General features: G+C 45.6%; 57 protein-coding genes, 1 other RNA gene and 2 other annotated features (2 of these 60 running past the window's edge). Of the genes, 51 read left to right on the top strand and 7 right to left on the bottom strand.

The window, feature by feature from the left end:
• The 6 genes from AC0VXY_RS15375 to pheA form a co-directional block, all read left to right on the top strand.
• Window positions 1–149, top strand: the 3' end of a protein-coding gene (locus AC0VXY_RS15375) for a ribosomal-processing cysteine protease Prp (RefSeq protein WP_435990008.1). The gene continues 187 nt to the left of window position 1, outside the view; the window shows 149 of its 336 coding nt (coding positions 188–336); its start codon lies beyond the left edge, outside the window; it ends in the stop codon at window positions 147–149.
• 12 nt (window positions 150–161) lie between these two features.
• On the top strand, window positions 162–452 hold the full coding sequence (gene rpmA / locus AC0VXY_RS15370; protein ID WP_034757227.1) for a 50S ribosomal protein L27: 291 nt from the start codon (window positions 162–164) through the stop codon (window positions 450–452).
• A 178-nt stretch (window positions 453–630) separates the two neighbouring features.
• On the top strand, window positions 631–1,161 hold the full coding sequence (locus tag AC0VXY_RS15365; RefSeq protein WP_475525749.1) for a Spo0B C-terminal domain-containing protein: 531 nt from the start codon (window positions 631–633) through the stop codon (window positions 1,159–1,161).
• Between the two features lie 36 nt (window positions 1,162–1,197).
• Window positions 1,198–2,484 (top strand): GTPase ObgE, encoded by a 1,287-nt coding sequence (gene obgE / locus AC0VXY_RS15360; RefSeq protein ID WP_435990010.1) that lies wholly within the window; start codon window positions 1,198–1,200, stop codon window positions 2,482–2,484.
• A gap of 138 nt (window positions 2,485–2,622) precedes the next feature.
• Window positions 2,623–3,078, top strand: coding sequence for an ACT domain-containing protein (locus tag AC0VXY_RS15355; RefSeq protein WP_034757235.1), 456 nt, complete (start codon window positions 2,623–2,625; stop codon window positions 3,076–3,078).
• Window positions 3,079–3,174: 96 nt separating this feature from the next.
• On the top strand, window positions 3,175–4,026 hold the full coding sequence (gene pheA / locus AC0VXY_RS15350) for a prephenate dehydratase (RefSeq protein ID WP_475525748.1): 852 nt from the start codon (window positions 3,175–3,177) through the stop codon (window positions 4,024–4,026).
• 74 nt (window positions 4,027–4,100) lie between these two features.
• Here pheA and AC0VXY_RS15345 read toward each other — a convergent pair whose 3' ends face one another.
• Window positions 4,101–4,646 (bottom strand): 3H domain-containing protein, encoded by a 546-nt coding sequence (locus AC0VXY_RS15345; RefSeq protein ID WP_475525747.1) that lies wholly within the window; start codon window positions 4,644–4,646, stop codon window positions 4,101–4,103.
• Window positions 4,647–4,696: 50 nt separating this feature from the next.
• Window positions 4,697–5,902 (bottom strand): IscS subfamily cysteine desulfurase, encoded by a 1,206-nt coding sequence (locus AC0VXY_RS15340; protein WP_475525746.1) that lies wholly within the window; start codon window positions 5,900–5,902, stop codon window positions 4,697–4,699.
• A 61-nt stretch (window positions 5,903–5,963) separates the two neighbouring features.
• Between AC0VXY_RS15340 and nadB the strand changes: the two genes are divergently transcribed.
• The 13 genes from nadB to yajC all read left to right on the top strand — a co-directional run bounded on the left by nadB (window position 5,964) and on the right by yajC (window position 18,326).
• A complete protein-coding gene (gene nadB / locus AC0VXY_RS15335; RefSeq protein ID WP_475525745.1) occupies window positions 5,964–7,553 on the top strand; it encodes an L-aspartate oxidase in 1,590 nt (529 codons plus the stop codon).
• Window positions 7,522–8,385, top strand: a complete 864-nt coding sequence (gene nadC, locus AC0VXY_RS15330; protein ID WP_475525744.1) for a carboxylating nicotinate-nucleotide diphosphorylase — start codon at window positions 7,522–7,524, stop codon at window positions 8,383–8,385. Before nadB ends, nadC begins: the two co-directional genes overlap by 32 nt.
• Complete coding sequence (nadA, locus tag AC0VXY_RS15325) at window positions 8,369–9,475, top strand: quinolinate synthase NadA (protein ID WP_475525743.1); 1,107 nt, start codon at window positions 8,369–8,371, stop codon at window positions 9,473–9,475. The genes nadC and nadA overlap by 17 nt, the downstream gene beginning before the upstream one ends.
• A 159-nt stretch (window positions 9,476–9,634) precedes the next feature.
• A complete protein-coding gene (gene safA / locus AC0VXY_RS15320) occupies window positions 9,635–11,179 on the top strand; it encodes a SafA/ExsA family spore coat assembly protein (RefSeq protein WP_475525742.1) in 1,545 nt (514 codons plus the stop codon).
• Window positions 11,157–12,155, top strand: coding sequence for a phosphotransferase (locus AC0VXY_RS15315; RefSeq protein WP_475525741.1), 999 nt, complete (start codon window positions 11,157–11,159; stop codon window positions 12,153–12,155). Before safA ends, AC0VXY_RS15315 begins: the two co-directional genes overlap by 23 nt.
• Before the next feature lie 104 nt (window positions 12,156–12,259).
• Window positions 12,260–12,997 carry a YhcN/YlaJ family sporulation lipoprotein gene (locus AC0VXY_RS15310; RefSeq protein ID WP_435990019.1) on the top strand — a complete coding sequence of 246 codons (738 nt, stop codon included), beginning with the start codon at window positions 12,260–12,262 and terminating at the stop codon, window positions 12,995–12,997.
• Between the two features lie 148 nt (window positions 12,998–13,145).
• A complete protein-coding gene (locus tag AC0VXY_RS15305; RefSeq protein WP_475525740.1) occupies window positions 13,146–13,694 on the top strand; it encodes a BofC C-terminal domain-containing protein in 549 nt (182 codons plus the stop codon).
• 221 nt (window positions 13,695–13,915) lie between these two features.
• Window positions 13,916–14,527 (top strand): Holliday junction branch migration protein RuvA, encoded by a 612-nt coding sequence (ruvA, locus tag AC0VXY_RS15300; protein WP_475525739.1) that lies wholly within the window; start codon window positions 13,916–13,918, stop codon window positions 14,525–14,527.
• A gap of 27 nt (window positions 14,528–14,554) precedes the next feature.
• Complete coding sequence (ruvB, locus tag AC0VXY_RS15295; protein ID WP_475525738.1) at window positions 14,555–15,556, top strand: Holliday junction branch migration DNA helicase RuvB; 1,002 nt, start codon at window positions 14,555–14,557, stop codon at window positions 15,554–15,556.
• A complete protein-coding gene (locus AC0VXY_RS15290) occupies window positions 15,553–15,759 on the top strand; it encodes a DUF2905 domain-containing protein (RefSeq protein WP_079531786.1) in 207 nt (68 codons plus the stop codon). Before ruvB ends, AC0VXY_RS15290 begins: the two co-directional genes overlap by 4 nt.
• A 39-nt stretch (window positions 15,760–15,798) precedes the next feature.
• Window positions 15,799–16,824, top strand: a complete 1,026-nt coding sequence (gene queA, locus AC0VXY_RS15285) for a tRNA preQ1(34) S-adenosylmethionine ribosyltransferase-isomerase QueA (protein WP_475525737.1) — start codon at window positions 15,799–15,801, stop codon at window positions 16,822–16,824.
• A gap of 45 nt (window positions 16,825–16,869) precedes the next feature.
• Entirely contained in the window at window positions 16,870–18,009 is a 1,140-nt protein-coding gene (gene tgt, locus AC0VXY_RS15280; protein WP_475525736.1) for a tRNA guanosine(34) transglycosylase Tgt, read from the top strand.
• 44 nt (window positions 18,010–18,053) lie between these two features.
• Window positions 18,054–18,326 (top strand): preprotein translocase subunit YajC, encoded by a 273-nt coding sequence (gene yajC / locus AC0VXY_RS15275; RefSeq protein WP_279724368.1) that lies wholly within the window; start codon window positions 18,054–18,056, stop codon window positions 18,324–18,326.
• Window positions 18,327–18,396: 70 nt separating this feature from the next.
• On the opposite strand, the gene AC0VXY_RS15270 is transcribed toward yajC, so the two are convergent.
• Window positions 18,397–18,768 (bottom strand): TIGR04086 family membrane protein, encoded by a 372-nt coding sequence (locus AC0VXY_RS15270; RefSeq protein ID WP_475525735.1) that lies wholly within the window; start codon window positions 18,766–18,768, stop codon window positions 18,397–18,399.
• 291 nt (window positions 18,769–19,059) lie between these two features.
• On the opposite strand from AC0VXY_RS15270, the gene AC0VXY_RS15265 reads away from it, so the two are divergent.
• Window positions 19,060–19,704 (top strand): DUF421 domain-containing protein, encoded by a 645-nt coding sequence (locus AC0VXY_RS15265; RefSeq protein ID WP_435990027.1) that lies wholly within the window; start codon window positions 19,060–19,062, stop codon window positions 19,702–19,704.
• A gap of 46 nt (window positions 19,705–19,750) precedes the next feature.
• Here AC0VXY_RS15265 and spoVB read toward each other — a convergent pair whose 3' ends face one another.
• Entirely contained in the window at window positions 19,751–21,301 is a 1,551-nt protein-coding gene (gene spoVB / locus AC0VXY_RS15260) for a stage V sporulation protein B (protein ID WP_475525734.1), read from the bottom strand.
• Between the two features lie 125 nt (window positions 21,302–21,426).
• Between spoVB and AC0VXY_RS15255 the strand changes: the two genes are divergently transcribed.
• From AC0VXY_RS15255 to dtd, 8 genes are all read left to right on the top strand, one after another.
• The gene (locus AC0VXY_RS15255; protein WP_475525733.1) at window positions 21,427–21,747 is read left to right on the top strand and encodes a post-transcriptional regulator; all 321 of its coding nucleotides are present in this window, start codon (window positions 21,427–21,429) and stop codon (window positions 21,745–21,747) included.
• A 131-nt stretch (window positions 21,748–21,878) separates the two neighbouring features.
• Window positions 21,879–24,143 carry a protein translocase subunit SecDF gene (gene secDF / locus AC0VXY_RS15250; protein WP_475525732.1) on the top strand — a complete coding sequence of 755 codons (2,265 nt, stop codon included), beginning with the start codon at window positions 21,879–21,881 and terminating at the stop codon, window positions 24,141–24,143.
• A 104-nt stretch (window positions 24,144–24,247) separates the two neighbouring features.
• Window positions 24,248–25,174, top strand: coding sequence for a cation diffusion facilitator family transporter (locus tag AC0VXY_RS15245; protein WP_475525731.1), 927 nt, complete (start codon window positions 24,248–24,250; stop codon window positions 25,172–25,174).
• A gap of 15 nt (window positions 25,175–25,189) precedes the next feature.
• Window positions 25,190–25,525 (top strand): LapA family protein, encoded by a 336-nt coding sequence (locus AC0VXY_RS15240; RefSeq protein ID WP_435990032.1) that lies wholly within the window; start codon window positions 25,190–25,192, stop codon window positions 25,523–25,525.
• A 324-nt stretch (window positions 25,526–25,849) separates the two neighbouring features.
• Entirely contained in the window at window positions 25,850–28,213 is a 2,364-nt protein-coding gene (gene recJ / locus AC0VXY_RS15235) for a single-stranded-DNA-specific exonuclease RecJ (RefSeq protein ID WP_475525730.1), read from the top strand.
• Window positions 28,204–28,716: an adenine phosphoribosyltransferase gene (locus AC0VXY_RS15230; protein ID WP_475525729.1), complete on the top strand. Its 513-nt coding sequence runs from the start codon at window positions 28,204–28,206 to the stop codon at window positions 28,714–28,716. The genes recJ and AC0VXY_RS15230 overlap by 10 nt, the downstream gene beginning before the upstream one ends.
• 242 nt (window positions 28,717–28,958) lie before the next feature.
• The gene (locus AC0VXY_RS15225; RefSeq protein ID WP_475525728.1) at window positions 28,959–31,148 is read left to right on the top strand and encodes a RelA/SpoT family protein; all 2,190 of its coding nucleotides are present in this window, start codon (window positions 28,959–28,961) and stop codon (window positions 31,146–31,148) included.
• Between the two features lie 13 nt (window positions 31,149–31,161).
• Window positions 31,162–31,605, top strand: coding sequence for a D-aminoacyl-tRNA deacylase (gene dtd, locus AC0VXY_RS15220; protein WP_475525727.1), 444 nt, complete (start codon window positions 31,162–31,164; stop codon window positions 31,603–31,605).
• A 50-nt stretch (window positions 31,606–31,655) separates the two neighbouring features.
• Here the strand turns inward: dtd and AC0VXY_RS15215 are convergent, their stop codons facing one another.
• On the bottom strand, window positions 31,656–33,458 hold the full coding sequence (locus AC0VXY_RS15215; protein WP_475525726.1) for an SH3 domain-containing protein: 1,803 nt from the start codon (window positions 33,456–33,458) through the stop codon (window positions 31,656–31,658).
• 185 nt (window positions 33,459–33,643) lie between these two features.
• Here AC0VXY_RS15215 and AC0VXY_RS15210 point away from each other — a divergent pair, with 185 nt between their 5' ends.
• The 10 genes from AC0VXY_RS15210 (at window position 33,644) to AC0VXY_RS15165 (ending at window position 42,402) form a co-directional block, all read left to right on the top strand.
• Window positions 33,644–33,796, top strand: coding sequence for an RNA polymerase subunit sigma-70 (locus tag AC0VXY_RS15210; RefSeq protein ID WP_263497616.1), 153 nt, complete (start codon window positions 33,644–33,646; stop codon window positions 33,794–33,796).
• A gap of 70 nt (window positions 33,797–33,866) precedes the next feature.
• Window positions 33,867–34,098: a binding site (T-box leader), on the top strand.
• 74 nt (window positions 34,099–34,172) lie between these two features.
• A complete protein-coding gene (gene hisS / locus AC0VXY_RS15205) occupies window positions 34,173–35,447 on the top strand; it encodes a histidine--tRNA ligase (protein ID WP_475525725.1) in 1,275 nt (424 codons plus the stop codon).
• Between the two features lie 31 nt (window positions 35,448–35,478).
• The gene (gene aspS, locus AC0VXY_RS15200) at window positions 35,479–37,245 is read left to right on the top strand and encodes an aspartate--tRNA ligase (protein WP_435994443.1); all 1,767 of its coding nucleotides are present in this window, start codon (window positions 35,479–35,481) and stop codon (window positions 37,243–37,245) included.
• Window positions 37,246–37,315: 70 nt separating this feature from the next.
• A non-coding RNA gene (gene ssrS / locus AC0VXY_RS15195) (6S RNA) lies at window positions 37,316–37,505 on the top strand.
• A gap of 199 nt (window positions 37,506–37,704) precedes the next feature.
• The gene (locus AC0VXY_RS15190; RefSeq protein ID WP_475525724.1) at window positions 37,705–38,472 is read left to right on the top strand and encodes a tRNA threonylcarbamoyladenosine dehydratase; all 768 of its coding nucleotides are present in this window, start codon (window positions 37,705–37,707) and stop codon (window positions 38,470–38,472) included.
• 190 nt (window positions 38,473–38,662) lie between these two features.
• Complete coding sequence (locus tag AC0VXY_RS15185) at window positions 38,663–39,442, top strand: hypothetical protein (RefSeq protein WP_475525723.1); 780 nt, start codon at window positions 38,663–38,665, stop codon at window positions 39,440–39,442.
• 3 nt (window positions 39,443–39,445) lie between these two features.
• Window positions 39,446–39,820 carry a GntR family transcriptional regulator gene (locus AC0VXY_RS15180; RefSeq protein WP_475525722.1) on the top strand — a complete coding sequence of 125 codons (375 nt, stop codon included), beginning with the start codon at window positions 39,446–39,448 and terminating at the stop codon, window positions 39,818–39,820.
• A gap of 2 nt (window positions 39,821–39,822) precedes the next feature.
• Entirely contained in the window at window positions 39,823–40,533 is a 711-nt protein-coding gene (locus tag AC0VXY_RS15175) for an ABC transporter ATP-binding protein (protein ID WP_475525721.1), read from the top strand.
• A complete protein-coding gene (locus AC0VXY_RS15170; protein ID WP_435994445.1) occupies window positions 40,533–41,459 on the top strand; it encodes an ABC transporter ATP-binding protein in 927 nt (308 codons plus the stop codon). The genes AC0VXY_RS15175 and AC0VXY_RS15170 overlap by 1 nt, the downstream gene beginning before the upstream one ends.
• Window positions 41,452–42,402, top strand: coding sequence for an ABC transporter permease (locus AC0VXY_RS15165; protein ID WP_475525720.1), 951 nt, complete (start codon window positions 41,452–41,454; stop codon window positions 42,400–42,402). Before AC0VXY_RS15170 ends, AC0VXY_RS15165 begins: the two co-directional genes overlap by 8 nt.
• 85 nt (window positions 42,403–42,487) lie before the next feature.
• On the opposite strand, the gene AC0VXY_RS15160 is transcribed toward AC0VXY_RS15165, so the two are convergent.
• Together AC0VXY_RS15160 and AC0VXY_RS15155 are read right to left on the bottom strand one after the other, a co-directional pair.
• Entirely contained in the window at window positions 42,488–43,207 is a 720-nt protein-coding gene (locus AC0VXY_RS15160) for a protein-glutamine gamma-glutamyltransferase (RefSeq protein ID WP_475525719.1), read from the bottom strand.
• 123 nt (window positions 43,208–43,330) lie between these two features.
• Window positions 43,331–44,605, bottom strand: coding sequence for a replication-associated recombination protein A (locus tag AC0VXY_RS15155; protein ID WP_435990045.1), 1,275 nt, complete (start codon window positions 44,603–44,605; stop codon window positions 43,331–43,333).
• A 204-nt stretch (window positions 44,606–44,809) separates the two neighbouring features.
• On the opposite strand from AC0VXY_RS15155, the gene cymR reads away from it, so the two are divergent.
• The 13 genes from cymR to ruvX all read left to right on the top strand — a co-directional run.
• Window positions 44,810–45,229, top strand: a complete 420-nt coding sequence (gene cymR, locus AC0VXY_RS15150; RefSeq protein ID WP_435990046.1) for a cysteine metabolism transcriptional regulator CymR — start codon at window positions 44,810–44,812, stop codon at window positions 45,227–45,229.
• Window positions 45,230–45,242: 13 nt separating this feature from the next.
• Window positions 45,243–46,385, top strand: coding sequence for a cysteine desulfurase family protein (locus AC0VXY_RS15145; RefSeq protein WP_475525718.1), 1,143 nt, complete (start codon window positions 45,243–45,245; stop codon window positions 46,383–46,385).
• A 49-nt stretch (window positions 46,386–46,434) separates the two neighbouring features.
• Window positions 46,435–47,550, top strand: coding sequence for a tRNA 2-thiouridine(34) synthase MnmA (mnmA, locus tag AC0VXY_RS15140; protein ID WP_475525717.1), 1,116 nt, complete (start codon window positions 46,435–46,437; stop codon window positions 47,548–47,550).
• A gap of 156 nt (window positions 47,551–47,706) precedes the next feature.
• The gene (locus AC0VXY_RS15135) at window positions 47,707–48,378 is read left to right on the top strand and encodes a tetratricopeptide repeat protein (RefSeq protein ID WP_475527875.1); all 672 of its coding nucleotides are present in this window, start codon (window positions 47,707–47,709) and stop codon (window positions 48,376–48,378) included.
• Between the two features lie 17 nt (window positions 48,379–48,395).
• Window positions 48,396–50,795: an SF1B family DNA helicase RecD2 gene (gene recD2 / locus AC0VXY_RS15130; RefSeq protein WP_475525716.1), complete on the top strand. Its 2,400-nt coding sequence runs from the start codon at window positions 48,396–48,398 to the stop codon at window positions 50,793–50,795.
• 135 nt (window positions 50,796–50,930) lie between these two features.
• Complete coding sequence (locus AC0VXY_RS15125; RefSeq protein ID WP_435990051.1) at window positions 50,931–51,533, top strand: biotin transporter BioY; 603 nt, start codon at window positions 50,931–50,933, stop codon at window positions 51,531–51,533.
• 17 nt (window positions 51,534–51,550) lie between these two features.
• Complete coding sequence (bioB, locus tag AC0VXY_RS15120) at window positions 51,551–52,558, top strand: biotin synthase BioB (protein WP_435990052.1); 1,008 nt, start codon at window positions 51,551–51,553, stop codon at window positions 52,556–52,558.
• 196 nt (window positions 52,559–52,754) lie between these two features.
• Window positions 52,755–52,940, top strand: a complete 186-nt coding sequence (locus AC0VXY_RS15115) for a hypothetical protein (RefSeq protein WP_034757353.1) — start codon at window positions 52,755–52,757, stop codon at window positions 52,938–52,940.
• Between the two features lie 15 nt (window positions 52,941–52,955).
• Complete coding sequence (locus AC0VXY_RS15110) at window positions 52,956–53,087, top strand: YrzQ family protein (RefSeq protein ID WP_079531766.1); 132 nt, start codon at window positions 52,956–52,958, stop codon at window positions 53,085–53,087.
• 130 nt (window positions 53,088–53,217) lie between these two features.
• On the top strand, window positions 53,218–54,315 hold the full coding sequence (locus tag AC0VXY_RS15105) for an AI-2E family transporter (RefSeq protein WP_475525715.1): 1,098 nt from the start codon (window positions 53,218–53,220) through the stop codon (window positions 54,313–54,315).
• A 58-nt stretch (window positions 54,316–54,373) separates the two neighbouring features.
• Window positions 54,374–54,591 (top strand) — a binding site (T-box leader).
• Between the two features lie 61 nt (window positions 54,592–54,652).
• On the top strand, window positions 54,653–57,286 hold the full coding sequence (alaS, locus tag AC0VXY_RS15100) for an alanine--tRNA ligase (protein ID WP_475525714.1): 2,634 nt from the start codon (window positions 54,653–54,655) through the stop codon (window positions 57,284–57,286).
• An 83-nt stretch (window positions 57,287–57,369) separates the two neighbouring features.
• Window positions 57,370–57,636: an IreB family regulatory phosphoprotein gene (locus AC0VXY_RS15095; RefSeq protein ID WP_034757362.1), complete on the top strand. Its 267-nt coding sequence runs from the start codon at window positions 57,370–57,372 to the stop codon at window positions 57,634–57,636.
• A gap of 3 nt (window positions 57,637–57,639) precedes the next feature.
• Window positions 57,640–57,671: the beginning of a Holliday junction resolvase RuvX gene (gene ruvX, locus AC0VXY_RS15090; protein WP_475525713.1), read on the top strand. 385 nt of this gene lie beyond the right edge of the window; the window shows 32 of its 417 coding nt (coding positions 1–32); its start codon is at window positions 57,640–57,642; the stop codon falls past the right edge of the window.

Here is a 57,671-nt window from a genome sequence, read left to right as displayed (position 1 = left end):
ATGGTGGATTCCTTCGCTGCGTCATCCCTGATGATCTTCCGGAAGAAACGGAGAGCAAGATTCAGCTGCTGCTTGACGGCATGCTTATCAGCCTCCAGACGATTGAAAGAGACTATAGTGATTTTATTAAAATAACCTTCAAAAAGTAGGAGGTGGAACAGATGTTAAGATTAGACCTTCAGTTTTTTGCGTCCAAAAAAGGAGTAGGTTCGACTAAGAATGGTCGTGACTCTATCTCAAAGCGCCTTGGTGCTAAGCGTGCAGACGGTCAAATGGTTTCTGGTGGATCAATTCTTTACCGTCAACGCGGTACGAAAATTTATCCAGGCCTAAACGTCGGCCGTGGCGGCGACGATACACTTTTCGCTAAAACCGACGGTGTTGTTCGTTTCGAACGCATGGGTCGTGACAAGAAAAAAGTGAGCGTATACCCAGTTGCGAATGAAGCTTAATCGCATATCTTTAACGAAAACTCTAACCGACTTTCGGTTAGAGTTTTATTTTTATCAAAGGTATAGGAATATTCTTATCCGATTTTCATTCACATACACCAATTTCACAGAAACAATATACGCACCACGCCCATCTTTGATATACTTACAGGTAGCACTTAAGTATAGGAGTTAGATTATGAGCGAAAATTGGGGTGTAGTCGAGGCGTTGAGGCATGCTCGCCACGACTGGATGAATGATTTGCAATTAATTAAAGGGAACCTTGACCTTGGCCGTGTGGAGCGGGCGAAACAGGTCATCGAGGAAATGGTCCTCGTTGCACAAAATGAATCAAAGCTTTCGAATGTAAAACTTCCATTGTTGGCAGAATGGATATTAACTTATAATTGGTCAAGACATTTGATTAAGCTGGATTTTGAAGTCCTTCGACTTGAGCCTCATCGGCTTGAAGATAAAAGACTTTACAACTGGTGCAAGGAGTTTCTGGCATTCCTTGAATCAAATGTAATGAACAATGCAGAAAATCAATTATCCATCTTACTGGACATTACAAAAGAACAATCCCGTTTTATATTTGATTTCACAGGTATACTAAAGAGTACAAGCTTAGTGGAAGACTGGATCAAAAATCAACGATCAAACGGAGAAAATATAGAAATAGAACAACTTCAAGAAGAGGTTCTTGTCGTTCATGTAATCGCTGAATGATTGAAACGATTGCAGGGATAAGTTAGGAGTGAAAGTATGTTTATAGATCAGGTCAAGGTTTATACAAAGGGCGGTGACGGAGGAAACGGTATGGTTGCCTTCCGTCGTGAGAAATATGTACCAAAAGGTGGTCCCGCCGGGGGAGATGGCGGTCACGGTGCAGACGTCATTTTCGAAGTGGATGAAGGCTTAAGAACGTTAATGGATTTCCGCTATCAACGTCATTTCAAGGCACCTCGCGGAGAGCACGGGATGAGTAAGAATCAGCATGGACGCAATGCGGAGGATATGGTTGTCAAGGTTCCACCCGGGACAGTCGTGAAGGACGATGATACTGGTGAAACGATTGCCGACCTTGTGCAGCATGGTCAACGTGCAGTGATCACGAAAGGCGGACGCGGCGGACGCGGAAACTCCCGATTTGCTACGCCTGCGAACCCTGCACCTGAGCTTTCTGAGAAGGGTGAGCCGGGTCAGGAACGTTATATCGTGATGGAATTAAAGCTTCTTGCCGATGTTGGATTGGTAGGATTCCCGAGCGTCGGGAAATCGACACTCTTGTCCGTTGTTTCAGCAGCGAAGCCTAAGATCGCTTCCTACCATTTCACCACGATCGTACCGAATTTAGGGATGGTGGAAACGGGAGATGGAAGAAGCTTCGTCATGGCCGACCTTCCTGGATTGATTGAAGGTGCCCATGAAGGCGTCGGGCTCGGACATCAATTCCTTCGTCATATTGAACGTACGCGCGTCATCGTGCACGTCATCGATATGAGCGGTATGGAAGGAAGGGATCCATACGAGGATTACCTGACGATCAACGAAGAGCTTAAGCAGTACAATCTCCGTTTAACCGAGCGTCCTCAAATCATCGTTGGGAATAAAATGGACATGCCGGATTCGGAAGAGAATCTGAAGGTCTTCAAAGAGAAACTTCAGGAAGATTATCCTGTGTTCCCGATTTCAGCCGTTACCAGACAAGGTCTCGCTGAGTTGTTGTATGCCGTTGCGGATAAAGTGGAAACAACAGCTGAATTCCCGATCCATGAAGAAGAAGAGACGGGTATTCACCGGGTTCTTTACAAGCATGAAGAGGAAGAAAAAGAATTCGAAATCACGCGTGATCCTGATGGTACATTCGTCGTCGGCGGTGCGAAAATTGAACGCTTGTTCAAAATGACGGACTTCTCCCGTGAAGATTCGGCAAGACGTTTCGCGAGACAGCTTCGTTCGTATGGTGTAGATGATGCCCTTCGTGAACGTGGTGCCAAAAATGGCGATACAATCCGCCTAATAAAATACGAGTTCGAATTTGTAGATTAAGTTTCATCCTTCATCTATTTCAGACAATGGAGCTGGTGGCGGCTGCCGCTACCTGCTCTACAAATAGAAAGCGAGAGCGGCTTTTAAAGGGGCAAGCTGCCTTTGACCTCTCGTGCCAGACAATTGGAGGAATAGTCATTGGGGAAAAAATTTCAAGAAGGCAAGTTTTATTTAGTGCGTGAAGACGTGCTGCCGGAAGCGATGAAGAAGACCCTGGATGCAAAAGAATTAATTGAAAGAGGCAAGGCTGATTCGGTATGGGAAGCGGTCCACCGGGTCGATTTAAGCCGGAGTGCCTTTTACAAATACCGGGATACGGTATTTCCTTTCCACACCATTGTGAAGGAGAGGATCATCACACTGTTCTTTCATTTGGAGGACCGGTCGGGGACGTTGTCTCATCTATTAAGTGAAACAGCCAAGCATGGTTGCAATATATTAACGATCCATCAGACGATCCCGCTCCAGGGAAGAGCGAATGTCACACTCTCCTTGAATGTAACGGACCTCACGATCGGATTGGAAGACTTACTCTCAAAGCTCCGTCGTTTGGAATTTGTGGAGAAAGTGGAAGTGTTGGGCTCCGGAGCCTGACGCTTCTTTTTTTATGGGAAAACCTTCCCCTTTGATTCCATACGTGTTAGAATGTTCAATAAATTTTAATTTCAAGTGAGCGGGAGGAAGATCAGAGTGAAGATTGCATATTTAGGACCACAGGCTTCCTTTACAGATTTAGCCGTCAAAAAGGCTTTTCCCGAAGAAGAAAAGGCTTCGTATGTGACGATACCCGATTGCATCGAGGCGGTGATCGAGAATGAAGTGGATTACGCCGTTGTGCCTTTAGAGAATGCCCTGGAAGGCTCGGTGCATATTACGGTGGATTATTTATTTCATGAAGCGAACTTAGCGATTGTCGCTGAATTGACGTCCGCCATTCAGCAGCACTTAATGATCCATCCGGCGTGGGGTGACAGTGAAGACCAGATCGGGAAAGTCCTTTCCCATTCCCACGCATTGGCGCAGTGTCATAAATTTTTACATAAGCAGTTTCGCGGGGTACCCCTGGAACAGACGACGAGTACGGCTGCCGCTGCTAAATTCGTGAGTGAGAATCCTGATTCATTCCTCGGGGCGATCGGGAACGAGCTGGCTGCAGAAAAATACGGGTTGGACATCCTGCATGAGAACATTCATGATTTTGCCTATAATCATACCAGATTCATCGTCTTACATAAGACACCGGATCCACTGACCCTGCCCCAGGAAAAGAGCATGGAGAAGACAACCTTGATGGTGACTCTTCCGAAAGATCGGTCTGGAGCGCTTCATCAGGTATTGTCCACGTTTGCCTGGAGACAGCTGAACTTAAGTAAAATCGAATCAAGACCACTGAAAACGGGACTTGGTGATTATTTCTTCCTAATTGATGTGGCTCATGAAATGGATGATGTCCTTCTTCCGGGAGCCATCAGTGAAATGGAGGCCCTCGGTTGCTCAGTGAAAATGATCGGGACATATTCTTCTTATTTATTGGACAACTAAAGAAAAAAGGCAGATCCCTTGTGGATTCTGCCTTTTTTCGCGGGCCACCATGAATGGATATGCCGCTGTCAGTCCTATAGATCACCCTGAATCAAGAAGCCTGCTTCATGGAGCGCATTTTCTGCTTTATCCAGAGTTTGTTCCGTTTGGGCCATTAATGTATGTAAATGGACACCGTCGGTCAATTCTGATAAAAAGGAGGCCCCGGTTTCTTCAATCTTCTTCATGAATTGCTCCACTTCCTTGCGGTTTGACACCATGATTGAAGCGGTCAGATCACCATACACGCCGTGTTCGATCTTGACATCCTTGACTGTGACCCCGTGATCGACAAGTAAAATGAGTTCTTCTTCCGACCGGTGGGGCAGGTGCTTGCAAGCGACCGTCCGTTCAACCATCGTATCCTGATTGGAGGCAGGCATATACAAGTAGCCTTGGCTCGTTGCGATGATGGGTTCGCCTTTTGCTTTCAATAGGGTAATGTCACTTACGATCACCTGCCGGCTGACATTGGTCTGCTTCGCGAGCTCTCCCCCTGTAATCGGGGCATGTTTCACCATTAGTTTATCGAGGATCCACTTTCTTCTTTCTTCTCCCAGGATTTTTTTCCCTGCCAACATTATCTCCTCCGTCCCGAATCGATATAGGAAATCATATCACAACCGGCTCTTCAAGTTAAGGAAGATGTTAGGGACGCATGTATGTCAGACAATGCGTTGACCAATTCTGCTATTTGTTCCTCCCTTGTATCCCTTCCAAATGATATCCGGATGAATTCTTTTCCTGCTCTTTGACTGACTCCCATGCTTTGAAGGGTCTTGGGTAAGTCGTGAGAACCGGCACCGCATGCACTGCCGGTGGAAATTCCCATTCCACGTCTGTTGCATTCAAGCATGAGCCACTGTCCCTCAAGGCCGTGGATGCCAAGACCGATGACATGAGGCAGCTGAGCATGTACAGGTCCTTCATAAAGAGTGTACCGTCCGGACAGCTGTTCTTCCAGTCCGGTTATAAAATGCGTTCTCAACCCCTTGCAATGGGCTGTTGCGAGAGAATGGTGACATCGATCGGCGGCTGTCACAAATCCTGCTATCCCCGGAAGATTCACCGTTCCCCCCCTGAATCCGTCTTCATGAGTCTGTCCGGGTATCATGGGAGTGATGTCCAGGGCTGGATTGATATAAAATGCGCCGACTCCTTTGGGACCGTATATCTTATGGGATGAAAGGGTGAAACTGTCGACCTCCGAGGTGAAATCCGTGATGTCCATTTTCCCGAATGATTGAACCATATCGCTGTGAAGGAGGATACCACGATGTCTCAGTAGATCATGAATGTCATGGAGAGGCTGGATCGTTCCAATTTCGCCATTGACGTGTCCGATGCTCACGACGGTCGTCTGTTCTGAAAGCGATTCTTTTATGATTTGAGGATCAATCAGGCCATCTGAAGTCAGAGGGATCTTCGTGACTGTAAAGCCCAGCCCCTGAAGAAAAGCGGCTGAGGAATGGATGGAAGAATGCTCGCCTCCTCCGATAATGATGTGTTTTCCTTTCTTTTGCCTGCTTAATGCCAGAGTGACGAGGGCTAAATGATTCCCTTCTGTCCCTCCGGAAGTAAAGTGGATTCCTTTAGAGGGGACACCGAGCAGCGCAGCCAATTTTTCTCTGCATTTTGATAGGAGATGCTCTGCTTTACCCCCAATATCGTGAAGGCTGCTGGGGTTGCCCCAGAACTCTTCACTTACGGTCCGAAATACGTGTAAACTCTCAGCATCTACAGGAGTTGTAGCAGCATAGTCAAAATAGTTCATCATGTAACCTGCCTTTAATGGGAATTGTCTGAATATATGAGTCTTGTAAAAAACTCTTGTCATTAGTTTAAATATGTGTAAATATATGTGTCAAGACACCTGTAAATAATCAGGAGGGTTTTTGATGGAAAAAGCCGATATAATCATCGTGGGAAGTGGCATTGCCGCTTTGCAATTAGCACGCAGACTTCAAGATCATTTTTATGTGATAATTATCACAAAGGGTGAAATCGAAAGTGGTAACTCGTATCTCGCTCAAGGCGGGATCGCGGCACCTCTGGGACTGAAGGATTCTGTCCATGCCCATATGAAGGATACATTGGAAGCGGGTTGCTATCACCAGCTTGAAGACAGTGTGAAGCAGCTCATAGTAGATGGAAAAAGGATTGTGGAATCCTTGGTAAATGAAGGGGCACCTTTTGATCGGAAAGAGGATGGAAGCCTTTCTCTCGGAATGGAAGGGGCTCATAGTGAACATCGCATCCTTCATAGCGGGGGAGATCAGACGGGGAAATATTTAATGAACCATTTATTGAAATCCCTTTCATGGGAAAAGGTTCAATTCGTGGAACGGGAAATGGTGTACGAACTTGTCAAAGATGACAGGGGGCAATGCTGCGGAGTGAAGACAAAGGATAAAGATGACGCCATCCGCTTTTACTATGCTCCTCATATTGTCCTTGCGACAGGTGGGATCGGTGGTTTATATCCGTCTACATCCAATCATCCGTCCGTAACGGGAGATGGAATGGCTCTTGCCTTTCTTGCAGGAGCAAAGCTTTCAGATATGGAATTCATTCAGTTTCATCCGACGCTCCTTTGGTCTAAGGGAAAAACATACGGCCTGATTTCAGAAGCGGTAAGAGGAGAGGGAGCCTTACTCTTGAATGATGAGGGAAAAAGGATCATGGAGGGCATTGATCCCCTCATGGAACTTGCCCCCCGGCATATAGTGGCGGAGTGTATATATAAGGAAAGACAGAAAGGAAGAAATGTGTTTCTGGATATTAGTAGAATAAAAGATTTTCAAGGGAAATTCCCTTCTATCACCGCCTTATGTTTAAAACATCACATTGCGACCTGCGAAGGGCGGATCCCTGTTTCCCCTGGTTGTCATTTTATGATGGGTGGGATCGTCACTGATCGGGCAGGGAGGACCAATATTCCCGGACTTTATGCGATCGGGGAAGTTGCGTGCAGCGGCATCCACGGTGCAAATCGCCTGGCCAGCAATTCATTGTTGGAAGGTTTGGTGTACGGGGAGCGGCTCGGGGAATATTTGATCCAGAGTGGAGCCCGTTACTCCCCGCATATCCATTCCCCATTTGACCGGATCGTCGAGGGGGAGCCCTTATCTATCCCTTTTCATGCACAGGAATTAAAAGAAGGAATGATGAAACACGTCGGAATCATACGGAAGGAAGAAGGTTTATCCGCTCATTTGAAGTGGTTAAAAGAACAGCCTCTTACCTTCTGTGAGCATATTGATTTTAATTCACGTGAAGAAATTCACTTGTATTTCATGTGGATTGTTAGCCTTCTTGTTACAGAGTCTGCTTTATTAAGGACAGAAAGCAGGGGAGGTCACATCCGGGCAGATTTCCCGAAGGAAGATAATGCAGGATGGTTGAAAAGGAAAATGGTTCTACAAATAAATGAAGGGCGATTGAGGGTGGACTATCATGAACAAAATGAAACTAAAATCTATGCTTGAAGCGTTTTATCGGGAAGATCTTGGGGACGGTGATTTGTCGTCTGATATCCTGTTCAGAAAAAGCGACAAAGGTTCCTTTTCGCTTTTCATGAAAGAACAAGGCGTTTTTTGTGGGAGGGATGTGATTGAGATTGGCTTTTCCCTTCTTGGTTCCACGGTCGATGCCCGGGTTTTTGTTGACGATGGTGAATGGGTGGAAGAGGGGCAATCCATTGCTGAAATCCATGGTCCGATGGGGGACCTCCTCCAGGCGGAACGGGTTGTCCTTAATCTGATCCAACGTATGAGCGGTATTGCAACGGAAACCCACCGGGCGGTTGAACAGGTGAGAGGCACCGGGGTCCGGCTGTGTGATACACGGAAAACGACGCCGGGACTCCGGATGCTTGAGAAGTATGCTGTAAGGACCGGGGGCGGGTTCAACCACAGAAATGGTCTATATGATGCTGTCATGCTAAAGGATAATCACATTTCTTTCGCCGGGTCGATCACCAAAGCTGTGAAGCAGGTGAAAAAGCAGATCGGTCATATGGTGAAAGTGGAAGTGGAAATTGAAACGAAAGAACAATTATTGGAAGCGATTGAAGCAGGAGCAGATGTCATCATGTTCGATAATTGTACTCCATCGACGATTAAGGAGTGGGTCCCTCTTGTCCCCCCTCATATTGTGACAGAAGCATCGGGCGGGATCACCAGGGAGAGTCTTTATGCATATGCGGAGACACGAGTTCATTATATCTCCCTCGGGTACTTGACACATTCTGTGAAATCACTTGATATCAGTGCAAGAGTAGGAATAGGGAAGGGGTATGAACATGGGGTTACTCGATGAATTAACGAAAGAAACGAACGTCCTGCCTGAATCAATCAGCAGCCTCTCGACAGTCGAGATGGAAAACAGAGTGAGGGAAATCAAGCTGCAGTTAGGAAAGAAGCTTTTTATTCCCGGGCATCATTATCAAAAAGACGAAGTGATCCAATTTGCTGATGCCGTTGGTGATTCCCTTCAGCTTGCCCAACTGTCCGCTGAGAACAAGGAGGCTGAGTTCATTGTGTTTTGCGGTGTTCATTTCATGGCTGAAACGGCAGATATCCTGACGGAGGACCATCAAGTCGTCATCTTGCCGGACATGAGGGCAGGATGTTCCATGGCGGATATGGCCGATATTTATCAGACAGAAAAGGCGTGGGGGAAGCTCATGGAGATGTTCGGTGACAGTATCATCCCCCTTACCTATGTGAATTCGACTGCAGCCATCAAAGGCTTTGTCGGAAAGAATGGGGGAGCGACGGTTACATCTTCCAATGCCCACAAAATGGTGGAATGGGCATTGGGAGAGAAACAACGTATCCTCTTCTTGCCTGATCAGCATTTAGGACGTAATACGGCGGCTGATCTTGGCGTTTCCTTAAGTGAGATGGCCGTTTGGGATCCCATTCAAAACGAATTGATCTATGATGGTGACATGGAAGAAGTGAAAGTGATCCTATGGAAAGGCCATTGCTCGGTGCATGAAAATTTCACTGTGAAAAATATCGTGGATATTCGTGAAAATCATCCAGGCATGAAAATCATCGTTCATCCTGAATGCCGCCGGGAAGTAGTCGAGAAGTCCGATTTGAATGGCAGCACAAAATACATTATTGAAACGATTGAACAATCACCCCCCGGATCTGCCTTTGCCATCGGTACTGAGATGAATCTTGTGAAAAGGTTGATCCATCAGCATCCGGATAAACAGATCGTTTCCCTGAATCCATATATGTGCCCCTGCTTGACGATGAACCGGATCGATTTACCACATCTCCTGTGGTCTTTGGAAAAAATAATGGAGCGAAATCCCGAAAATATCATCAAGGTGAATCGAGACGTCTCAAAGAATGCACTCTTCGCTTTAGAACGCATGTTGACACGTGCTTGATGCATCTGATTATAAAAATGAACAAGCTAAAATATACCGTCCCCATCTTAGGATACGGTATATTTTTTTTTCATATCTCATAAGTTTTTATGTAGATGATTAGCAATTTGCCTATCTTGTCATAGGATATATAGACTTATGCCTGAGGAGGGAAAAAGAGTGAAAATCCATATCGTTCAAAAAGGGGATACTCTTTGGAAGATCGCCAAGAAGTATGGCGTGAATTTCGAAGAATTAAAACAGATGAATGCCCAGCTTTCAAATCCCGATATGATCATGCCCGGCATGAAAATAAAAGTGCCGACTACAGGCGGAACCGTAAAGAAAGAGACACAAATCAAATACGGATCCAAAGAGATGCCTATGAAGGAGATGCCTAAAGCAGAGCATCCATTCAAAGAGCAGAAGCCTATGGCCATGCCGGTCGAAGAACCAAAGAAAGAAATGCCGAAAGAAGTACAAAAGCCCTTTGCACCAAAAATGCCGAAACCAGTCGTACCTGAAATTGATATTAACAACTATTACATGATGAATATGGCCAACATGCAAGTACAACAGCCAAAGCAACAGGCCAAACCAATGCCAAAACCTAAATCACCACCTAAACCTACCAACGTACTCCCTAAAGCAAAAGAACAGCCAAAGCCGATGCCAAAACCAAAACAAGAAGCCGTAAAAGGTGTTCAAGAAGAGGAAAGCTTACAAATGCCATCACAACCACAAGGAGGGAACACCCAGCCTATGTATTATAATCCGAATAATTGCGTACCTGTATCCCCGGTCATGCCAGGATCAGGTTTCTGTCCGCCGCATGGAATGCATCCAGGAGCAGGTTATGGGATGCCGATGGGCCAAGGAATGCCAATGGGTCAAGGGATGCCTATGGGACCTGGCAGCCAGGTTCAAGGTGCTCAATCGATGCCAGGAATGCAGAACATGCCGATGATGCCTCAAATGGGGTATGACGAAGAGTCGTCTTCTGTTATGCCGTATATGCCTCAAGGACAAATGCCGATGCAGCAGCCAATGCAGATGCCGATGCATATGCAGCAACCAATGCAAATGCCGATGCAACAGCCGATGGGTCAGCCGTCTGGAGTAATGGGTGCATCCGAAGAGAACTTCCCATCTGCTCAAATGCCGCAGCAACAGGCTCCATACATGCCGTATCCACAGAACTGCTATCCGGTCTCCCCAGTCATGCCGGGACCGGGATTCCATGGCGGCGGCATGCCGGGCGGGTATCCGATGGGACCTGGTGGCCAGGTTCAGGGAGCGATGTCGGAAGAGTCGCCTTCCATGGGTGGATATCAAATGCCAATGGGCCAACCGTCCAATGTGATGGGAGCGCAGTATCAAACGCCTATGGGTCAGCCATCAAATGTGATGGGAGCAAGTAACCAGGGGGATTGCGGGTGTGGCGGACCGAAATCAGGTCAAATGATGCATCAACCGATGATGCCGCAGCAAATGCCTCAAGGAATGCAGCAGCCATACGGCTTCGGTCCGGGAATGATGGGGCAGGGAATGCCTGGTCAAGGAATGCCGATGGGACCTCAAGGTCAAGGAATGGGAATGCCGATGGGTCCTCAGGGTATGCAAATGGGACCTCAAGGCCAGGGTATGCAAATGGGATCACCGGGAATGTTTGGTCCAAGAGCATTCAGCATGCCGAATTTCAATGACGATGATTTTGAGGGATAAGATGCATGCACGAGGGGACGATTATTCACATCGTCTCCTTTCTTTTTTGCAATATAAATTAAAGGATCCCGGGGCATCCCTGAAAATGATTAAAGAAGGGAAATGGGTGCTGAAAAGCCATGGGAGTAAATGGTTCGTCAAACGATTTCCCAATCAATTGAAGTTCCTGCTTCAGGAACGGCTGATTTCAACCCTATTAAGTGAAAAGTTTTATCATGTCCTGCCATTTCACCCCATTCATGAACGGGAACTATTATTATTTGAAGGTTCCCCTATCGGTATTACGATGTGGCTGGAAACTTCGAGGGCCATTCATTACGATCAGGCCGATGACAGAGAAGATGCATTGCACGTATTGAAAAAATTTCATGCCGTTTCAAAAACGATCCGTGGTTCATGGACAGAAGAGATTCCTCACTATCGTTGGCTGAAAAAATGGAAAAAACGGCTGCTGCAGTTTCAATATAATATCCCCTATTTGCAGGCATTCATTCAGCCATATTACTTGTATACGTATTTAGAGTGGGGGAAATGGGCACTAAAAGAATTGAAATCGGTCGGCATTCATGAAAATGGGGACTGCATCACTCATGGAGATGTGGCGCATCATAATTTCTTAAGGGGAAAGAATGGGCTTGTCTATTTGATCGACTTTGATCTTATGTCACTCTCAACGGAAATAACGGACGATCTGCAGTACTGCAATCGGATCTTGCCCTATTTAAATTGGTCCCTCAGTGATATCAAAGAAATGGAACCCCTCCATACTTATCGTAATCATCTCATCTTTCACATCGGATTGATGTATCCTTCCGATGTATTCAGGGAGTGGAACCGCTTCATCAGGGAAGATCAATCGTATAAACAGCGTGTATGGGGTTATTTAACGAACTTGACGATCCAGCAGTTCTCCCAGCGGATGCAATTTAATCAAGAGCTGCATGGTGAAGTGAAAAGGATCAATACCCAATTGTAGGGGATGTCTCCAAACATTGACCCGAATGAAAGAGAATGTCCTTTCACAACCTAATGGTGAGCAGAAAAAATGCTCAAGTATCGGGTTGAAGGGGGAAACGTAACTTGAATAAACGATTATTCATGGTACCATTAACAGCCGTCATGACCCTGGGTCTTGCTGCATGTAACAGTGGAGAAGAAAAAGCTCAAGATCGTTATTCAGACTCCTACGAGCCACTCGGCTTCTACTCCAACGAGGGACATGGCGGGGACAACCGGGACGAGAGGGACGGACCTCTGACTGAAATGTATGATCACTCTGCCGGAAAAGAAGGGCAGGATATCCGTCAAAAGAAACGCCAGTTCCTTCAGGTGAGGGACGAGAATGGAAATCCGAAGAACCCGTCCCGGCCACTTGCCGATTATGACAAGAACTTCTTGGCAAGGGACGCCCGTGCGAGTCATGGGGATGCGAACTATCATGGACATCTTGATGATAATACCCGATCTGCAAGAAGATCCTATTATACAGCATATGAAGGGGATCTCGCCGAGAAGATAGGCGATGTGACAGGGAAGGTGGAGAACGTCAGTGACGTTCGTGCCGTCGCCTATGGAACAGATGTCCTCATAGCCATTGAACTGGATGATCATAGTAAAATCGAGGAAACGAAAGCACGTGTTAAAGAAGCCGTGCAGCCTTATCTGAACGGAAGAACGGTTTCAGTGGTGACTGATGAGGGAACATTCAGCCGGGTAAGAAACATTGACAATGATTTACGCGACGGTGGTCCGAGGGACGCTCTCAACTTCGACATGCACGATATGTTCCGGTCAGTGAAAGACCGCATCAACCGTTAACAAGGATGGACTACTTAAAGAGTGAACGCTCTTGGGTAGTCTTTTTTCATGGGGGGAGGTCCGTCCCTAAAAAGTTTGGATATTCCTAACAGGCTTTGGTAAGACTAGTGGATAGAGTATTACATAAATCAAGTTCGAGGTGATCACGATGACGATGAAGGTTCGAATCGTGTTTATGGTGATGTTATTAATCGGTGCGTTTTACTTCACGTTTTTTTATACAGAGGAAAAACAGGCTGCAGACGGCAGTTCCCTGGAGATGCTGAACGAAACCCCTGCTGAGGTTGCTTCCGCCCATACGGTCACGGTAATATTGGAACGCGTGTATCTGGACGGGGAAGTGAGTGAGGAAATCGTGCAGGAAACGATTTGGAGCATGGAAGACTTCTGGGCTGCGTATGAAGACTGGCAGCTGATGGATATGACGGAAGAACAAATCGCGTTCCAGAAGAAGATGGATGATATCTCTCCTCTTCTAAAGACCAATGGCTACTTTGGTATATCGGATAAGGGTGTACTGTCCATCTTTAACGGCAGACCCGGACAGGCGGAAATCATTCAATCCTTCTTCCAGATTGATGTGAAGAAGCTTGAGAGCAAGCGTCACGATGATCTCGTCAAAGGCATCCCCATTAAGTCGAAGCAGGAGTACGAAGAGGTACTTGAACAATATAAACCCTACTCCGTTCCTAAATAAGAGAAGAACCAGTGCATACGCCACTGGTTTTTTTTATTTTACAGATTCCTCTGCCCAATACCCACATTCTTTGATAAAATTAGAACAGGTGTTTCTCTTTCGTCTCCCTTTCCCATCCCATCAAATAGTGATATGATACAATAGATTTTATATGTCTTTTTGAATAGGAATGTGAGACGAAAGAAAAAACAGTAAGTTGTACCATATGGGGAGAGAATGAAATGTATGAATATATAAAAGGGACGGTCAGTCAAGTGGGTCCCGAGTATGTTGTGGTGGAGAATAATGGAATCGGATATCAGTTGTATACCGCGAATCCATTTGTGTATTCAAAATATCAAAATCAAGAGATTCAGATTTTTACATATCAGCATGTAAGGGAAGATCTTATTGCCCTGTACGGGTTCCTTGCCATCGAAGAGAAGCTGCTCTTTATGAAACTATTAAATGTCTCGGGGATCGGGCCAAAGGGAGCCTTGGCGATTTTGGCCTCAGGTGCCCCGCAGCAGGTGATCACGGCCATTGAAGAGGAGAATGAAAGTTTCCTGACGAAGTTCCCTGGTGTCGGGAAGAAGACGGCCCGTCAGATGATCCTGGATTTAAAAGGGAAGCTTCAGGATGTTGTGCCTGATTATTTCCCAAGCCTGTTCTCAGATCATGGGGAGGCGGAAGTATCCCATGGAAAGGATGAGGCATTTGAGGAAGCCATCCTTGCCCTTAAAGCCCTGGGCTACTCTGAACGTGAAATTAAGAAAATCACGCCTAAACTGAAAGGGGAAGGGCATTCGTCAGACGAAATCATCAGGAAAGCCCTTCAACTTCTCTTGAAGTAAGAACTGCTAAGAAAGGAGGAAGTCTAAATGGAAGACAGGATCGTATCAGGTGAATCGGAAATAAATGAAGATTCCTTTGAATATTCCTTGCGTCCTCAGTCAATAAAACAATATATTGGGCAAGATAAGGTAAAGCATAATCTTGAGGTTTTCATTGAAGCGGCAAAGATGCGACAGGAGACCCTGGATCATGTCCTTCTTTACGGGCCGCCGGGATTAGGGAAAACGACCCTGGCCGCCGTCATTGCCAATGAGATGGGTGTGAACATGCGCACCACCTCAGGACCGGCCATCGAGAGACCGGGAGACCTGGCTGCCGTCCTTACGGCACTCGAGCCAGGTGACGTATTGTTCATCGATGAAATCCACCGCCTGCCCCGGGCGATCGAAGAGGTTCTTTATCCTGCAATGGAAGATTTCTGTTTGGATATTGTCATCGGGAATGGTCCCAGTGCACGGTCTGTCCGTTTGGATCTTCCGCCTTTTACGCTGGTGGGGGCGACGACCCGTGCAGGTGCCTTATCGGCTCCCCTTCGAGATCGATTTGGTGTACTATGCCGGTTGGAATATTATAATGAAGAACAGTTGAATGAAATTGTTCAGCGGACAGCCGCGATTCTGAACACGAAAATCGAAGCGACGGCTTCTGAAGAGTTGGCGCGAAGGTCGAGAGGGACCCCGCGTATCGCCAATCGGCTGCTACGGAGGGTAAGGGATTTTGCCCAGGTGAAGGGGAATGGGGATATTACCACAACCCTTTCACGGGAAGCCCTCGAACTCCTTCAGGTCGATAAACTCGGTCTCGATCATATCGACCATAAGCTTCTTAAAGGGATCATCGATCGCTTCAGGGGCGGACCTGTGGGACTCGATACGATTGCAGCAAGCATCGGGGAGGAGTCCCATACGATTGAAGATGTGTACGAGCCATACCTTTTGCAAATTGGATTCATCCAGCGGACGCCGAGAGGGAGGATCGTCACTCATCTTGTGTATGACCATTTCCAACTGGAGGTGCCGGACAATTGACAGGGCTGCCTAAATTAGTCATGATCATCGGCGCGATCATCCTTGTGATCGGCTTCCTTATGCAATTCATCAAAATAGGGAAGTTGCCGGGTGACATCATTATCAAAAAAGAAAATGCGACATTTTATTTTCCACTTATGACTTCTATTCTGATAAGTGTTATACTTTCCGTTGTCTTTTATTTCATCGGGAGATTTAAATAGGATTCATGAGTGAGATTTACATAAGCCAGGTGACGAACTGTGAAAGTAGAAGATTTTGATTTTCATTTACCAGAAGAACTGATTGCCCAGACTCCTCTTGAGAACCGTTCCGAGAGCAGGCTGATGGTATTGGATAAAGAAGATGGTTCCATGGATCATATCCGTTTCAAACAGATCACTGAGTTCCTCGGGGAAGGGGACTGTCTCGTCCTGAATGATACAAGAGTATTGCCGGCACGCCTTTTTGGACAAAAAGAAGATACAGGTGCCAATATTGAAGTGCTCCTTCTGAAACAGGAAGACGGCGACAAGTGGGAGACACTTGTGAAGCCGGCAAAACGGATCCGTGTCGGAACGGAGATCGTTTTCGGGGACGGGAAATTAAGGGCAACTTGCGTTGACTTGAAGGATCACGGTGGAAGAATCCTTGAATTCCGATATGAAGGGATTTTTTACGAAGTATTGGATGAATTGGGTGAAATGCCACTGCCGCCGTACATCCGTGAACGATTGGAAGAACAGGACCGCTACCAGACGGTGTTTGCCAGGGAAAGGGGCTCAGCGGCTGCTCCGACTGCAGGTCTCCACTTTACGGAAGAACTGTTGGATGAGCTGAAGGAAAAAGGTGTACACATCGCTTTCATCACCCTTCATGTGGGACTCGGAACGTTCAGGCCGGTTTCCGTCGAGACGATTGAAGATCATGATATGCATGCCGAGTTCTATCAGGTATCCGAAGGGACCGCCCGCCTCTTAAATGAGGTAAGAGCAAATGGAGGCAAGATCATAACGGTCGGAACAACCTCCACCCGCACACTTGAAACCATTGCATCCAAGCATGGAACTTTTGTTGAAGAGAATGGATGGACGAATATTTTCATTTATCCAGGCTATGAGTTTAAAGGGATTGATGGGCTGATCACAAATTTCCACTTACCGAAGTCGACCCTGATCATGCTGGTCAGCGCCTTTGCGGGGCAGGACAACGTGATGCATGCCTATGAAACCGCCGTTAAAGAGAAGTACCGCTTCTTCAGTTTTGGAGATGCGATGTTGATTAAATAATGAATGATTGAAAACCCAATGGAAATTGGAAGGAGAATTCCCAAGTTGACTGCAATAACATATGAATTGATTAAAACATGTAAACAAACCGGTGCAAGACTGGGCCGCGTCCATACGCCACACGGTTCATTCGAAACGCCTGCCTTCATGCCCGTAGGAACCATGGCTACTGTAAAAACGATGTCTCCGGAGGATCTGAAATCCATGGAATCCGGCATCATCCTTAGTAATACGTATCATTTATGGCTGCGTCCCGGCCATGAAATCATAAGGGAAGCAGGCGGCCTCCATAAATTCATGAACTGGGATCGCGCCATCTTGACCGATTCAGGCGGTTTCCAAGTGTTCAGCTTGAGTAAGCTCCGCCAGATTGAAGAAGAAGGAGTCCATTTCCGTCATCACTTGAACGGGGATAAACTCTTCCTCAGTCCGGAGAAAGCGATGGAGATACAGAATGCGCTGGGCTCTGATATCATGATGGCATTCGATGAATGTCCACCGTATCCTGCCGAATATGAGTATATGAAGAGTTCTGTAGAGCGTACCACGCGATGGGCAGAGCGTTGTCTAAATGCCCACGAGCGCCCTCAGGATCAAGGATTATTCGGTATCGTCCAAGGCGGAGAATACGAAGAACTGAGGAAGCAAAGTGCCCGCGACCTTGTATCCATGGATTTCCCTGGATATGCAGTCGGTGGACTTTCTGTCGGTGAGCCTAAGGACGTCATGAATCGCGTGCTTGATTTCACAACGCCACACCTTCCGTCGGATAAGCCCCGCTATCTGATGGGTGTCGGATCTCCTGATTCACTGATCGATGGTTCGATGCGCGGAATCGATATGTTCGATTGTGTCCTTCCGACCCGTATCGCCCGTAACGGAACGCTTATGACAAGTGAAGGCCGTCTGGTCGTGAAGAACGCAAAGTATGCAAGGGATTTCAGACCGATCGATGAGAATTGCGACTGCTATACGTGTAAAAATTATAGCCGTGCCTATATCCGTCACTTAATCAAATGTGACGAAACGTTCGGAATTCGCCTTACGACTTATCATAACCTTCATTTTCTGTTAAAATTGATGGAGCAAGTCAGACAAGCGATTCGTGAAGATCGTCTAGGAGACTTTAGGAAAGAATTTTTCGAGCAGTACGGCTTCAACCGTCCTGATGCGAAAAACTTCTAAAAGCCATAATAATAAAGAATGCACTTGAAAGGAGGGGAAAAAGAATGGGAGGAAGTTTAGGAACAATACTACCTTTGATATTAATGTTCGTTCTGTTTTACTTTTTACTGATCCGTCCTCAGCAAAAGCGTCAAAAAGCGGTCTCGAAAATGCAAAATGAGCTTGCGAAGGGTGATAGAATCATCACGATCGGCGGTTTACACGGATCAATCGATGCTATCGAAGAAGGTAAAGTAGTCATCCTGTGTGGTGACGGCAGCCGTCTTACATATGATCGTAATGCGATCAGGGAAGTCATCAGAGCAGAGCAGGTATAATTAAAAAAGGGTTTCTCTCCATGTGCCTAGGCACGTGAAAGAGGGACCCTTTTTTTATTTTGCGGATGGACTAGCCCTCCCTCGGACCGCCACTCATGTTTACTCCAAGGATTCCCCCCATCATGGCCGTCAGGATATAGCAGCCGTGATAGATCAGCTGTTCGATTGAAAACAGGCTATCGTATCCCAGGTATTGAAATAAGAAAATGACGAGGGTGTAAATGAGTCCTGTCGAACCTCCAAGCACCCAGCCTTTTGTCTTTCCTTTTCCACCTGACATAAATCCACCAACAAACAAAGAAAGAAATGAAATGATCGTGACAAACATTGTGATGGAGCTTTCAGTAAGATTGGTAAACCGGAGCAATAATGAGAATAATAAACTTGCGGCAATCGCTATGACAAATATGGTGGTCGTCCCGTAAAGGACGGCACCACCCATTTTTTTTGCTTCGATGACGGTCCTCTCCCTTCTAAATCGATAATTTTATTCCGTATTAGTACAAGCATATTCATCGCAATGGTAAAAAAGACTAGAAATTTTATGTGGTCAAGCCTCATAGACTAGTATGAATCTTCCTGGAAAAGGTGGGGCTGTGACCATGTCTCCGATAATTCCCACAATATCCGTATACTTTAAATACATCCGTCCATGGGTGGATAAAAATTCCTCCGATTTATTTTCTCCTTCTGTCGATACTACATAATGACATGTGTATGGGAGGGAAAAGTAGTGGAGGAATATTTTATCATCATTTTACGCACTCTTTTTCTTTATGTTATGATCATCTTCATTTTTAGAATCATGGGTAAAAGGGAAATCGGGGAACTGAGCATCCTGGATCTGGTCGTATTCATGATGATTGCCGAGATGGCGGTCATGGCCATTGAAGAACCGGAGGATCCCATCATTCATACAGTGCTGCCCATGGGGATCATCGTCCTCGTCCAGATCCTGTTTGCATGGTTTTCCCTCAGGTCTAAGTCTTTTCGGGAATTACTTGACGGAAAACCCACCGTCATAATCCACAATGGAAAAATCGACGACAAAGCAATGAAGAAACAGCGTTATAATTATGATGATTTACTTCTTCAATTAAGAGAAAAAGATATCTTTAATGTGGCAGATGTTGAATTTGCGATTTTAGAGCCATCCGGGAACCTATCTGTCCTTCAGAAAGATAAAAAGACTCCGCATTCCCTGACACTTCCGCTGATCCTCGATGGACAGGTCCAAACCACCCATCTCGACATGATCGGAAAAACGTCCTTCTGGTTACGGAAAGAACTGAGAGAACGCGGATTCAAAAACGTACACGAAATCTCCTTCTGCAGCTTCCAAAACGGACAATTTTACATTGATGAAAAAAACAAATAAAAAAACTCCTCAACAAAATGTTAAGGAGTATTTTTATTTGGGGAGACTATGGAGTGATGAATCGCCGGATGAACGGGATCCTGACAAGGTCGGTTTTCACGATGAGCTTGAGGGTGATGGAGAGCACGGTGTAAAGCGCCGTCGAAGTCAGGACGCCGAATAGCAAGCGGAAAACGGTGGACTGACCATCAACTAAATAAAGATAAGAAAAGTGCCCCCATACTCCGGTAATCAACAGGACTAAGACCGTCTTCACGTAATCCTTGGCATAAATCGTCATCGGAATATATTTCAGGATGGTCATGAAATGAAGCAGGGTCACGAGCAGGAACCCGGTGACAATCCCGAGAGCCGCACCGTTGATGCCAAAAGCCGGCTGTGAAGCGAGAACAAAGATGACACCGGTCTTCACCACGGCACCTATCAGGCTGTTGATCATGGCGGCCCTTGCCAGATTCAACGCCTGGAGCACGGCCTGCAATGGCCCCTGATAGTAATAAAATAAAAAGAAAGGGGCCATGATCATCAAGAAACCTGCTCCGTTTTCATTCCCGTACATGACCTGCATGAGCGGCTTTGCATAAACGTAGAGGATGACGACGGAAATCCCACCGGTGATTAAACAGAACCTTAGGGCCTGCTGAAGCCGGTGTTCGATTAAGGCGAAATTTTTTTGAGAGTTGGCTTCACTAATGGCCGGGACAAGAGATTGCGATAATGAAAGGGTCACGAATGATGGAAGGAACAGGAGGGGAAGGGCATATCCCGTCAAGGAACCATACTGTTTCGTTGCCATCCCAGCTGCCACCCCGGCGATGGCAAGGCTGTTTGCCACCACGATCGGTTCAAAAAACCATGCAATCGACCCGATCATCCTGCTGCCAGTCGCCGGCAGGGCCACACTCATGAGTTCATTAAAGGTTTCCCGGCCATTCTTGATCGAGGTAAAGAAGTTGCGCCTGATCTTGAATTTTTTCTTCAACTTGAAACTTGCGAACAAATATAGTAGGGAGGCGAGTTCCCCGAGAACCGACGCCACCATGGCAGCGGCTGCTGCGTATTCAATCCCGTAAGGAAGGAAAGTTTTGGTCAATACGGCAATCAGGGTGATGCGGACCACCTGTTCGATGACTTGGGAATAAGCGGAAGGTTTCATGTTCTGTCTTCCCTGGAAGTAGCCGCGGATCACAGAAGAGATCGCCACGATCGGAATGATCGGGGCAATGGCCACCAATGGGTAGTAAATTCGATCATCCGTAAATAAGACGTCTGTTAAATAGGGCGCGAGCAGGATGAGTGCCGGGGTGAAGATGAGGGATAGCCCCATGGTAATGGAAAGGGAGACCACCAATATTTTTTTTACCTTCCGGATATCTCCCTTTGACTCTGCTTCGGCCACATTTTTTGAGATCGCTACAGGGAGCCCCAGTTGAGTGATGGTGATGACGAGTATGAGGGTAGGGAAAGCCATCATGAAAAGGCCGACACCTTCTTCTCCGATGAATCTGGCAACGACGATGCGGTTCACGAACCCTAATATCCTGGTTATAAAGGCGGCCATCATTAAGATCATGGTGCCTTTCAGAAATTTTGACATAAAATTCCCTGCCTTCTCAAAATTGGTATTATCGTATACAATGATGTATATGCATAAGGGTGGACAAAGCATGACAAGTAGTGAACAATTCGGGCTGAATATAGCTCAAATGGGGTGGACGGGGAATGAAGAAAAATCAGCATCCTTACGATCGTTTTTATGAATCATTAGTACCAGCGCTTGTAAGCAAAGTAGAAGAATTTGAAATTCTTGGATACGGAAAGGCAGACGCTGGCCGCCTATGGTCCTACTTAACGAAGAAGAAATGGAAGAAGCCTGAAGTGGATGTAAAGCTCTTTCAGTTAGTGAGTGATGTGTTGACGGTCAAGCCTGGAGAGTATATGAGTTTTGAAACGATCGAAGCGTACAGGTCTCCCAATTGGTTTGCAGAAGTGAATGAAGAAGAGTTGAACGAGCTTCTTCGCCCGAATAAGAATGGAAAATAGCCTGAAAAGAAATTGACAGTCATTTCTTTCTCATAGATAATGAGAATGCCCGAAGAATTTAGGAATTATATTACTTTTTGAAGCACATAGTTCGCATGGTTTTTTAAAACGGCAAGGAGGATCTATACATAATGGTAAAGCGCGGCCGAATCATTGCCTTCTTTATACTTGTGGTATTGCTTGCAGGTACTATGGGAGGAACAACGAAGAGTATTGTAGATAACATTAAACTGGGATTGGACCTACAGGGCGGATTTGAAGTTCTTTATGAAGTTCAGCCGATCAAAAAAGGCCAGGAAATCACGAAAGAGACCGTTGCTAATACAGCCGATGCACTCGACAGGCGTATTAACGTATTGGGTGTCAGTGAACCGAATATCCAAATCGAAGACGGGAACCGCATCCGTGTTCAATTGGCTGGTGTCGAGGACCAGAACGAAGCAAGGGAAATCCTCTCCACTCAAGCCAATCTGACGTTCCGTGACGTAAACGATAAAGTCCGTCTGGACGGATCGGATCTTGCATCCAATTCTGCGAAGCAAACGTTTGATGACAAAAATAATCCAATCGTTTCATTAAAATTAAAAGATCGCTCGAAATTCTATGAATTAACGAAAGATATTTCTGCTATGGCTCCACAGAACAAGCTTGTTATCTGGCTGGATTTCGAGGAAGGGAAAGATTCTTACAAAGCTGAAGTAGGGAAGGAAGACCCGAAATTCATCTCCGACCCGGCGGTAAGAAAGCCAATCAACTCGGATGAAGTCATCATTGAAGGGAACTTCACGGTTGAGAGGGCACAGAATCTTGCGTCCCTTCTAAATGCCGGGGCACTTCCGGTCAAACTGGAGGAGAAATATTCAACTTCAGTGGGAGCGCAATTCGGTCAGCAGGCATTGGATAAGACAGTGACTGCGGGGATCATCGGGATTGCCATCATTTTCTTATTCATGATTGCATACTACCGTTTCCCTGGACTGATCGCCACGATCACCCTTTCAGTATACATTTACTTGATTCTGTTGATTTTCGATATGATGAACGGGGTCCTGACGCTGCCGGGAATCGCAGCCCTCATCCTTGGTGTGGGTATGGCGGTTGACGCGAACATCATCACGTATGAACGGATCAAAGAAGAAATGCGGGTCGGGAAGCCGATACGCTCTGCATTCCAGGCCGGTAACAAATCGTCCTTCTTAACGATCCTGGATGCCAACGTGACGACGATCCTTGCCGCTGCTGTTCTATTCTTCTACGGAAATAGCTCGGTTAAAGGATTTGCGACGATGCTGATCGTCAGTATCCTGACAAGCTTCATCACGGCGGTATGGGGCTCGCGTCTATTAATGAGCCTTTGGGTCCACAGCCGCATCTTTAATAAAAAGCCGGGCTGGTTCGGTGTGAAAAAATCCGAAATCAAGGATCTGTCGGAGAATTATGATACGCTGGATCTGCCTACCCGCTTCGACCGATTTGATTTTGCTGGACAGCGTAAGAAGTTTTTCGCATTTTCAGCTGTACTCCTCACGGCGGGGATCATCATTCTGGCCATCTTCAGACTGAATCTTGGAATCGACTTTGTCAGTGGTTCCCGTATGGAAATCCTGGCTGATCAGAGCCTGAAGACGGAACAGGTCCAAGATGAACTGAAAGAAATAAAACTGCCTTCTGAAGATGTCGTCATTTCGGGTGATAAAGAAAACATCGCCGTTGTCCGCTACACGGATGACTTGAATAAGAACGATATCGCAAAGTTGAAAGATCACTTTAACGAGCTTTATGGAGCTGAACCGAGTATCAGTACCGTATCTCCTGTGATCGGCAAGGAACTCGCAAAGAACGCCATGATTGCTTTGGCGATTGCCTCCATCGGGATCATTATTTACGTAACACTCCGTTTCGAATGGAGAATGGCTTTGGGAGCAATCCTTGCCCTTATGCATGATGCATTCTTTATCATTGCATTCTTCAGCTTGACCAGGCTCGAAGTGGATATCACATTCATTGCAGCCGTCCTGACGATTGTCGGTTATTCGATCAATGATACGATCGTTACCTTTGACAGGCTCCGGGAGAATCTTCATAAGAAACGCCGTTTGAAGACCGATAAAGACATTGAAGAGGTAGTGAACCAAAGTATCAGACAGACGATGGGCCGTTCAGTCAATACAGTATTGACTGTCGTGTTCACGGTCATTGCACTCATGATCTTCGGAAGTGAGTCGATCCGTAACTTCTCCATCGCTTTATTGGTCGGGTTGATTTCAGGTACCTATTCTTCCGTATTCATCGCTTCCCAGGTATGGCTCGTGATGAAGAAGAAAGAACTGAAGAAAAAAGGAACCATCAAGACCGTAAAAGAAAAGAAAACGTGGTCGGATGAACCGCAAGTATAATAACCATCAAGAGGTCCGGGAAGTATTTCTTCCCGGACCTGTCTTTTTTTGTTTTTTTACGCCATTGGGTTACACTAATAGAAGTCATAAGGGAGGCGACGCGAATGAATCATGAGGATCGTTTTAAAAAAGCGGAATTTGCCGCCATGATCGGTGTGGTGGGCAATATTGTACTGGCGGTAATAAAGTGGGCGGCCGGTATCATGGGGAATAGTAGGGCGCTGATTGCCGATGCGGTTCACTCTGCATCGGATGTAGCAGGATCCCTTGCTGTCTTTATCGGTTTGCGTGCTGCCAAGCAGCCCCCTGACCAGGATCATCCTTATGGTCACGGAAAGGCGGAGTCCATTGCGGCCATCATCGTGGCCGTACTGTTGTTCCTTGTGGGGATCGAAATTGGGAAATCATCGATTGAATCCTTTTTTCACCCTCTCACCCCGCCGACAGCGATTGCGATTTATGCGGTCATTTTCTCCATCATCGTGAAAGAAGCGATGTTTCAATACAAATATCGGTTGGGTAAAAGGTTAAAGAGTGATGCATTGATCGTGAATGCATACGAGCATCGTTCGGATGTATTCTCTTCCATCGCAGCACTTGTCGGGATTTCAGCTTCCATCCTTGGCGGGAAGTTCGATATCGGCTGGCTTGTTTATGCGGACCCTGTTGCAGGAATATTCGTTTCCCTGCTTGTCCTCAGGATGGCCTGGCATCTGGGAGCGGAATCCATACATACGACCCTCGATCACGTTATGCATGACGAGGATGTACTGCCTTTCCGAAAAATTGTGGAGACCGTCCCGGAAGTGAAAGAAATCAATGAGCTTCATGCAAGGGAACATGGACACTACGTCATCATCGATTTGAAAATCAGTGTCGATCCTTACATGACAGTAGAGGAAGGTCATCGCGTCGGGAAGAGAGTCAAAGAAAAGCTCTTGGGAGAATCGAATGTGAATGATGTTTTTATACATATCAATCCATTCAATCCTGCTTCTGAAGAAAGTGATGATCAAATAGACTTAACTTAAAGGGAGGGAAGTCTCATGAAGTTTCAATGGACTCTATTATTAGGTATTTTCTTTGCGCTGGTGGTATCGATTTTCGCAGTCATCAACGTCGATCCGGTCACCGTCAATTATCTGTTCGGTGAATCCGACTGGCCTCTTATATTAGTTATTCTCGGATCTGTCTTGATGGGTGGTATCATCATCGGTTCCGTAGGGCTGTTCCGATTATTCGTCGTCCAGCGGAGGGTTAAATCCCTTGAAAAAGAAAATATGTTATTGAGGGAACAGACAGAGGGAATGCATAAAGAAAAAACCGAAGATATCCCGTTAAAAAAACGAGCCCCGGATTCAGTAGGGGAAGCAGGGGAGTAAATGAGTCTGGTGGCTGTTGCCGCCGGGCTTTTTTTGTTTTTGTGCGGACGCCTATCGTCGGTTATTTTTGTATGAAAAAGTCATTTGGCTGAATTTAGTTAGATTTCGGCCTGATTTTTAACCGTAACGGCTGGATAATGGCGGAAACCCGCCGGATTATTCACGATATCGGCTGGTTTTTCACAAAAAACGGCTGGATTTCAACCGAGGGACATCAGAGACGACGTCCCCTCACCATTTTTCCCCATCTTTTTATCAGGGTCTCATTTAGATTGAAACAACCCCCTCACTTTTGTATAATGAGTAAGGCTGAGGGGTGAACGTATGTTAAAATCAAAAACACGTTGGACATTGACAGAAACAGATGAACATAAAATAGCAGAATTGGCAAATGAACTAAAAGTACCTTCGCTTGTAGCGAAATTATTGATAAACCGGGACTTGGATGATGTCGAAGAAGCCAGGAATTTTTTATTTGATTCAGGCGACTCATTTCACGATCCATTTTTATTTGAAGATATGAAGAAAGCAACGGAACGGATCCACAAAGCCATTGAGAACGGGGAAAGAATTCTCGTTTATGGTGACTATGATGCAGATGGAGTCAGCAGTACATCGGTCATGATGACCGTACTGAGAGATTTGGGGGCTATGGTGGAATTTTATATCCCGAACCGGTTCAGTGAAGGATATGGACCCAATGAGGGGGCGTTCCGCTGGGCCAAGGATGAGGAATTCTCACTCATCATCACGGTCGATACAGGAATCTCTGCCGTGAACGAAGCCAGGCTCGCGAAAGAGCTAGGGATCGATCTGATCATTACAGACCACCATGAACCTGGACCCGAATTACCGGAAACGTATGCTCTCCTACATCCAAAGGTGGGAGAAGTAGCATATCCATTTGGAGAACTTGCCGGTGTAGGGGTTGCATTTAAATTGGCCCATGCCCTTTATGGTGAGCTGCCAAGTCATTTACTGGATCTTGCGGCGATTGGAACCATTGCGGATCTCGTTCCCTTGAGAGGGGAAAACCGCCTTCTGGCTAAACGGGGTCTTGCCGAACTTCGTGTTTCAAACCGGTTGGGGATTAAAGCTTTATGTAAAATCGCCAATGCGAAGCAGCATGAAATCACCGAAGAGACGGTCGGCTTCATGATCGCTCCACGGATTAATGCCGTTGGTCGTTTAGGTGATGCCGATCCGGCCGTCGATCTCATGCTTACTGAAGATGACGAAGAGGCTAAGGCACTGGCGGAAGAAATTGACGGCTTGAATAAAGAGAGACAGGCAATCGTCGCTCAAATGACCGAGGAAGCCGTTGAGATGGTGGAGAGAGATTTTCCATTGAAGGATAACCATGTACTTGTCATCGGAAAGGAAGGCTGGAATCCCGGAGTGGTCGGCATTGTGGCTTCACGTCTGGTGGACAGGTTTTACCGTCCGACCATCGTGCTTAGCTACGACTTGGAAAAAGGAACGGCGAAAGGGTCTGCGAGAAGCATCGTAGGATTTGATTTATTCAAAAACCTTTCAACCTGCCGGGATATCCTTCCCCACTTCGGTGGCCACCCAATGGCTGCGGGCATGACGCTGCAATTGGACGATGTAGCTCAGTTGAGAAACCAGTTAAATGAACTGGCCGGGACGGATCTGACACCGGAAGACTTCATCCCGGTCACACAACTCGATGCTCCCGTGACAGTGGACGAAATCTCTGTGGAGTCCATTGAAAAGCTTCAGCTTTTGGCACCTTTTGGGATGAAGAATCCAAAGCCTAAGTGGATCATCGATCATGTGAGCATCGAGCACTATAAAAAAATCGGGTCTGCACAAAATCACCTTAAGCTCGTTTTAGAAGACAAAGGAGTCCAACTAGACGGTGTAGGCTTCGGACTCGGTGAATTGGCAGATCACATGACGCCATTTTCAAATGCGTCCGTCATTGGTGAATTATCCATCAATGAGTGGAACAACCGCAAAAAGCCTCAGGTGTTTTTACATGATGTGAAAATCGATCATTGGCAATTATTTGATGTGAGGGGAATTAAGCAGGTCCATAAGTGGAACGGACTCATCCCTGAAGAAAATAAGAAAATGGTTTGTTTTCATTCATCCACGTTGGACAAACTGAACCTGCCGAAAGAGGAGGTCATCCTCTTGGAGGAAAGCTCGACGCTTGATGGATTATCAACGGATAAAGCAAGCCTTGTGCTGTTGGATCTGCCGAATTCCAAGCCTTTACTTGAAGAGCTTTTGAAGAAGGGGCGTCCTCATCGGATCTATGCTCATTTCTTCCAGGAGGAAGATCATTTCTTCAGTACAATGCCGACCCGGGACCATTTCAAATGGTACTATGGATTTTTAACCAAACGGGGATCGTTCGATGTCAATAAGCATGGCGATGACCTGGCCAAATATAAAGGCTGGTCAAAAGAAACAATCGATTTTATGTCACAGGTGTTTTTTGATTTGAAGTTTGTTACAATAGACAATGGATTTATTTCTCTTAATCCTGAGAAAACCAAGAAAGATCTTTCTGAATCTCGAACATATCAGAAGAAACAACAACAATACGAACTCGAAAACGAATTGTTATATTCTTCCTATCAAGAGTTGAAGACTTGGTTTAATGAAAGGATAGAAGAGTCTGTTACAATTGAGGAGGAAGTAGAAGCATGGACTTAAAACAATATGTTACAATCGTTGAGAATTGGCCAAAAGAAGGGATTAAGTTTAAAGACATCACACCCCTTATGGATAATGGTGATGCTTATAGATATGCTACAGACCAAATCGTTGAATATGCAAAAGAAAAGCAGATTGACCTGATTGTAGGACCTGAAGCCCGTGGATTCATCATCGGATGCCCAGTCGCTTATGCACTCGGTATAGGCTTTGCCCCTGTCCGTAAACCTGGTAAATTACCACGTGAAACGATTCAGAAGGAATACGGCCTTGAGTACGGTAAAGATGCGTTGACCATCCATAAAGATGCCATCAAGCCCGGCCAGCGTGTTCTGATCACGGACGATTTACTGGCAACCGGCGGAACGATCGAAGCAACGATCAAGCTTGTGGAAGAACTGGGTGGAATCGTTGCAGGGACTGCGTTCTTAATTGAACTTACGTACCTTGACGGCCGCGACAAACTTGAGAACTATGATATAATGACATTAATGCAATACTAAATTCGATTATTAAAACTGACTTTGTGATATACTGAAATAAGGGACTGACAACTGGTTAAAGTGTCAGCCCTTATTTTTTTAATTTCAAGAAGAATAGAATCGACATTTATCGACAAAATCAGATGGATTCTGAGAATTTTCTGCTAAACCCTTTACAGAAGCTCTTTTTTTTTTGATAATAGTAACAATCATTAAAATCGAACAATCGTGAACTATATTAAAATACAAAGGTGATTTTGATCATGGCTAAAGATCAAGTACTAACCCCGGAACAGGTTATTGATAAAACAAGAGCATACTTAAATGATGAGCATGTTGAAATGGTCCAGAAGGCATACGTATATGCAAGGGATGCCCACAGTGAGCAATACCGTAAGTCTGGTGAACCCTACATCATCCATCCCATTCAGGTGGCAGGGATACTGGCGGATCTAGAGATGGATCCGGCAACCGTTGCTGCAGGGTTTCTTCATGATGTAGTGGAGGATACGGGTATTTCCCTCGGTGAAATTGAAGAAGCGTTCAATGCCGAAGTGGCCATGCTCGTTGATGGGGTCACGAAGCTTGGAAAGATAAAATACAAATCCCATGAAGAGCAACAGGCTGAAAATCACCGGAAAATGTTTGTAGCGATGGCTCAGGATATCCGGGTCATCCTAATTAAATTGGCAGACCGCCTCCATAATATGAGAACCCTGAAACATTTACCACAGGAGAAGCAGCGGAGAATAGCAAATGAGACACTTGAAATCTTCGCTCCTTTGGCCCATCGGTTGGGAATTTCAAAGATCAAGTGGGAATTGGAAGATACGTCGCTCCGATATTTAAATCCTCAACAATATTATCGTATTGTCAATTTGATGAAGAAAAAGCGTGCCGAGCGTGAACAATATTTAGAGGAAGTCGTCAATGAAGTGAAAGATAAGCTGGGCGACGTGAAAATCGTGGCTGAAATATCTGGACGGCCGAAGCATATTTACAGCATCTATCGTAAGATGGCCCTGCAAAACAAACAATTCAATGAAATCTACGACCTCCTTGCCGTACGTGTTGTAGTAGACAGCATCAAGGACTGCTATGCTGTACTCGGAATCGTTCATACATGCTGGAAACCGATGCCCGGAAGGTTCAAGGATTATATTGCCATGCCGAAACCGAATATGTACCAATCCCTTCATACGACGGTCATCGGTCCTAAAGGCGACCCACTGGAAGTGCAGATCAGAACTCTTGAAATGCACCAAATCGCTGAATACGGGGTTGCGGCACACTGGGCGTATAAAGAAGGAAAAGAAGCCAATGAACCTGTTTCGTTCGAGAAAAAGCTATCCTGGTTCAGGGAAATATTAGAATTTCAGAATGAATCGGCCAATGCTGAAGAATTCATGGAATCTCTTAAAATCGACCTGTTTTCCGATATGGTCTTTGTATTCACGCCTAAAGGAGATGTATTGGAATTGCCATCAGGCTCCGTTCCCATCGACTTTTCCTACAGGATCCACTCGGAAATCGGCAACAAAACGATCGGTGCAAAGGTCAACGGGAAAATGGTCACTCTTGATTACAAGCTGAAAACGGGGGATATCATCGAGATCCTTACGTCCAAACATTCGTATGGTCCTAGTCAGGATTGGCTGAAGCTTGCCCAGACTTCCCAGGCAAAGAATAAAATCAAGCAGTTCTTCAAGAAACAGCGCAGGGAAGAAAATATTGAAAAAGGCCGTGAGCTGGTCGAAAAAGAAATAAAGAATCAGGATTTCGATGTGAAGGAAATCCTCAATCCCGAAAACATCAAGCGAGTGTCGGAGAAATTCAATTTCTCCAACGAGGATGATATGTATGCAGCCGTCGGGTATAACGGGATCACAGCCGCTCAAATCGCCAACCGTTTAACGGAAAAACACCGAAAGAAGCGGGAACAGGAAGACAATCTGGAAGAAACGATGAAGGAATTGAATGCTCAACCCGTCAAGCGGAAAAAAGATGCAGGTGTACAGGTAGAGGGGATCGATAATCTCCTTATCAGGTTATCCCGCTGCTGCAGCCCGGTTCCAGGGGATGAAATCGTCGGCTTCATTACCAAGGGGCGCGGCGTTTCAGTCCATCGTGCGGATTGTACCAATGTGATGGCGGATGAAGTGGAACAGCGCCTCATTCCCGTCTCATGGGAAAGCGACGGAAATGACCGCAAAGAATACAATGTCGATATTGAAATCTCCGGCTATGATCGCAGAGGACTCCTGAATGAAGTTCTTCAGGCGGTGAATGAAACGAAGACGAATATATCGGCTGTGAGTGGAAAATCGGACCGGAACAAAGTGGCCACCATCAATATGTCCATTTCGATTCAAAACATATCCCATTTGCACAAAGTGGTAGAGAGAATCAAACAGATACCAGATGTATATGCTGTAAGACGAATCATGAACTAAAGGAGATTTCTTTATGAGGGTTGTACTGCAGAGAAGTAAAGAAGCCTTCGTCACTGTTGATGGAGAAGTAAAGGGAGAAATCCATTCAGGCGCTGTACTGCTTGTAGGGATCACCCATGAAGATACACAGGAAGATGCCCGTTATGTGGCAGAAAAGGTTGTGAATCTTCGCATTTTCGAAGATGATGAAGGAAAGATGAATCATTCCCTGCTTGATGTGGGAGGGGAGATTCTATCGATTTCCCAATTCACCCTGTATGGCGACGTCCGAAAGGGAAGAAGGCCGAATTTCATGAATGCGGCCAAACCCGAGCATGCAGAAGTGATCTATGATTCTTTCAATGAGATTCTCGAGGGAAAAGGAGTGAGGGTAGCAACAGGCGTATTCGGTGAGATGATGGATGTGAATCTGACGAATGATGGTCCTGTTACACTCTTGATCGAGAGTAAAACCTGATAAAAAGGCTGATTCCAGTAGCGGAATCAGCCTTTTTATTTGAATGGACATCAATCTGAGAAATAATCACTCAGCCCATGATAGATGGCCGTCGCAGCCAAATCTTGAAAATACTGAGTATTCGCATTGGCTTCTTCTGATGGATTGCTGAGGAATCCCAATTCCAAAAGGACGGCTGGCCTGTTGTTTTCACGGATGACATGATAATCCCCGATACGGACACCACGGTCCGAGGTGGGTAATCGATCCGAGAGACTCTCGTGGACCTCCTCTGCCAGCTCTTTTTGCTGGTTCTGATAGTAGTAAGTCGTATGACCTGTAATGGAAGAATCCATAACGCTGTCAAAGTGGATGCTGATAAAGGCGTCTGCCTGATTATAATGAGATAATGATACCCTTGATGGTAAAGATAAATATTCATCGGTTTTTCTTGTTAACTTGACCTTTGCCCCTGCGCTTTTCAATTTTTCGGCAAGGAGTTCACCGGTTTTCATGGTAAGGAGCTTCTCAAGTGTACCACTTGCTCCCGTAGTACCACTGTCCCTTCCTCCATGTCCGGGATCGATCACAATCACTTTATCTTCGAGACCGCCGCTTTTTTTATGATCAGGCGTCGTGTTTTCACCTGCTGCAGAGCGGACCGAAACGACCCAGCCGGCTACAAAACCAGCACTGCCATCGGCTAATTCCACCTCATACCAGTCTCCATCCTTACTCTTTACTTGAAAAGACTCTCCACTTGCTGCTCGTTTGACGACACTTGCCTGGGTGTTTGCTTCGCTGCGAATATTTGTACCGTTGTATAGAATCGTGATGTTTTCATTTGAGCTGTTACTTGAATGGGAGGCGGCAGTCACTGTTTTTTGAACATACCATCCGGCAACCCATCCTTTTTCCCCATTCGGGAGCTTGATTTGATACCAATTATTTTTCTCTTTTAACAATTTGAATTTCTCACCCTTGGATACCTTACCGACAATTCGGCCGTTCAGGGAGGTTTCATCCCGAACATTGAGACCATGTACCGAAATGATCCCGACCATGTCTCCAGTGGAGGATGATTCCTCTTCGGATGGGCTTGTTTCACCTTCTTCAGAACCTGTAGAGAACTCTACGTATGAATCACTGATCCATGCAATCTCATCGCCGAATCGGATCTCATACCAACCGGAAACACTTCCGGTCACCTCTATCTCATCTCCTTTATTCAATACCCCAAGGATGGAGCTCTGCAGGGATGGTGATGTTCGAACATTCAAAGCGTCATCGGTGATGATCCCTTTTTGGGTTACCTTTTTTTTCTCTTGGGCGGCTTCTGTTCCCGTTATGTAATCACGGTGGACCCATCCCCTCGTGCTTCCTGATTCAATGTTCAGCCAGTCTCTATCTTCTTTCGTAACTTTCACCGTATCTCCATTTTGTAATACCGTCACGACGTCGTCTGAAGTGCTTGGGCCACTTCTGACGCGGAGACCGTCTGTGTTCACCTGACCTTCTCGAGGGGATGAATCATCGGAGACAGTCTTTTCCACTGTGACGAGCCAATCGGCCACCCAGCCGTCGCCACTATTTGTTTCGACTTTATACCAATCCTTTTGTGTCTCTACTATTTTGTACTCTTCCCCTCTATGTACTGTTGTCAAAACGGGGAAGCTCAGTCCCGGTCCTGTGCGGACATTAAGGGTGGAAACACTGATCGTGACCTTTCCGGTTTCAGCCTGTGCCTGATCCGTGAAGGGCTGCACCTGGAACATCAAGAGTACAATCAACATTGATGTGATTACTTTCTTAATCTTCGTCACCTCCTGTAAGAAATACAAACACCCATAGTAATATCGGATTTTCCTGCTCAAGTGTTGAACACCATCTGTCAATTTTTTTAGAAAAAGGGGTGTTCCTGAAGAAATCCTTATGGTTTTAATACGATAAAAAAAATAAAATCCCTCTAAAACGAAAGAAAAATAGGTAAATGGAAATGATAAAGGTAGGAATGTTTTTGAAAGGATGAATATACGTGAGGTCGAGTGAAAAAGGATTCATGAGCGCAAATGGAGATAACCAGTTATTTGGAGTGGATTTCCATCAGTTTTTAGAACGTGAAAAAGATGCATTGAATGTAGAACTTGCTTCCGAATTCGGATTATCGTTACGGGAAGTGAAATTGTTAAAAAAGAAAATGGAGCGATCCTGACGAAATTTCCTTTAACCTCTTGACATGGACCTGCGCCAACCGTATCATTATACAAATAAAATAACATTTACAAAAACCGTTGATCGAGCACAGTAGCTAACCCCCGCATGTAAAGAGAGGAAATGCCTTGGCTGAGAGCATTTCTACAATGTGACTTAGTGAATGAACACTCAGGAGGTTTCTCTCTGAAAACTTATTCGTTAGTAGGAGATGAACGTACCAGGCGTTAACTGGCTAAGTGGAGGTCTTTCATAGACTTCAATTAGGGTGGCACCACGGGAATAACAGCTCTCGTCCCTTGTATAGTATACAAGGGACTGAGGGCTTTTTTTATTTACATAAACATCAACGTGCACGATAAAAGGAGGAAATCATCTTGTCCATTCAGATTCCAAGAGGTACACAGGACATCCTGCCTGGTGAAGTGGAAAAATGGCAGTATGTAGAGGAAGTGGCAAAGACCCTTTGTCACAACTATCAGTATAAAGAAATCCGCACCCCGATTTTCGAGGCGAGTGAACTGTTCACCCGTGGAGTGGGGGATACGACGGATATCGTACAGAAAGAAATGTATATGTTTGAAGATCGGGGAGGCAGAAGCCTGGCACTACGACCTGAAGGGACCGCATCTGTTGTCCGCTCCTTTGTAGGAAATAAAATGTTCGGTCACCCGAATCAGCCGACGAAGCTTTATTACTCGGGTCCGATGTTCCGTTATGAGAGACCTCAAGCCGGCAGGTACCGTCAATTTGTCCAATTTGGCGTCGAAGCTCTCGGAAGTGAAGATCCTGCCATTGATGCAGAAGTGATTTCCCTCGCAATGGGAATTTATAAGAGATTAGGGCTGACTCAATTAAAGCTTGTCATTAATAGTCTTGGTGATGCCGGAAGCAGGAATGCACACAGAGAGGCATTGATCAATCACTTTAAACCGAGGATCGATGAATTCTGTGGCGATTGCCAGAATCGCTTGGAGAAAAATCCACTGCGGATCCTTGATTGTAAGAAAGACCGAGACCATGAATTGATGTCTACAGCACCATCGATTATTGACTATTTAAATGACGAATCGAAGCAGTATTTTGAAAAAGTTCAAACTCACCTTTCAGACATGGATGTGGAATTCGCAGTGGATCCCACCCTCGTCCGCGGCCTTGATTATTATAATCATACAGCCTTTGAAATCATGAGTGATGCAGAAGGCTTCGGGGCCATTACGACTCTTTGCGGAGGTGGGCGCTACAACGGACTGGTTGAAATGATCGGTGGTCCTGAAACGCCTGGAATTGGATTTGCCTTCAGTATCGAAAGGCTGCTTGCGGCATTGGAAGCAGAAGGGGTCGAACTCCCGATTGATCAGGGAGTCGAGTGCTTCATCGTATCATTGGGTGATGATGCGAAAGATTATGCTGTCAAGCTTCTTCATCATTTAAGAGCGGCAGGGATTTCTTCAGAAAAAGATTATCTGGATCGCAAGGTGAAGGGCCAATTCAAAGCGGCCGACCGCTATGAAGCGAAATATGTGGCCGTCATCGGTGATAACGAATTACAAGAAAATAAAATCAATCTGAAAGACATGGCTACTGGTGAGCAGGAAGAAGTGAGCCTGGATCAGTTTGTTGACAATGTAAAGAGCAAGCTCGGTAAATAGAACGCGTTGATTTGATAAGGAGGAGAACATGATGACAAAAAGAACCGCATATTGTGGAGACATAACAGAAACATACATCGGTGAGAAAATCACGATCAAAGGCTGGGTGCAAAAGAGAAGGGACCTGGGAGGCTTGATTTTCATAGACCTTCGTGACAGAGAGGGAATCGTACAGGTCGTGTTTAATCCAGATTTATCGGAAGATGCCCTTTCCCTTGCAGAGAAAATCCGTAATGAATATGTCCTGAGCATAACGGGTACGGTCGTGGCAAGGGGAGAAGGAACGGTGAACCCGAACCTGAAAACCGGAAAAGTGGAAATCCACGCAGAAGAGGTTCAAATCATCAATGAAGCGAAAACCCCTCCATTCATGATTGATGACCAAATGGAAGTGTCGGAAGATGTCCGCTTGAAATATCGTTACGTAGACCTTCGTCGTCCAGCGATGATGGAAACCTTCAAGATGCGTCATCATGTAACGACATCATTCCGCAATTTCTTGAACGATAACGGCTTCCTGGACGTGGAAACGCCGATCTTAACGAAGAGTACGCCGGAAGGGGCACGTGATTATCTCGTTCCGAGCCGTGTCCATAAAGGGGAATTCTATGCCCTGCCACAGTCACCACAAATCTTTAAGCAGCTGCTGATGGTTTCCGGATTCGACCGTTATTATCAAATCGCCCGCTGTTTCCGTGATGAAGATCTTCGTGCAGACCGTCAACCTGAATTCACGCAGATTGATATGGAAATGAGCTTCATGGATAAAGAACAGATCATTTCACTTGTCGAAGATATGATGAAGAAGCTCATGAATGATGTGAAAGGCGTAAACGTTACATTACCTATCCAGAGAATGACGTATGACGATGCCATGAGCCGTTATGGTTCTGACAAACCGGACACACGCTTCGGCATGGAACTGATCGATGTATCCGAAATCGTCAAGGATTCAGGCTTCAAAGTATTTGCCGGCGCTGTCGCGGACGGTGGGCAAGTGAAGCTGATCAATGTGAAAGGTGGGGCATCACAGTATTCCCGTAAAGACATTGATGGATTGACTGAGTTTGTTTCCCGCTACGGAGCAAAAGGGTTGGCATGGCTGAAGGTAGAAGAAGAAGGCTTGAAAGGACCGATCTCAAAATTTGTGACTGAAGAAGATGCTTCGGCGATTTCAACTACTGCGAATGCAGAAGCAGGTGACTTGCTGCTGTTTGTGGCAGATAAGAAATCAGTTGTGGCAGACGCCCTTGGTGCCCTTCGATTGAAATTAGGGAAAGACTTGAAGCTGATTGATGAAACAGTATTCAACTTCCTGTGGGTGACAGACTGGCCGCTACTTGAGTTTGACGAAGGGGAGAACCGTTACTATGCAGCGCATCATCCATTCACGATGCCGGTGAAGGAAGATCTTGAACTGTTCGAAACGGACCCTGCATCTGTCCGTGCCGAAGCGTATGACCTTGTCTTGAACGGATACGAACTTGGAGGCGGATCACTGCGGATATACGAGCGTGACATACAGGAAAAAATGTTCAAGGTCCTTGGATTCTCGAAAGAAGAAGCGGAAGAGCAATTCGGTTTCTTATTGGAAGCCTTCGAATACGGAACGCCTCCACATGGCGGGATCGCCCTTGGGCTGGACCGTTTAGTGATGCTCCTTGCTGGCCGCACGAATCTCCGGGATACGATTGCGTTCCCGAAAACGGCAAGTGCAAGTTGTGTACTGACAGATGCACCGGGTGGAGTAAGTGAAGCTCAATTAAAAGAGCTGTCTTTGTCACTCGATGTAGAATAATGTAATTAAATTCCGGGGGTCATTCGTTGAAATCATCCTGGTGGTATGATATTATTTAGACAATCACAAACGAGTCCTGATGTGTACGACGTTTTTACCTAACAGTTTTGACCGAACAATTCAAACTTCGGGAGCTTGATGTTTCCGCTAGGCGTTCATGCCCCGTGCCGGGGACTAACAAATAGTGGAATAAAGCACCCACCTGCCGAGAGCGGGTTCAAAACGAAGGAAATGATGGCGGCGGCACGATTGGGACTCGTCCAAACAAATTAATAACAGATATTTAAATAAATTGAAGAGTCAGGCTTACACCAGCCTGGCTTTTTTGTCGGGGCTAAACCTACCCTAAATAGGGTAAACGAAAGAGAAGGACAACATTTCATGTTGATTTTCGGTCCCCTATCCTTTATTCTAATTCAGTATAAACCTAGTTGAATACTTATAATGGAGTTGATTATTTTGCTACACCAGTTTTCTCGAAATGAACTAGCGATCGGCAAAGAAGGTCTTCAAACCCTTAAAAATAGTACGGTGGCCGTACTCGGAATCGGGGGAGTGGGATCCTTTGCAGCTGAAGCGTTAGCACGTTCCGGTGTAGGCCGTTTAGTGTTAGTGGATAAAGACGATGTGGACATCACCAACGTAAATCGTCAGGTTCATGCATTGCTCTCTACTGTGGGTCAGCCAAAGGTTGATTTGATGAGGGACCGCATTATGGACATCAATCCGGACTGTGAGGTCATCGCTTTAAAAATGTTCTACACGGAAGAAACATATGAGGAATTCTTTGATCAGGGCCTCGATTATGTCATTGATGCCTCTGATACGATTTCCTATAAAATCCATTTAATGAAAGAATGTCTGAAGCGGGATATTCCATTGATTGCGAGCATGGGCGCGGCGAATAAAACCGATCCGACCCGCTTCAAAATTGCTGACATCAGTAAGACGCATACGGATCCTATCGCCAAAGTGATCCGTACCCGCCTGAAAAAAGAAGGAATCAAAAAAGGTGTGACGGTGGTTTTCTCTGATGAGAGCCCTATCGTCATCCGTGAAGAGATCAGAAAGGAAGTAGGGAAAGATGATGCGAAGATCCGTAAAGCACAGCTTCCTCCGTCTTCCAACGCCTTCGTTCCTTCCGTGGCCGGGCTGATTGCAGCGAGTCATGTGACGAACCAGTTGTTAAAAGATATTGAAATCAAAAGAGTAAAAGACAAATCATAATTCTTTAAAAGGACTGAATCCCCAAGGTGGATTCAGTCCTTTTGTCTGTCCTTCGTTCTTTCTCCTTTTTCATGAGCATCCTTCATCTGAAAAAATTCCAATAAATAGGTAAAAAAAGGATTGACGTTTTATTCTGTCATAGTGTACTATCTAACTAGAACACTAAAACACATTACGGAGGAGTGTAAGGATGAACGCGTTTAAAGGTCTTCTCTGGAAAGACTTCAAAACCTCCAGTATTTGGTTTTATGGCTGGATAGCCATTATTTTTCTCATTTTTATCATAGGGTTGATGATTGGCCATTATGTCCAGGAGCCAAGCATGACACAAATATTCCTCATTATGATCGGAGTATTCCATTTCGCCTTTCTTCCGGGAATCGTCTGCTCCATGCTGAGGGTGGAAGGGAAAACCCAATTGTGGCTTCATAGTCCCCATAGCGGATTTAAGCTCCTATTATCCAAAATCATCATTGCCTTTATTTATTCCACTCTATCACTGTTACTAGTAGATATATTGGGGATTCTGACCATGGTCATTTTTCAGGAGGAATCTCTTTTCTCTTATTGGCCATTCAAAGAAGGCATTCTCTTTAATCTTGGCGTGACGATTGTCGGACTCTACTTTTCCGGATGGACGATATTCCTGTGGACACTCTACCATTCACTCTCAAAGTATCCGTCACTCAAGAGTATACGCTGGATCGTTATAGGGGGTTGTATCATTGTCTATCAAAGTATAGTGGCTTTTTTCATGAGTATTGAATGGGTGGAAAGATTCTTCTTCGAAACCTTTACCGTAAAGGTGAGTTCCGGATTCTTTTTCTCCGTTGGTGCCGATGAAACGAATGCTGGCTTCGATGCTGAAATGATCCCATTCCCGGTCATGCCTTTCCTGTTTGAAGGAATGATCATGATCATCGTCTTTATCATTTCCTGCCGGTTATTGGATCGTAAGGTTGAGGTGTAGCTTATGACAGAAGAATACACAGCTTCCAAGCCCATCTACCTGCAGATTGCTGATCGAATCATCCGTGAAATCGTGCGGAAAGAGTTAGCACTTGGTGACAAACTGCCTTCCGTCCGGGAAATGGCCGTCCAATCAGGAGTGAATCCGAATACCATTCAACGTACGTACAGTGAATTAGAAAGGATGGACATCGTGGAGACGAGGAGAGGGCAGGGAACATTTGTGACGGAAAAGGAAGAGGTTCTGACAGAGTTGAATGAAAAAGTCCAGAGGGAAGTGATCGAGTCCTTCATCCGGAACATGAAAGAACTGGGTCTGACGAAAGTTCAAATGATCCAGGGTGTTGAAAAATACCTTGACAGAAGAGGGGAGGAATAGATATGGTGGTGAAATTTGAAGGTGTCACCAAGAAATACGGGAACGAAATAGCATTGAACCAGACATCCTTTCATTTTCAAAAAGGGAAGATATATGGTCTCCTCGGTCCGAACGGCAGCGGCAAATCCACCACATTAAAAATGATTGCCGGACTTGTGCTCCCGAATGCGGGGACTGTCACCATGAACGGGAAACCGGTCACCAGGAAAAGTGCCAGCGAAGTCGCCTATTTGACAGAACTGGATATGTTTTATGAAGCGTTCACCGTTGAGGGGATGATTCGGTTCTACGCCTCTCAATTCCCTGATTTTGATACAGGGAGAGCGTGTGAACTGGTCGAATTCATGGAGCTTGATGGCAGGAAGAAGATCAAGCATTTATCGAAAGGGAATCGGGGCAGACTGAAGCTCGTATTGGCATTGTCCCGCAACGCGGAAGTGCTGCTACTCGATGAACCATTCTCAGGGCTGGATCCCATGGTTAGGGATACGATCGTGAAAGGCCTCCTCTCCTATATTGATTTCGGACAGCAGACGGTGATCATAGCCACCCATGAAATCGATGAGATTGAAGCGATCCTGGATGAAGCCTATATCATCTCGGATGGAGAAATAAAAGGCCATTGTCAGGTGGAAGAGCTGAGAGAATCAGAAGGCCTATCTGTCCTGCAGTGGTTGAAGAAGACAACAAAATCAGAAGGGAAGATGAAATGATGAAGACGGTTGTGCAATTACAAAGTGTTTCCAAAGTCATCAAAGGAAAAACCATCATTGATAATTTAACGTTCGACGTGTATGAAGGGGAAGTATTCGGTTTCCTTGGACCGAATGGAGCAGGGAAAACAACGACGATCCGCATGATCGTTGGATTGATGAATATATCAAAAGGAGATGTCCTTATCTCAGGAAAAAGCATCAAGAAAGACTTTGAAGGCGCCATTAAGGATGTGGGGGCCATCGTTGAAAATCCTGAGCTTTATAAGTTCATGTCGGGATATCAGAACTTACAACACTTTGCCCGCATGCAAAAAGGGATTTCCGATGAACGAATGAAAGAAGTCATTGAGCTGGTCGGTTTAACGGACCGTATCAATGATAAGGTGAAAACGTACTCCCTTGGAATGAGACAGCGTCTGGGACTTGCCCAGTGCCTGCTCCATAAACCGAAACTACTCATTCTCGATGAGCCGACAAACGGTCTTGATCCGGCTGGAATCCGTGAAATCCGTGCGTATATCAGAAAACTTGCCGAGGAAGAGGGCATGGCGGTCATCGTATCGAGTCACTTATTATCTGAAATGGAAATGATGTGTGACCGAATCGGGATCATCCAGTCCGGTAAGCTTGTCGATGTGCAACAAGTCAGGGACTTTGTAGAAGGGTCTGAACAAGTCTATCACTTCGAAATCAACGATGTGGAAAAAATTAAAGCCGTTCTTAACAGTTTCGACCCCGGCATCAAGTTTGAATCCCAAGGATCACAAGTTCAGGTGGCCCTGACAAAAGAACAAGTACCGGATGTCATCCGGGCACTGGTAGAAGCCGATGTGCAAATATACAGCGTCATGCCTGTAGCCAAAACATTGGAGGACAGGTTCCTGGAAATTACAAATGATAAAGGAGAGGTCATGCATGCTTAGTCTTATTAGAAATGAATGGACCAAAATCTTCAAGCGGGTCGGAACGTTTGTCATGCTTGGACTGTTGATTCTCATTATTGGAGTGACAGGCGCATTCACCAAATATAGCGATTCGAAAGCAAAAGAAATGAATAACTGGAAACAGGAACTAACAGCCCAGGTGGAATCAGATAAGCAAATGTTGGCTGAAACTCCTAATTTGAATAAATTTATTAAAAAAGACACTGAACGAAGAGTCGCGATAAACGAATACCGCATTGAGAACGATATCGAACCAAAAGTAAAAGAAACGACCTGGACGTTCGTAGAAACGAATGCCAATGTCGTTCTGGTTGTAGGATTATTCACCATCATTGTGGCAGCAGGTATCGTCGCAAGTGAATTTAGCTGGGGGACCATCAAGCTATTGCTCATCCGCCCTATATCGCGCACCAAAATCCTTCTTTCTAAATACTTTACCGTCATTTTGTACGGCATGAGTTTGTTGTTATTATTATTCGTCGTATCACTCCTTCTTGGGCTTCTATTGTTCGGAGGGACAGATCAGTCCACTCACCTGGCATTTATCGATGGGAAAGTGGTTGAACAGAATATTGTTGGATACTTGATCAAGACGTACTTATTACAAACCGTCAATATCGTGATGATGGCTACCATGGCCTTCATGATTTCAGCTGTGTTCAGAAGCAGCTCACTGGCGATCGGAATTTCATTATTCTTACTATTCGTCGGGGGCAATGCCACAAGCCTGCTCGCCCTTAAATTCGACTGGGCAAAATACAGTCTGTTCGCCAACACAGACCTGACTCAGTACACAGGCTTTACAGCGCCACTCGTCGACGGCATGACCATGGGCTTCTCCATCACCATGCTGATCATTTATTTCATCATCTTCCAGCTGCTTGCCTTCCTGGTATTCAATAAAAGGGACGTAGCGGCATAGAAAAGCCTCCAGGGTCTAGCCGCCGCAGCTGGACAAAATAATGTAAAAACAACAAAGTGACGAACTCATCAGAGTTCGTCACTTTTTATGTGTATCGATATAAATCAGAAAATTTCAGGCGTGTAACTTGTTCAAGGAGGTAGGCGGACTTCGTTGCTTCCTTTTTGCGAAGTGTATTCAGGGCTTCAATCATTTTGTCGTGTGTCATGAGTCCCACACCGTGGCCGAAATACTGGTCTTCTTTTATAAAGACAGAGTTTTCACCCATCCAGATCGGATCTTCAAAATCGGGGTTAAAGAAGTAATAGACATCCCCGGGGATATAATCCAGCCCTTTGTATGTGACCATCGGAAGGTCATCATCATAGTTGTGGCCCCAGACAAGGAGATGTGAGTACAGTTCATTGAAATAGGAAGGTTTGATCGTATCAAGGATGGATTTATAGTAAAGCAGGACGATACTTGTTACGCATTCGAAGCTGTACGCAGAACTGTTGGTGAAGATATCATCAATGGCGTCAGATGGAAGCTTGGATTCCTTCAACTGGTATCCGTAAGGGGTCTTGGTCCAAAATGTCGGGTTGAACTTTGAATGTTCAAAAGCTGAAAAAGTGGCGTCACTTTCATTCATTTTTTTTGCATTAGAAATGATTCTTTCCCTTACTTTCAGCTCATATTTGAGCTCTGGAAGATTCCGATACCGATAGTCGGTGGGGCTTTCTTTTAATGTAGTAAATATGTTTTCTTCAACAGCGGTCAGGTTCGGTAAATCCTTTGGGTTGGATTCATTTTCGATGATGATCAATCCATACACCTCCAGGCCTTTTTACTAATGTATGATTGGGTGGGGGGATATGGTAATAACACAGTGAAAAAAATGGAAGAAGAAACGATACTCTTCCGTCTCTTCTTCCACTAAGTTTTCAGGTTATTTTACCTGCTTGTTTATCTTCTCATACACCTGAGCTATGGCCTGTTCGAATTTCCCTGTGGCTTTGGGGGTGTAGTATTGAGCCTTTTTCAGTTTATCCGGCAGGTAGGTTTGTGGCACCCATCCTGATTCATAGCTGTGTGGATATTTATATTCCACACCTCTGCCCAATTCTTTCGCGCCTTGATAGTGTGCATCTTTCAGATGATCGGGCACTTCGCCGCTCTTTCCTTTCCGGATGTCTGCAAGGGCAAGGTCGATGGCGGTGATTGCCGAGTTTGATTTAGGTGATAGACAAAGCTCGATGATTGCGTTCGCTAACGGAATCCTGGCTTCTGGAAACCCGATCTTCTCAGCTGTTTCCACTGCCGCGAGTGTCCGTGGTCCCGCCTGGGGATTGGCAAGGCCGATATCTTCATAGGCAATCACGAGCAGTCTCCGGGCAATGCTAGGCAGATCTCCTGCTTCAACGAGTCTTCCGAGGTAGTGGAGGGCTGCATTCACATCACTTCCGCGAATCGATTTCTGAAATGCGCTGACGACATCATAATGAGCATCGCCATCTTTATCGTGAGAAAAGCTTTTCTTTTGAAGGCACTCTTCTGCAATGGAGACATCAATATGAATGACCCCATCCTCACCAGGTGAAGTGGACAATACAGCCAATTCCAATGCATTCAGGGAACTTCTTACATCACCGAAACTGCTACTTGCAAAATGTTCAATCGCTTCATCGGTTACATCGAGTGAATATCCGCCCAAACCGCGTTCTTCATCTTCAATGGCACGGTTCAGGGCGATTTTCATTTCTTCTATTGAAAGAGGCTTTAATTCGAAAATCTGGCATCTGCTTCGAATGGCTGGATTGATGGCATGATAGGGATTGCTTGTTGTCGCCCCGATCAATGTAATCATCCCGTTCTCTAAATAGGGAAGGAGGAAATCCTGCTTTCCTTTATCCAGTCGGTGGACCTCATCCAATAGGAGGACCACACTTCCTGACATTTTCGCTTCTTCTGCTACGATTTGAATATCTTTTTTATTATTCGTCACGGCGTTCAGGGTTTTGAAACGGTATTTTGTACTTCCGGCTATGGCACTTGCAATGGACGTTTTTCCAATGCCGGGAGGACCGTACAGGATCATGGATGATAGCTGCTTCGCCTTCACCATCCGGTCGATGATTTTTCCTTCCCCTACTAAATGCTGCTGCCCGATGATTTCCTCGATGGTTCTTGGTCTCATCTTGAAGGCAAGTGGTTTTATCGACATGAAACATCTCTCCAAACTGACGTTCTAGTACCATTCACTTTATCACAGGAGATCCCATTAAGGAAATATTGTGGATGCACAGTGAGAATGAAACCGCCCCTTTCACAGTGAGAGTGCGAATATGCTATAATAACAAAAGTCAATAAGAAGAAAAACGTCCCGTCTCAACATGTGACGTTATTAAATATAATAGAGGTGCTGGACATGAAGATATCAACTAAAGGCCGCTACGGTTTAACCATTATGATCGAACTTGCAAAACGCCACGGTGAAGGGCCTACTTCACTGAAGACCATCGCACAGCAGCATGAGCTGTCTGAACATTATCTTGAACAGCTTGTCGCTCCACTGCGGAACGGCGGTCTTGTCAGAAGTATCAGGGGGGCGTACGGTGGTTATGTATTGGGCCATGAGCCTTCTGACATTACAGCGGGGGATATCATCCGGATCCTTGAAGGACCGATCAGTCCCGTGGAAGGAATCGAGGACGAGGAACCGGCAAAGCGTGAACTGTGGATCCGGATCCGTGATGCAGTCAAAGATGTACTCGACAATACAACAATAGAAGATTTGGCCAGCCACTCTGATGACGGGGAATCAGATGCGTACATGTTCTATATCTAGGAGGTAACAATCAATGGAAAGAGTGTATCTGGATCATGCTGCAACGTCGCCCTTGCATCCTGAAGTGATCGATGAAATGACAGCAGTGATGAAGGAAACCTTTGGTAATCCATCAAGCATTCATTCATTTGGACGTGCATCACGTCATCTTGTGGATCATGCACGGACCATCATTGCAGAAAGCATCCATGCCGATTACAATGAAATCATTTTCACCAGTGGTGGAACAGAGGCGGATAATTTAGCGATTATCGGAACGGCGGAAGCAAATAAGGAAAAGGGTAACCACATCATTACGACACAGACCGAGCATCATGCAGTGCTGCATGCATGTGAATTTCTCGAGTCAAAAGGCTTCGAGGTCACGTACCTGCCTGTGGACCGTGCAGGAAGAATAGCGCTTCCGGACCTAGAAAGGGAACTGAGGGATGATACCATCCTCGTGACGATCATGTACGGGAATAATGAAGTGGGGACCCTTCAGCCGATTAAAGAAATCGGTGAATTATTGCGGGATCATCAGGCCATTTTTCATACGGATGCTGTACAGGCATTCGGGTTGACTAACATCGATGTCAAGGACCTGGGGGTCGATCTGCTTTCGGTTTCAGGGCATAAAATCAACGGTCCCAAGGGAATTGGATTTCTTTATTCCCATAAAGGTGTGGACCTGCAACCGGGATCATACGGCGGCGAGCAGGAACGGAAGCGTCGTGCAGGAACAGAGAATGTCCCTGCAATCGTGGGTCTTGGCAAAGCAGTGGATCTGGCCCGGCATTCTCTTGAAGAGAAGCATGCGGCGCTCTCTGGTCTCAAGAATTTACTTAGGGAAACATTGGCCCATAATGGGATAGAATTCGAAGAGAACGGATCCCTTGAGCACGGATTACCCCATGTGCTAAACTTAAGCTTTCCCGGCACGGATGTAGAATCCATGCTGATGAATTTGGATATGGCAGGTATCGCCGTTTCAAGCGGTTCCGCTTGTACGGCTGGATCGATAGAACCATCACATGTACTTGTGGCGATGTATGGGAAACAGTCTGAGCAATCAAGGAACTCCATCCGTTTCAGCTTCGGTCTTGGAAACACGGAGGAGCAGATTGAGAGGACTGCCCATGAAGTCGCAAACATCGTGAAGAGATTAACAACATAAGATGGTCGTCTAATTCAGGCGATCGAACGGAAACAAGGAGGTGGCGTTAGTGAAAAAAGAACCAAAGGATACGAGAGTGGTCGTTGGGATGTCCGGTGGAGTGGACTCTTCTGTAGCCGCATTATTATTGAAACAGCAGGGCTATGAAGTCATCGGGATTTTCATGAAGAACTGGGATGATACCGATGAAAACGGAGTATGTACAGCAACCGAAGACTACAACGATGTGATTCGGGTATGTAACCAAATTGGGATTCCTTACTACGCTGTGAATTTTGAGAAACAATATTGGGATAAAGTGTTTACGTACTTCCTGGATGAATATAAAGCCGGAAGGACCCCGAATCCCGATGTGATGTGCAATAAGGAAATCAAGTTCAAGGCATTCCTTGATCATGCGCTGAAATTAGGGGCGGATTATCTCGCAACGGGTCACTATGCCCAGGTCGAATATCGTGACGGAGAATATAAGATGCTCCGTGGCGTCGATAACAATAAAGATCAAACATACTTCCTCAATCAGCTGGGGCAGGATCAGCTTGAGAAAGTGATGTTCCCACTTGGAGCGATCGATAAGAAGAAGGTAAGGGAAATCGCGAAGGAAGCGGGCCTTGCCACGGCGACCAAGAAAGACAGTACGGGAATCTGCTTCATCGGTGAACGTAACTTCAAAGATTTCTTGAGTAACTATCTTCCGGCGCAACCTGGAAAGATGGAAACACTGGATGGAACAGTGATAGGGAAACATGATGGTTTAATGTACTATACCATCGGTCAGCGTCACGGACTTGGCATCGGCGGTGCAGGTGATCCTTGGTTCGCCATCGGGAAGGACCTGGAAAGAAACGTCCTTTACGTAGGTCAAAGCTTTGAGCACCCTGCCCTTTATTCCGATTCCATCCTTGCGACGGATGTGCACTGGACATCGAATGAAGAGAAATCGTCTGAATTCGCATGCACGGCAAAATTCCGTTACCGCCAGGCTGATAATAAGGTAACGGTCATTCCTATGGAAGATGGCAAGGTGAAAGTGATCTTTGATGAACCCATTCGAGCGGTGACGCCGGGACAGGCCGTTGTATTCTACAATGGAGATGAATGTCTTGGTGGAGGAACGATCGATACCATCTTTAAAGATGAAAAAAAACTGACGTACGTCGGATAAAGCAAAAGGACTGAGAAAAGGAGAGCTGGAATCTCTTTTCTCTCAGTCCTTTTTTTCATCAAGGAAGGATTCCATTTCCGGATGTCCCTTATGTTATACTAGTAACGATAAAAGGAAGTACATACATAAATAATAGACCATATAGAGGTGTTTACATTGGATAAGAATTTAAAAGGAATAGAGTTATTGCAAGAAGGAAAAGTAGAAGAGGCGGTAAAACTCTTTACTGAAGCCATCGAAGAAAACCCAAAGGAGCCGGTTGGGTATATCAATTTTGGAAATGTATTGATGTCGGTTGGCGACAATGAAAAAGCGAAGAAGTTTTTTGAACGGGCGATTTCCGTCGATGAAAACGCAGGAGCAGCTTATTACTCTCTCGGAAATCTCTTTTTCAATGAGAATAAGTTTGACGAAGCAAAAGATCAATTTGAAAAGGCCATCTCAAAAGGCATGGAGAATGCCGACGTATTCTTTATGCTTGGAATGAGTCTGTTCCAGTTAGATCAGCCAAGGTTTGCACTACCGTACTTTCAGCGAAGTGTTGAATTGAATGAAGAAGACATCGAAGCCCGTTTTCAATTAGGATTGTGTCTTGCTAAAGTGGAAGCATATGAAGAAGCGATCACTCAATTATCCCAAGTGGTGGAAACGGATCCGGAGCATGCAGATGCTTATTACAATCTGGGGGTTGCGTATGCAGGACACAAGGATGATGCGGATACGGCACTCATGTATTTCAACAAAGCCATTGAGGTTCAACCTGATCATATGCTGGCGGGTTATGGAATCAAGATGATCGAAAAGCTTAAAAATGAACAAAGTGAATAGTTAGGGGGTTCACTGCCTTGAGCCAGCAAGACTCTTTAAAGCTGTTTGGTGAGGAAGAAATTTATATAAAAGGAAGACATCTTGTCACTATTTTTCATAATGAGGAAAATCTCTATTCTGTTGTGAGAATCCGTGTGGACGAAACGAATGATTCATACGAGGATAAAGAGGCGGTCGTAACCGGGAATTTCCCTAAGATACATGAAGATGAGACCTATGTATTTTATGGAAGGTTTCAAGAGCATCCAAGGTTTGGCATGCAGTTTCATGCCAAGCATTTCAAGAAAGAAATCCCCCAAACCACACAGGGCGTCGTCCATTATTTATCAAGTGATCTATTTAAGGGGATCGGAAAAAAAACAGCTGAGAAGATAGTGGAGCATATCGGGGAAAATGCGATCAGTAAAATACTCGAAAATCCAAGCCTCTTAGATGAAATTCCAAAGCTTCCAAAAGAAAAGGCTAAGAGTATCTATGATACGTTATCTGAGCATCAGGGGCTCGAGCGGGTCATGATCATGCTGAATGAGCTTGGATTCGGTCCCCAGATTTCCATGAAGGTCTATCAGGCTTATAAAGAGCAGGCACTTGAAATCATTCAAAAAAATCCTTATAAGCTTGTGGAAGATATTGAAGGGATCGGGTTCACCCGGGCAGATGAATTGGGATCCAAGATTGGTTTGACAGGCAGTCATCCGGACCGGATCAAAGCCGGCTGTTTATATACCCTGGAACAAACATGCGTCAAGCAGGGTCATGTGTATCTTGAAGCGGAAGAACTCATTGTAACGGTGAAAGAGCTCCTAGAGAAAAGTCAGCCTGAAAGAATTGAATTCACCGATATATCCAGTCAACTGGTTTCGCTGGAAGAAGAAAGTAAAGTCATCGGTGAAGGGACGAAGGTGTATGTCCCCTCCCTCTATTTTTCTGAAAAAGGGATAGTGACAAACATTGAAAAGATACTGTCCCAGACCCAGTATAAAGATCAATTTCCCCAGTCTGAATTCCTTCTGTCACTGGGGGCCCTGGAGGACAGGCTTGGAGTGCAGTATGCGCCTTCTCAAAAGGAAGCCATCGAGACGGCCTTGATGTCTCCCATGCTTCTGTTGACGGGTGGACCGGGTACAGGGAAGACCACTGTCATTCAGGGGATCGTCGAACTGTTCGCGGATCTTCACGGGTGTTCTCTGGATCCCAAGGATTACAAAGATGAACCGTTCCCCGTATTGCTGACGGCCCCTACAGGACGTGCAGCTAAGCGGATGACAGAATCAACGGGGCTGCCTGCCATGACGATCCACCGACTCCTCGGATGGAATGGTCAGGAAGGATTTCAGAGCGATGAAGAACGGGCCATCGAGGGCAAGCTGTTGATTGTGGACGAAGTGTCCATGGTCGACACTTGGCTTGCCCATCAATTGCTGAAGGCTCTGCCTGAGGATATCCAAGTGATATTTGTCGGGGATGAAGATCAATTGCCGTCTGTCGGTCCAGGTCAGGTACTGAAGGACTTATTGAATTCGGAAAGCGTGCCGACTGTCAGGTTGACGGATATATATAGGCAGGAAGAAGGTTCCTCGATCATTGAACTCGCCCATTACATGAAAAGGGGACAGGTTCCCGCAGATTTGACCAAACAGCAAAAAGATCGTTCGTTCTTTCCATGCAGGACGAATCAGATTTCCGAGGTCGTTCAAAAAGTGGTTGAAAATGCAAAGAAGAAGGGCTACTCACCAAAAGATATACAGGTACTTGCCCCTATGTACAGGGGTCCTGCAGGAATTGACCGCTTGAATGAACTTCTTCAAGAGATATTTAACAGTAATGATGGGACCCGGAAAGAAATCGCCTTCGGGGATGTGAAATACCGGATAGGGGATAAGGTTCTTCAGCTTGTCAATCAGCCTGAAAACAATGTTTTTAACGGGGATATCGGTGAAATCGTTTCGATCTTTTATGCAAAGGAAAACACTGAGAAACAGGACATGATCATTGTTTCATATGAAGGCAATGAGGTAACGTATACACGGCAGGACCTCATGCAGATCACCCATGCGTATTGCTGCTCGATCCATAAATCCCAGGGAAGCGAGTTTCCCATTGTCATTTTACCTGTCGTGAAGAGTTATTATCGGATGTTACGGAGGAATCTCTTATATACAGCCATTACAAGGAGCAAGCAATTTCTCATTCTCTGCGGGGAGCTGGATGCTTTCAAACTTGGAGTGGAGAGGGAAGATGACTTTCTCAGAAAAACGACCTTGAGTGAGAAGCTGAGAGGCTTAATCGATCATGATGGTAGTCAGGGGGAAGTGGATTCATCAGATGGGGACTTACCCATTGAAGAATTCCTCCTGAATGAAGATCCGATGATTGGAATGGAAGGGATCAGCCCTTACGATTTCATGAAGGCATAAAGTTGATGAATGACGATTTCATTCATCAACTTTTTTTTAGGTTTATTGTCAACTTAAAATAAATTAAAGTTGACATATATTTAATGAAAGCGATATTCTTATCTTGTAGAAAAAATGACAGATGGGGGAAGACAGATGAACAGAAAATTAAGGACGATCGATCTTACACTGGCAGGGATGTTTGTTGCACTTATGGCGATTGGTGCCAACATCACCACATTCGTACCTTTTATGGTAGTGGGGGGTGTCCCTATTACGCTACAAACGTTTTTCGCCATTTTAGCAGGAGCAATTCTTGGAAGCAGGATCGGGGCGATTTCCATGACAGTGTACGCATTGGTTGGACTCGTGGGGGTCCCTGTATTTGCACGATTTGGAGCAGGGTTATCATCTATAGTGAGCCCGACTTTCGGATTTGTGGTTTCGTTTATTTTCACAGCTTACATCACAGGTAAAATCGTAGAAAAACATAAACATAAAGGAATCAAAGTATATATCTTCGCAGCACTGGTCGGGATGGTGGTCAATTACGTAGTCGGAACGAACTGGATGTACGCTGCTTACAAGTTCTGGGCACAAGCTCCGGAAGGATTCACCTATAAGCTCGCATGGGCATGGATGGTGGTTCCACTGCCTAAAGACATCATTTTAGCCGTCTGTGCAGGTGTCATGGCACATCGTCTAGAGAAATCGGTCCTATCAAAAAGTACATTCAGGAATCTGAATCGGGCAGCATAATGGGGGGAAGATGACTTATGAAAACGTGGAAAGCACTTGCGGAACAGGTCATTGAGGGAAGAGAAGTAACGAATGAAGAAGCTTTATCCATCCTGCGAAGTCCTGATGAGGAGCTTTTGGAGTTATTGCACAGCGCGTATTTGATCCGGAAACATTATTATGGAAATAAGGTCAAATTAAATATGATCATCAATACCAAATCGGGACTGTGTCCTGAGAATTGTGGGTACTGTTCCCAGTCGAGCGTCTCTGATGCACCGATCGAGAAGTACCGCATGGTGGATAAAGAAACCATCATGAAGGGAGCAAAAAATGCTCATCAACTAAATGTAGGCACCTACTGCATCGTGGCAAGTGGCCGGGGTCCGAGCAATCGGGAAGTGGATCATGTTGTATCAGCGGTTAAAGAAATCAAGCAACAGTATAATTTGAAGGTATGTGCGTGCCTCGGATTATTAAAGGGTGACCAGGCGAAACGGTTAAAGGAAGCAGGGGTGGATCGCTACAACCATAACATCAATACATCCGTTAACCACCATGAAAACATCACCACTTCCCATACATATGAAGACAGGGTGAATACCGTAGAGCAGGCAAAAGCACAAGGGATCTCTCCTTGCTCTGGAATCATCGTCGGAATGAAAGAAACGCTGCAGGATGTGGTGGATATGGCACATAGCCTGAAGGTTCTCGACGCCGACTCGATTCCGGTCAATTTTCTTCATGCCATCGACGGGACGCCTCTTGAAGGAACGGATGAACTGAACCCGAGATATTGCTTAAAGGTCCTTTGCTTGATGCGCTTCATCAATCCGACGAAAGAGATCAGGATATCCGGTGGACGTGAAGTGAACCTGCGAAGCCTGCAGCCATTGGGCCTTTATCCCGCAAACTCGATCTTTGTCGGGGATTACTTGACGACAGCCGGCCAGGACGGGACAGCGGACCATAGAATGCTTGAAGATCTCGGATTCGAAATTGATTATGTGAAAGAAGGAATCCGGCAGTCCGTCACCACCCGATAAAAATATTCAATGGATGCTATGGAAAAGGTTACTCCTTATGAATTCAGGAAAATATCCCACACTATATAAGAACGTTGATATTGCATCAATGTTCGTGCGTCAGAACTCATTAAACAAGTATAAAACATGCACTGATTGGACATGATGGTAGGGAATAATCACCATTATCCGGTGAAGCCCTGAGGTGAACGTACCGATGAAGTGTCCAAATTGTCAGAGCAAAGATATCGGAAAGATCGGCATCAACCAATACTATTGTTGGGGCTGCTATATTGAACTTTCCTTATCTAAGGGAGTCATTCATACTCACCAGGTAGAAGAGGATGGATCACTCAGCTCCTTAGATGACTTGTTTGATGAGGAAGAACGCCGACTAAGCTAGGAAGAGGTGTCTTTCTTGAATAAAACATTTGCATCCATCGTTGGTTTTGGAGCAGGCGTCGCGGCTTCCATCTATTCTCAAAGATCCAATATGATGAGTCAGAGACAAATGAAACGAATCCGTAAACAAGTAAAGAAACTTTTTTAACAGCTGAAAGAGACTGGCTCATTATGGGTCAGTCTCTTTATTGTTCTTTTGTGAATAAGGGTGAATGAATCCCAATGAATAAAACCACCTCTTATCTTCAAACACTAGAGGAGAAAAGAGGGAGGTGTGGATGGTGGAAAGAAGATCCTATACAAGTTGGATATACAGGCTTTCAATGGCCCTCATCTTTGCATTATTTCTATATGTTCTCTATTTATTGAAGCCTGTGTGGCATCCGGTATTAGAGGTCGTATTCTTTTCCCTGCTTCCCTTCTTCATAGGCGGCTTCATTGCCTACCTGCTTCATCCGGTAGTGGAGAAGCTGCATGAAGCAGGCATTCACAGGGGGATCGCCATACTGCTCATCTACCTCCTCTTCTTTGGGGGATTGGGCTATAGCATCTATAAAGGGACCCCGGCCATCATTCATCAGCTGAAGGATTTATCGGAGAACGCGCCGATTTTCACAGAGCAGTACCAGGGGTGGTTGAAGGTTGTGCAAAGCGAGACTTCCACATGGCCGGACGGGATCCAGTCACAGCTTGAGAAGAGAATAGACGGACTCGAAGCGTGGGTGACGGGTCTTGTGGCTTTGGTCCTGGCAACCGTCATGAAGTTTATGAACAGTCTGCTCATCGTCGCCATCATTCCCTTCGTATCCTTTTATTTGTTGAAGGATATAACAAAAGTAAAGGCGTTCATGTGGCAGCTCACGCCGAAAAAATGGAGGCAGAGTGCGATATCATTTTCATATGACGTGGATAAATCCCTCGGAGGTTACATCAGGGGGCAGCTCCTCGTCTGTTTGATCATCGGAGGTGTTTCAGCCATCACCCTATGGATGATGGGTATGAAATACCCCCTCATTCTCGGGTTGATCATTGGAGTCACGAATGTGATCCCTTATTTCGGACCGATCATCGGGGCTGTACCGGCAGCCATTGTGGCAAGTACGATTTCCACGAATATGGTGATTTATGTGGTCATCCTTGTCGTGGTCCTGCAGTTCCTGGAAGGTAACATCCTATCACCTCTCATCGTCGGGAAAAGCCTTCATATGCATCCTCTCTTTATTATGGGGGCTTTGATCCTCGGGGGCGAGGTGGGAGGAGTGATCGGAATGATCGTGGCGGTTCCGTTTCTGGCGGTCATAAAGGTGGCAATATTACACGGCAGGACCCATTTTCTTCATGCGATGAAGAATGATAATGCTGAAAAATGGGAATGATCATTGACAAATACCATGAATATTTCTATAATCCAACATATACAAGTATTCGCATAAAATGAAAGCAATGAAGGACCGAGTACGTTATAGTCCATCTTCCAGAGAGAAATCCCCCAGGCTGCAAGGGAATTCAGATGAAGGATAACGGAATGCTAATCCTGAGTGCAGGTAAAGCCTGCCGTCTTGCCGCGTTAAGGTGTATTGAGGGATGAATGAACGCCATCGTGTTTATTCATAACCAGGGTGGTACCGCGAGAAACAGCTCTCGTCCCTGTTTTAGGGATGAGGGCTTTTTTGTATTCTTTTTTAACCATACATATAAAGGAGGAAGCTTGATATGAACAAATTAACAGGCGCAGAAATTCGTCAGAAGTTTTTAGATTTCTTTCAGGAAAAAGGACACGGAGTAGAGCCGAGTGCATCACTCGTCCCTCATGAAGATCCGTCCTTATTATGGATCAATAGTGGAGTAGCGACATTAAAGAAATATTTTGATGGACGTGTGATTCCTCAAAATCCGAGAATCGTGAATGCACAGAAATCGATTCGTACGAACGATATCGAGAATGTTGGGAAGACAGCCCGTCACCATACGTTTTTCGAAATGCTCGGAAACTTCTCCATCGGGGATTATTTCAAAGTGGAAGCGATTGAATGGGCTTGGGAGTTCCTGACGGATGCAAAATGGGTCGGATTCGATCCGGAAAAGCTATCTGTCACGATCCACCCTGAGGATCACGAAGCATTTGACATCTGGAACCAAAAAGTGGGCGTACCTGCTGAACGCATCATCCGTATCGAAGGGAACTTCTGGGATATCGGCGAAGGTCCAAGTGGTCCGAATACAGAAATCTTCTATGATCGAGGACCAGAATATGGAGACAATCCGGAAGATCCCGAATTATATCCAGGCGGGGAAAATGATCGTTATCTTGAAGTGTGGAATCTGGTGTTCTCACAATTCAATCACAATCCTGACGGAACATATACACCTCTTCCTAAGAAGAACATTGATACTGGTATGGGCCTTGAGCGGATGGCATGTGTCGTTCAGGAAGTCCCAACCAACTTTGACACAGATTTATTTATGCCGATCATCGAAGAAACGGAAAAAATCTCAGGTCAATCCTATGGTAAGAATGATGATATTGACGTTGCATTCAAAGTGATCGCCGATCATATCAGAACGGTTTCCTTTGCAATCGGTGACGGGGCCCTTCCTTCCAATGAAGGCCGCGGGTATGTCTTAAGAAGACTTCTTCGCCGCGCTGTCCGCTTTGCGAAACAGATCGAAATCAATCGCCCATTCATGTATGAGCTGGTTCCGGTCGTTTCTGACATCATGGTTGACTTCTATCCGGAAGTGAAGCAAAAAGCAGAATTCATTCAAAAAGTGGTGAAAAATGAAGAGGACCGGTTTCATGAGACATTGAATGAAGGCCTGGCTATCCTTTCCTCCATCGTAAAGGTGCAAAAATCTTCCGGAAGTAACGTGATCCCTGGTGAAGATGTCTTCCGTCTTTATGACACGTATGGTTTCCCTGTTGAATTAACGGAAGAGTATGCCGAAGAAGAAGGATTGACGGTTGATCATGAAGGTTTCGAAAGAGAGATGGAAGGTCAGCGTGAAAGAGCGAGATCTGCCCGTCAGGATGTAGGAAGCATGCAGGTGCAAGGTGGAGTCCTGAGTGATATAACCGTTGAAAGCCGTTTTGTCGGATATGATACACTCGAAAGTACAGCTACAGTTCTTGAATTATTGGTGGACAATGAACGTCAGCCCCAAGTCGGTAAAGGTCAGGAATGCCAATTCATTCTAAACGAAACTCCTTTCTATGCAGAGAGCGGAGGACAGATCGGGGATAAGGGATATATCGAGGCAGAAGGCGTAAAAGTATCCGTTAAAACGGTCAAGAAAGCGCCAAATGGACAAAACCTTCACACAGCAGTTGTTGAAGAGGGGACATTGGTGCAGGGGGCCGAAGTCCTTGCGAAGGTTTCCCGTGAGTCCAGAACAAGAGTGGAGAAAAACCATACAGCGACCCACATTCTTCATCAGGCATTGAAAGATGTCCTTGGAGATCATGTGAATCAGGCAGGTTCCCTGGTTGAACCTGATCGTCTGAGATTTGATTTCTCCCATTTCGGATCTGTGTCTTCAGAAGAAATGGAACGGATCGAAACCATCGTCAATGAGAAAGTTTGGAAGGCGATGTCGGTGAACACGGCCCTTAAATCTCTTTCCGAGGCTAAAGAGATGGGTGCCATGGCGTTATTCGGTGAGAAATATGGTTCAGAAGTGCGTGTCGTATCGATTGGAGACTACAGCCTGGAGCTTTGCGGAGGCTGTCACGTATCCAATACATCCGAGATCGGCTTATTCAAGATCCTCTCTGAAAGCGGGATCGGTGCCGGTACTAGAAGAATCGAAGCCGTTACGGCAGAAAATGCATATAAAGTATTGAATGATCAGGTATCTCAACTGAAAGAGGTTGCAGCGAAACTGAAATCGAATCCGAAAGAAGTAGTCAATCGAGCTGACTCATTATTAGGTGAGATGAAAGAGCTTCAAAGGGAAAATGAATCATTATCTGCAAAGTTGTCTAACATAGAAGCAGGCAGCTTAACGGATCAAGTGAAGGTCATTGATGGTGTGAATGTCCTGTCTGCAAAAGTGGCATCAGGTGACAGCAATGGATTGCGCACGATGATGGATGATCTTAAGCAGAAGCTTTCATCCGGGGTGATCGTACTGGCAACAACTGGAGAAGATAAAGTGACCATCATTGCAGGAGTTACTAGTGATTTAGTCGAAAAAGGATATCATGCAGGTAAATTGGTCAAAGAAGTCGCATCACGCTGTGGTGGAGGCGGCGGCGGTCGTCCGGATATGGCCCAGGCCGGCGGTAAAAATCCAGAAAAAGTCGAAGAAGCCCTTCAATTTGTAGAAGAATGGGTCAAATCCATTTAACTCCGTGTGAAAGTGGTGTACAATGGAGGTAACGATTAACAATTCGGTTGTCAAAAAGACAAGCCTAAAGAGAGGTGCTAAAAATGAGTTCTTTTGACAAAACGATGCGGTTTGATTTTTCAGAGGAGCCGTTCGAACATGACGTGAAGGAAGTGCTCTTACAGGTTCACGATGCTCTGCAGGAAAAAGGGTACAACCCGATCAATCAAATCGTAGGATACTTATTATCTGGAGACCCGGCTTACATTCCCAGACATCAAGATGCCAGAAATATCATCCGCCGTTTAGAACGAGATGAAATCATCGAAGAATTAGTCAAATCGTATTTGAAACAACACAAAGAGGGATAATAGATGCGTGTAATGGGTTTAGACGTTGGCTCTAA

This window comes from Rossellomorea sp. QJM3NY_18, from assembly GCF_056173145.1.
This window is presented reverse-complemented; position numbering and strand designations above follow the sequence as displayed.

Coding starts and splice junctions, on each gene's coding strand:
- AC0VXY_RS15210 (WP_263497616.1), top strand. CDS start 33,644: ATGAGCGCAAATGGAGATAACCAGTTATTTGGAGTGGATTTCCATCAG.
- AC0VXY_RS15175 (WP_475525721.1), top strand. CDS start 39,823: ATGGTGGTGAAATTTGAAGGTGTCACCAAGAAATACGGGAACGAAATA.
- AC0VXY_RS15095 (WP_034757362.1), top strand. CDS start 57,370: ATGAGTTCTTTTGACAAAACGATGCGGTTTGATTTTTCAGAGGAGCCG.
- rpmA (WP_034757227.1), top strand. CDS start 162: ATGTTAAGATTAGACCTTCAGTTTTTTGCGTCCAAAAAAGGAGTAGGT.
- AC0VXY_RS15365 (WP_475525749.1), top strand. CDS start 631: ATGAGCGAAAATTGGGGTGTAGTCGAGGCGTTGAGGCATGCTCGCCAC.
- AC0VXY_RS15145 (WP_475525718.1), top strand. CDS start 45,243: ATGGAAAGAGTGTATCTGGATCATGCTGCAACGTCGCCCTTGCATCCT.
- AC0VXY_RS15180 (WP_475525722.1), top strand. CDS start 39,446: ATGACAGAAGAATACACAGCTTCCAAGCCCATCTACCTGCAGATTGCT.
- AC0VXY_RS15230 (WP_475525729.1), top strand. CDS start 28,204: ATGGACTTAAAACAATATGTTACAATCGTTGAGAATTGGCCAAAAGAA.
- AC0VXY_RS15240 (WP_435990032.1), top strand. CDS start 25,190: ATGAAGTTTCAATGGACTCTATTATTAGGTATTTTCTTTGCGCTGGTG.
- aspS (WP_435994443.1), top strand. CDS start 35,479: ATGACAAAAAGAACCGCATATTGTGGAGACATAACAGAAACATACATC.
- AC0VXY_RS15270 (WP_475525735.1), bottom strand. CDS start 18,768: ATGGGTGGTGCCGTCCTTTACGGGACGACCACCATATTTGTCATAGCG.
- yajC (WP_279724368.1), top strand. CDS start 18,054: ATGGGAGGAAGTTTAGGAACAATACTACCTTTGATATTAATGTTCGTT.
- AC0VXY_RS15115 (WP_034757353.1), top strand. CDS start 52,755: ATGAAGTGTCCAAATTGTCAGAGCAAAGATATCGGAAAGATCGGCATC.
- alaS (WP_475525714.1), top strand. CDS start 54,653: ATGAACAAATTAACAGGCGCAGAAATTCGTCAGAAGTTTTTAGATTTC.
- AC0VXY_RS15345 (WP_475525747.1), bottom strand. CDS start 4,646: ATGTTGGCAGGGAAAAAAATCCTGGGAGAAGAAAGAAGAAAGTGGATC.
- AC0VXY_RS15105 (WP_475525715.1), top strand. CDS start 53,218: ATGGTGGAAAGAAGATCCTATACAAGTTGGATATACAGGCTTTCAATG.
- ruvA (WP_475525739.1), top strand. CDS start 13,916: ATGTATGAATATATAAAAGGGACGGTCAGTCAAGTGGGTCCCGAGTAT.
- dtd (WP_475525727.1), top strand. CDS start 31,162: ATGAGGGTTGTACTGCAGAGAAGTAAAGAAGCCTTCGTCACTGTTGAT.
- AC0VXY_RS15155 (WP_435990045.1), bottom strand. CDS start 44,605: ATGTCGATAAAACCACTTGCCTTCAAGATGAGACCAAGAACCATCGAG.
- AC0VXY_RS15125 (WP_435990051.1), top strand. CDS start 50,931: ATGAACAGAAAATTAAGGACGATCGATCTTACACTGGCAGGGATGTTT.
- obgE (WP_435990010.1), top strand. CDS start 1,198: ATGTTTATAGATCAGGTCAAGGTTTATACAAAGGGCGGTGACGGAGGA.
- spoVB (WP_475525734.1), bottom strand. CDS start 21,301: ATGTCAAAATTTCTGAAAGGCACCATGATCTTAATGATGGCCGCCTTT.
- cymR (WP_435990046.1), top strand. CDS start 44,810: ATGAAGATATCAACTAAAGGCCGCTACGGTTTAACCATTATGATCGAA.
- AC0VXY_RS15305 (WP_475525740.1), top strand. CDS start 13,146: ATGACGATGAAGGTTCGAATCGTGTTTATGGTGATGTTATTAATCGGT.
- AC0VXY_RS15340 (WP_475525746.1), bottom strand. CDS start 5,902: ATGACAAGAGTTTTTTACAAGACTCATATATTCAGACAATTCCCATTA.
- AC0VXY_RS15255 (WP_475525733.1), top strand. CDS start 21,427: ATGAAGAAAAATCAGCATCCTTACGATCGTTTTTATGAATCATTAGTA.
- AC0VXY_RS15170 (WP_435994445.1), top strand. CDS start 40,533: ATGAAGACGGTTGTGCAATTACAAAGTGTTTCCAAAGTCATCAAAGGA.
- AC0VXY_RS15225 (WP_475525728.1), top strand. CDS start 28,959: ATGGCTAAAGATCAAGTACTAACCCCGGAACAGGTTATTGATAAAACA.
- bioB (WP_435990052.1), top strand. CDS start 51,551: ATGAAAACGTGGAAAGCACTTGCGGAACAGGTCATTGAGGGAAGAGAA.
- AC0VXY_RS15245 (WP_475525731.1), top strand. CDS start 24,248: ATGAATCATGAGGATCGTTTTAAAAAAGCGGAATTTGCCGCCATGATC.
- AC0VXY_RS15185 (WP_475525723.1), top strand. CDS start 38,663: ATGAACGCGTTTAAAGGTCTTCTCTGGAAAGACTTCAAAACCTCCAGT.
- nadC (WP_475525744.1), top strand. CDS start 7,522: ATGAACAAAATGAAACTAAAATCTATGCTTGAAGCGTTTTATCGGGAA.
- ruvB (WP_475525738.1), top strand. CDS start 14,555: ATGGAAGACAGGATCGTATCAGGTGAATCGGAAATAAATGAAGATTCC.
- nadA (WP_475525743.1), top strand. CDS start 8,369: ATGGGGTTACTCGATGAATTAACGAAAGAAACGAACGTCCTGCCTGAA.
- AC0VXY_RS15315 (WP_475525741.1), top strand. CDS start 11,157: ATGACGATGATTTTGAGGGATAAGATGCATGCACGAGGGGACGATTAT.
- AC0VXY_RS15165 (WP_475525720.1), top strand. CDS start 41,452: ATGCTTAGTCTTATTAGAAATGAATGGACCAAAATCTTCAAGCGGGTC.
- secDF (WP_475525732.1), top strand. CDS start 21,879: ATGGTAAAGCGCGGCCGAATCATTGCCTTCTTTATACTTGTGGTATTG.
- nadB (WP_475525745.1), top strand. CDS start 5,964: ATGGAAAAAGCCGATATAATCATCGTGGGAAGTGGCATTGCCGCTTTG.
- recJ (WP_475525730.1), top strand. CDS start 25,850: ATGTTAAAATCAAAAACACGTTGGACATTGACAGAAACAGATGAACAT.